This window comes from Micromonospora sp. NPDC051006 (assembly GCF_044456245.1).
GTDB lineage: Bacteria > Actinomycetota > Actinomycetes > Mycobacteriales > Micromonosporaceae > Micromonospora.
On the sequence record NZ_JBITFP010000017.1, the window covers coordinates 30,815 to 88,485 of the forward strand.

At 70.9% G+C, this 57,671-nt stretch carries 48 protein-coding genes and 2 pseudogenes (1 of these 50 cut by a window edge); 10 read left to right on the forward strand and 40 right to left on the reverse strand.

All coding sequences use genetic code 11. The features are described 5' to 3' along the window. Positions 1-255 precede the first annotated feature (255 nt). Together ACIBBA_RS23195 and ACIBBA_RS23200 are read right to left on the reverse strand one after the other, a co-directional pair. A complete protein-coding gene (locus tag ACIBBA_RS23195) occupies positions 256-2,733 on the reverse strand; it encodes a M14 family metallopeptidase (protein WP_396700053.1) in 2,478 nt (825 codons plus the stop codon). 280 nt (positions 2,734-3,013) lie between these two features. Beyond that, positions 3,014-3,976 carry an NAD(P)H-dependent flavin oxidoreductase gene (locus ACIBBA_RS23200; RefSeq protein ID WP_396700054.1) on the reverse strand — a complete coding sequence of 321 codons (963 nt, stop codon included), beginning with the start codon at positions 3,974-3,976 and terminating at the stop codon, positions 3,014-3,016. A 228-nt stretch (positions 3,977-4,204) separates the two neighbouring features. Between ACIBBA_RS23200 and ACIBBA_RS23205 the strand changes: the two are divergent. Then, positions 4,205-4,576: pseudogene (locus ACIBBA_RS23205) on the forward strand (ADP-ribosylation/crystallin J1); the annotation flags it as partial. 510 nt (positions 4,577-5,086) lie between these two features. Here ACIBBA_RS23205 and ACIBBA_RS23210 read toward each other — a convergent pair. After that, positions 5,087-5,596, reverse strand: coding sequence for an RrF2 family transcriptional regulator (locus ACIBBA_RS23210; RefSeq protein ID WP_396700055.1), 510 nt, complete (start codon positions 5,594-5,596; stop codon positions 5,087-5,089). Positions 5,597-5,727: 131 nt separating this feature from the next. Between ACIBBA_RS23210 and ACIBBA_RS23215 the strand changes: the two genes are divergently transcribed. Continuing rightward, entirely contained in the window at positions 5,728-6,468 is a 741-nt protein-coding gene (locus ACIBBA_RS23215) for an SDR family oxidoreductase (RefSeq protein ID WP_396700056.1), read from the forward strand. 68 nt (positions 6,469-6,536) lie between these two features. Here the strand turns inward: ACIBBA_RS23215 and ACIBBA_RS23220 are convergent, their stop codons facing one another. From ACIBBA_RS23220 to ACIBBA_RS23235, 4 genes are all read right to left on the reverse strand, one after another. Further along, positions 6,537-7,001 (reverse strand): hypothetical protein, encoded by a 465-nt coding sequence (locus tag ACIBBA_RS23220; protein WP_396700057.1) that lies wholly within the window; start codon positions 6,999-7,001, stop codon positions 6,537-6,539. A 27-nt stretch (positions 7,002-7,028) separates the two neighbouring features. Then, a complete protein-coding gene (locus tag ACIBBA_RS23225; protein WP_396700058.1) occupies positions 7,029-7,193 on the reverse strand; it encodes a hypothetical protein in 165 nt (54 codons plus the stop codon). Positions 7,194-7,251: 58 nt separating this feature from the next. Continuing rightward, complete coding sequence (locus ACIBBA_RS23230; RefSeq protein ID WP_396700059.1) at positions 7,252-8,043, reverse strand: N-acetyltransferase; 792 nt, start codon at positions 8,041-8,043, stop codon at positions 7,252-7,254. A gap of 204 nt (positions 8,044-8,247) precedes the next feature. Beyond that, complete coding sequence (locus tag ACIBBA_RS23235) at positions 8,248-8,607, reverse strand: cupin domain-containing protein (protein WP_396700061.1); 360 nt, start codon at positions 8,605-8,607, stop codon at positions 8,248-8,250. Positions 8,608-8,636: 29 nt separating this feature from the next. Between ACIBBA_RS23235 and ACIBBA_RS23240 the strand changes: the two are divergent. Next, positions 8,637-9,285 (forward strand): annotated as a pseudogene (locus ACIBBA_RS23240) (HAD family hydrolase). Positions 9,286-9,392: 107 nt separating this feature from the next. Here ACIBBA_RS23240 and ACIBBA_RS23245 read toward each other — a convergent pair. Further along, entirely contained in the window at positions 9,393-12,248 is a 2,856-nt protein-coding gene (locus ACIBBA_RS23245; protein ID WP_396700062.1) for a glycosyl hydrolase, read from the reverse strand. 293 nt (positions 12,249-12,541) lie between these two features. Continuing rightward, positions 12,542-12,835, reverse strand: a complete 294-nt coding sequence (locus tag ACIBBA_RS23250) for a hypothetical protein (protein ID WP_396700063.1) — start codon at positions 12,833-12,835, stop codon at positions 12,542-12,544. A 217-nt stretch (positions 12,836-13,052) separates the two neighbouring features. Here ACIBBA_RS23250 and ACIBBA_RS23255 point away from each other — a divergent pair, with 217 nt between their 5' ends. Continuing rightward, a complete protein-coding gene (locus tag ACIBBA_RS23255) occupies positions 13,053-13,721 on the forward strand; it encodes a DUF998 domain-containing protein (protein WP_396700064.1) in 669 nt (222 codons plus the stop codon). 52 nt (positions 13,722-13,773) lie between these two features. Here the strand turns inward: ACIBBA_RS23255 and ACIBBA_RS23260 are convergent, their stop codons facing one another. The 5 genes from ACIBBA_RS23260 to pgsB form a co-directional block, all read right to left on the reverse strand. Continuing rightward, complete coding sequence (locus ACIBBA_RS23260; protein ID WP_396700065.1) at positions 13,774-14,115, reverse strand: VOC family protein; 342 nt, start codon at positions 14,113-14,115, stop codon at positions 13,774-13,776. Between the two features lie 82 nt (positions 14,116-14,197). Beyond that, the gene (locus ACIBBA_RS23265) at positions 14,198-15,373 is read right to left on the reverse strand and encodes a CapA family protein (RefSeq protein WP_396700066.1); all 1,176 of its coding nucleotides are present in this window, start codon (positions 15,371-15,373) and stop codon (positions 14,198-14,200) included. A 14-nt stretch (positions 15,374-15,387) separates the two neighbouring features. Next, complete coding sequence (locus ACIBBA_RS23270) at positions 15,388-16,443, reverse strand: NlpC/P60 family protein (RefSeq protein ID WP_396700067.1); 1,056 nt, start codon at positions 16,441-16,443, stop codon at positions 15,388-15,390. Then, positions 16,443-16,907, reverse strand: a complete 465-nt coding sequence (locus ACIBBA_RS23275) for a poly-gamma-glutamate biosynthesis protein PgsC/CapC (protein ID WP_396700068.1) — start codon at positions 16,905-16,907, stop codon at positions 16,443-16,445. Before ACIBBA_RS23275 ends, ACIBBA_RS23270 begins: the two co-directional genes overlap by 1 nt. 14 nt (positions 16,908-16,921) lie before the next feature. Next, a complete protein-coding gene (gene pgsB, locus ACIBBA_RS23280; protein WP_396700069.1) occupies positions 16,922-18,325 on the reverse strand; it encodes a poly-gamma-glutamate synthase PgsB in 1,404 nt (467 codons plus the stop codon). A 553-nt stretch (positions 18,326-18,878) separates the two neighbouring features. Here pgsB and ACIBBA_RS23285 point away from each other — a divergent pair. Then, positions 18,879-19,319: a DUF1801 domain-containing protein gene (locus tag ACIBBA_RS23285; RefSeq protein WP_396700070.1), complete on the forward strand. Its 441-nt coding sequence runs from the start codon at positions 18,879-18,881 to the stop codon at positions 19,317-19,319. Between the two features lie 32 nt (positions 19,320-19,351). Here ACIBBA_RS23285 and ACIBBA_RS23290 read toward each other — a convergent pair whose 3' ends face one another. The 7 genes from ACIBBA_RS23290 to ACIBBA_RS23320 form a co-directional block, all read right to left on the reverse strand. After that, on the reverse strand, positions 19,352-19,849 hold the full coding sequence (locus ACIBBA_RS23290; RefSeq protein WP_396700071.1) for a DUF2231 domain-containing protein: 498 nt from the start codon (positions 19,847-19,849) through the stop codon (positions 19,352-19,354). A gap of 139 nt (positions 19,850-19,988) precedes the next feature. Further along, positions 19,989-20,912: a hypothetical protein gene (locus ACIBBA_RS23295; RefSeq protein WP_396700072.1), complete on the reverse strand. Its 924-nt coding sequence runs from the start codon at positions 20,910-20,912 to the stop codon at positions 19,989-19,991. After that, positions 20,909-23,395: an Hsp70 family protein gene (locus ACIBBA_RS23300; protein WP_396700073.1), complete on the reverse strand. Its 2,487-nt coding sequence runs from the start codon at positions 23,393-23,395 to the stop codon at positions 20,909-20,911. The genes ACIBBA_RS23295 and ACIBBA_RS23300 overlap by 4 nt, the downstream gene beginning before the upstream one ends. Next, entirely contained in the window at positions 23,388-23,924 is a 537-nt protein-coding gene (locus tag ACIBBA_RS23305) for a hypothetical protein (protein WP_396700074.1), read from the reverse strand. Before ACIBBA_RS23305 ends, ACIBBA_RS23300 begins: the two co-directional genes overlap by 8 nt. Next, positions 23,921-24,985, reverse strand: a complete 1,065-nt coding sequence (locus tag ACIBBA_RS23310) for a protein kinase (RefSeq protein WP_396700075.1) — start codon at positions 24,983-24,985, stop codon at positions 23,921-23,923. Before ACIBBA_RS23310 ends, ACIBBA_RS23305 begins: the two co-directional genes overlap by 4 nt. After that, positions 24,982-25,767: an FHA domain-containing protein gene (locus tag ACIBBA_RS23315; protein WP_396700076.1), complete on the reverse strand. Its 786-nt coding sequence runs from the start codon at positions 25,765-25,767 to the stop codon at positions 24,982-24,984. The genes ACIBBA_RS23310 and ACIBBA_RS23315 overlap by 4 nt, the downstream gene beginning before the upstream one ends. Before the next feature lie 2 nt (positions 25,768-25,769). Next, a complete protein-coding gene (locus ACIBBA_RS23320) occupies positions 25,770-27,851 on the reverse strand; it encodes a septum formation family protein (RefSeq protein WP_396700077.1) in 2,082 nt (693 codons plus the stop codon). A gap of 347 nt (positions 27,852-28,198) precedes the next feature. Here ACIBBA_RS23320 and ACIBBA_RS23325 point away from each other — a divergent pair, with 347 nt between their 5' ends. Then, positions 28,199-28,630, forward strand: a complete 432-nt coding sequence (locus tag ACIBBA_RS23325; protein WP_396700078.1) for a VOC family protein — start codon at positions 28,199-28,201, stop codon at positions 28,628-28,630. A gap of 162 nt (positions 28,631-28,792) precedes the next feature. Here the strand turns inward: ACIBBA_RS23325 and ACIBBA_RS23330 are convergent, their stop codons facing one another. From ACIBBA_RS23330 to ACIBBA_RS23420, 19 genes are all read right to left on the reverse strand, one after another. Then, positions 28,793-29,578 (reverse strand): MerR family transcriptional regulator, encoded by a 786-nt coding sequence (locus ACIBBA_RS23330; protein ID WP_396700079.1) that lies wholly within the window; start codon positions 29,576-29,578, stop codon positions 28,793-28,795. Positions 29,579-29,741: 163 nt separating this feature from the next. Further along, positions 29,742-31,289 (reverse strand): serine hydrolase domain-containing protein, encoded by a 1,548-nt coding sequence (locus tag ACIBBA_RS23335; protein WP_396700080.1) that lies wholly within the window; start codon positions 31,287-31,289, stop codon positions 29,742-29,744. Positions 31,290-31,701: 412 nt separating this feature from the next. Next, on the reverse strand, positions 31,702-33,009 hold the full coding sequence (locus ACIBBA_RS23340; RefSeq protein WP_396700081.1) for an SGNH/GDSL hydrolase family protein: 1,308 nt from the start codon (positions 33,007-33,009) through the stop codon (positions 31,702-31,704). Further along, positions 33,009-35,420, reverse strand: coding sequence for a glycosyl hydrolase family 95 catalytic domain-containing protein (locus ACIBBA_RS23345; RefSeq protein ID WP_396700082.1), 2,412 nt, complete (start codon positions 35,418-35,420; stop codon positions 33,009-33,011). Before ACIBBA_RS23345 ends, ACIBBA_RS23340 begins: the two co-directional genes overlap by 1 nt. Positions 35,421-35,542: 122 nt before the next feature. Further along, positions 35,543-37,318 carry an alpha-galactosidase D gene (locus ACIBBA_RS23350; RefSeq protein ID WP_396700083.1) on the reverse strand — a complete coding sequence of 592 codons (1,776 nt, stop codon included), beginning with the start codon at positions 37,316-37,318 and terminating at the stop codon, positions 35,543-35,545. A gap of 131 nt (positions 37,319-37,449) precedes the next feature. After that, positions 37,450-38,616, reverse strand: coding sequence for an ROK family protein (locus ACIBBA_RS23355; protein ID WP_396700084.1), 1,167 nt, complete (start codon positions 38,614-38,616; stop codon positions 37,450-37,452). Between the two features lie 80 nt (positions 38,617-38,696). Continuing rightward, the gene (locus ACIBBA_RS23360) at positions 38,697-39,635 is read right to left on the reverse strand and encodes a phosphotransferase family protein (RefSeq protein WP_396700085.1); all 939 of its coding nucleotides are present in this window, start codon (positions 39,633-39,635) and stop codon (positions 38,697-38,699) included. 53 nt (positions 39,636-39,688) lie between these two features. Beyond that, positions 39,689-40,735, reverse strand: a complete 1,047-nt coding sequence (locus ACIBBA_RS23365; RefSeq protein ID WP_396700086.1) for an SEC-C domain-containing protein — start codon at positions 40,733-40,735, stop codon at positions 39,689-39,691. A gap of 116 nt (positions 40,736-40,851) precedes the next feature. Further along, positions 40,852-41,313 carry a hypothetical protein gene (locus tag ACIBBA_RS23370; protein WP_396700087.1) on the reverse strand — a complete coding sequence of 154 codons (462 nt, stop codon included), beginning with the start codon at positions 41,311-41,313 and terminating at the stop codon, positions 40,852-40,854. Next, positions 41,310-41,717, reverse strand: a complete 408-nt coding sequence (locus tag ACIBBA_RS23375; RefSeq protein ID WP_396700089.1) for a hypothetical protein — start codon at positions 41,715-41,717, stop codon at positions 41,310-41,312. The genes ACIBBA_RS23370 and ACIBBA_RS23375 overlap by 4 nt, the downstream gene beginning before the upstream one ends. Positions 41,718-41,734: 17 nt before the next feature. Further along, a complete protein-coding gene (locus tag ACIBBA_RS23380; protein ID WP_396700090.1) occupies positions 41,735-42,853 on the reverse strand; it encodes a hypothetical protein in 1,119 nt (372 codons plus the stop codon). A gap of 121 nt (positions 42,854-42,974) precedes the next feature. Next, positions 42,975-43,259, reverse strand: coding sequence for a hypothetical protein (locus ACIBBA_RS23385; RefSeq protein WP_396700091.1), 285 nt, complete (start codon positions 43,257-43,259; stop codon positions 42,975-42,977). 196 nt (positions 43,260-43,455) lie between these two features. Continuing rightward, positions 43,456-43,854 (reverse strand): DUF4190 domain-containing protein, encoded by a 399-nt coding sequence (locus ACIBBA_RS23390; protein WP_396700092.1) that lies wholly within the window; start codon positions 43,852-43,854, stop codon positions 43,456-43,458. 36 nt (positions 43,855-43,890) lie between these two features. Beyond that, the gene (locus ACIBBA_RS23395; protein ID WP_396700093.1) at positions 43,891-44,298 is read right to left on the reverse strand and encodes a hypothetical protein; all 408 of its coding nucleotides are present in this window, start codon (positions 44,296-44,298) and stop codon (positions 43,891-43,893) included. Continuing rightward, positions 44,295-46,841 (reverse strand): AAA family ATPase, encoded by a 2,547-nt coding sequence (locus tag ACIBBA_RS23400; RefSeq protein ID WP_396700094.1) that lies wholly within the window; start codon positions 46,839-46,841, stop codon positions 44,295-44,297. Before ACIBBA_RS23400 ends, ACIBBA_RS23395 begins: the two co-directional genes overlap by 4 nt. 152 nt (positions 46,842-46,993) lie before the next feature. Further along, positions 46,994-47,920, reverse strand: a complete 927-nt coding sequence (locus tag ACIBBA_RS23405) for a hypothetical protein (RefSeq protein WP_396700095.1) — start codon at positions 47,918-47,920, stop codon at positions 46,994-46,996. Between the two features lie 49 nt (positions 47,921-47,969). After that, positions 47,970-48,788 (reverse strand): ribonuclease HI, encoded by an 819-nt coding sequence (locus ACIBBA_RS23410; RefSeq protein ID WP_396700096.1) that lies wholly within the window; start codon positions 48,786-48,788, stop codon positions 47,970-47,972. 34 nt (positions 48,789-48,822) lie between these two features. Further along, on the reverse strand, positions 48,823-49,587 hold the full coding sequence (locus ACIBBA_RS23415; RefSeq protein WP_396700097.1) for a hypothetical protein: 765 nt from the start codon (positions 49,585-49,587) through the stop codon (positions 48,823-48,825). A 97-nt stretch (positions 49,588-49,684) separates the two neighbouring features. Continuing rightward, entirely contained in the window at positions 49,685-50,218 is a 534-nt protein-coding gene (locus ACIBBA_RS23420) for a DUF4352 domain-containing protein (protein WP_396700098.1), read from the reverse strand. A 99-nt stretch (positions 50,219-50,317) separates the two neighbouring features. Between ACIBBA_RS23420 and ACIBBA_RS23425 the strand changes: the two genes are divergently transcribed. The 4 genes from ACIBBA_RS23425 to ACIBBA_RS23440 all read left to right on the forward strand — a co-directional run. Beyond that, entirely contained in the window at positions 50,318-52,237 is a 1,920-nt protein-coding gene (locus ACIBBA_RS23425) for an N-6 DNA methylase (RefSeq protein ID WP_396700099.1), read from the forward strand. Between the two features lie 162 nt (positions 52,238-52,399). Beyond that, complete coding sequence (locus tag ACIBBA_RS23430) at positions 52,400-53,461, forward strand: serine/threonine-protein kinase (protein ID WP_396700100.1); 1,062 nt, start codon at positions 52,400-52,402, stop codon at positions 53,459-53,461. Positions 53,462-53,474: 13 nt separating this feature from the next. After that, entirely contained in the window at positions 53,475-56,282 is a 2,808-nt protein-coding gene (locus ACIBBA_RS23435) for a helicase-related protein (protein ID WP_396700101.1), read from the forward strand. A gap of 149 nt (positions 56,283-56,431) precedes the next feature. After that, positions 56,432-57,671 carry the start of a class I SAM-dependent DNA methyltransferase gene (locus tag ACIBBA_RS23440; RefSeq protein ID WP_396700102.1) on the forward strand. 3,512 nt of this gene lie beyond the right edge of the window, so only the first 1,240 of its 4,752 coding nucleotides appear in the window; its start codon is at positions 56,432-56,434; the stop codon falls past the right edge of the window.

Here is a 57,671-nt window from a genome sequence, read left to right on the forward strand (position 1 = left end):
CCCCCGCGCCCCCCCCCCGCCCCCCCCCCCCCCCCGGGGGGGGCCCCCCCCCCCCCCCCCCCCCCGGGGGGGGGGCGGGGGCCCCCCCCCCCCCCTCCGCCGACGCGCTCGGATCTCGCGAAAGTCCGATCCGGCGACGGCTGCCTCCGCCGAAAGTAAGAGGGCGAGGGTGTCAGTGGGGCATCCGCGATCATTGCCTCGTCAGTGCGGGCGGAACCCGACCGACGAGGCAATGATCAGCGGCGTGGCGCGCGACTACCGCTTGATGGTGATCGTCGCCTTGCGGTAGTTGTTGCGCTTGTCGTTCTTCGTCGGGTCGTAGTTCTGCTCGATGTTGCCGGCGCTGTCGACCGAGAACCAGTGGAACGTCGTTGTCTCGGTCACGTGGAACACCTGACCCGGCTCACGGAACTCGGTCGCCGCGTAGCGGGGCGACTCGAGCGTGGGCCGGCTGCCGTCCGTCGTGTAGTAGATGGTCGCCGGCTCGCTCGTCTCGAAGCGCACGTCGACGGGCGCGGAGTATTTCCCGCCACCGGGGACGAGCGAGGACTTCGGGTCCTTCTTGTCCCTGCCCCAGTCCGCCGCGACCCGGAACATCTCCATGATGCCGTTGGCGTACTCCATCGTCTCGGCGTGGCCGCTGACGAGGTTCGGATCCCCGACCCACGCCGGCTGGAACGAGCCGCCCTGCCAGTTGCCGGTGGCCGGGTTGTAGACCGAGCCGCCGACCTCCCAGCCGAAGGCGTAGATCCCGTACGTGTGGTACAGGTCCTCGCGTACGTTGCCCGCCGACGAGTAGAGGACGTCCGACGAGCCGCCCACGTTCTCCGGCGTGACAACGGTCTCCCGGTGCGCCTTGACCTGCGACAGGATCCGGGCGGCCGACTGCCAGTAGAACGCCTCGTCACCCAACGGCGGGCGCGGCGTGGTGATCCGCCCGTCCGCGATGTAGGCGCCGGGCTGCCAGAAGAGCTGGCCGCCGTTGGAGTGCACCGACATCATGAACTTGATGTTCGAGTACTTCTCGACCAGCCAGATGATGTTCTTCGACTCAGGCTCCGACAGCTCCGCCGGTCCCTGGTAGGTGTCGCTGACGCAGCTGGTCGACGCGCCCGCGTAGCCGTCATGGCCCGACCCGACCCGGTAGTTCCGGTTCAGGTCGACGCCCCAGGAGTTGCGCCGCGCCGGATCGGCGTTCTCGTCCGGGCAGTGGTTCGTCATGTTCCGGCGCTGCGAGGCGAAGTTGTAGAAGCTGTAGTTCGCCCCGTCGGGGTTGTTGGAGAGGATGAAGAAGACGTCGGTGTTGTTGACGATCTCCTTCGTCTCCCGGTCCGACCGGTAGTTGTGCACCAGACGCTCGGCCGACTCCAGGCTGGTCGTCGCCGGCACCCACTCGCGGGCGTGGTCCTGCGCCTGGATCAGCACGCCGGGCTTGCTGCCGTCGCGGTGCTTGCCGATCCGCAGCACGGGAATGGTGGCCGGGCCACGCGGCACCTCGCCCTCCGGAGCGCCGGCGCGCTTCTGGTCGAGGAAGTCGGTCAGCGCCACCGGGCCGGACGTCGGTACGACGACGCCGGTGCCCGCGTTCGTGCGGTACGGGTGCGCCCGGCCGATCAGACCCTGGGACTGGCTCTCCAGCGCCGCCGCCACCTGGGCGGCCGTGCTGGCGAGCCCACCGGAGGCGTCCTTCGCGAGCAGAACCCGGACCGCCTTGCCCGCCACCTCGACCGAGAGAGGAAGGTCCGCGCCCGGCCGGTCCACGAACTCGACGGTGATGTCGTTGCCACCCTCGTGGCCCCACGCCGCCGAGCTGACGACGACGGCGGCCTGCCCGGTGCCGCCGATGGTGGCCTGCGCGTTGCGCTGGTAGCCGTTCGTCTGGTTCGGCAGGTAGACGATTTCGGCGATGTCCGGGTACTGGCGGGCGATCTCCTCGGCGCGGCTGTAGAGCTGCTGCGGATGCCGGTAGCCGTCGACGAAGTCCCACTTGTAGGCCGGGTCGGCCGTCAGTGGCGGCGCGCCGTCCTCGAGCCAGTTGGAGACGTCGCCGGTGGCGACGCCGCCGGTCGAACTAGTGACCCGGATCTGGTTCGGTCGCGCGTCGAGCTTGAACAGGTTCCGGTGGAACATGTACTGCCCGGAGTCGACGAACCGGCTCATCGTCCGGGCGAAGCCGAACGAGGTGCCGCGGCCCGAGTCGTTCTCGAGCTGCATCTCGACGACCGGGTCCGCCTGCTGCCCTTCGGTGGTCCGTGCCTCCACGTAGAGGAAGCCCTGGCCCTTCGTGGTGAACCAGTCGGCGCGGACGACCCGTACGGTCTTCTCGTGGCTCAGCGGCTGGACCGTCTGCGTGCGCCGGGACTGGAATCCGCCGTCGGCCTCCTCGTTCCAGGCGAAGCCCTCGTCGTCGCCGAGGATGTCGACGCCCATTGCCTCGAGTTCGGTGAGCTGGGCGGCGGTCACCACCGCCTCACCTTCGATGCCGGTCGGCACGCGCTTCAGGCCGTGCTCCAGGTCGAAGCCGGCGGCGGCCACCTTGTCCAGCAGGTCGGCGCCGGCCAGGTGGATGCGGACGAGCCGTACCTGCTCCTGGTCCTCAAGGGCGGATCGCCCCGAACCCGCCTTGGCTGTCGACCCCGCGGGCTCCGCGCCCGCGGGCGCGGTCGCCACGAGGACGCTGCCCGCCAGGGCGGACACTGCGAGAAGCGCGATGCGCAGTTGTCTGCGTCGCATTCCCCCTCCTTCTGCTTGCGGCGTGTGGTTGACGTGGTGGCCGGTCCGTGCGGGGATGGGACCGGTCCACTCAGGACTGCCGTGCTGAGCCCGCCCACCTGAGCCTGGGCACCACAGTGGTCGCCGCGGAAAGGATCGGGGGAGCCGTGAGCGGGCTGGGTGCGGTGAGCGTATGTGCATTCATGACATTGATGGGACGGGCCGGCGGGATTTGAGCATTCCTTGAGGCAGCCCCGCCATGCCGCGTCGCTGGGCATCCGGGGCGTCGAGGCCGCCCCCGTCAGCGCCTTCCGGCCCTGGACAGGGCCTCCTCCGCCTGGGCGGCCAGAGTGGTGACGAGGTCGGCCGCGGACGGCAGGTCGGTGATGAGGTCGACGGCCTCCCCGGCCCAGACCGGCAGCGGCGGTATGACGCTCCGCGCCAGGTCGTCCTGGTAATCCCGGCTCGCCTGCGGGTCGCCGGCCAACTCGGCCTCGCGGCCGCGCCACCGGTCGAGGTAGGGGTGGCCGAGGGTGCGGGCGGTGTACTTCGACTGCCACCGGGAGCCGCGGACGATGTCCAGCACGCTGCTGCGCTCGGTGTCCTGCCCTCGTCCTTCGACGATCGCCTTGCTGATCGCGGGGTCGACCAGAGCCTCGACGGTTGCCTGGAATCGGGTGCCGATCAACGCTCCGCTCGCGCCCAGCGCCAGGGCGGCGGCCACGCCGCGACCGTCGGCGATGCCACCGGCCGCCAGCACCGGCGTCGGCGCCGCGAGATCCACCACGACGGGTACGAACGGCAACGTGGACCGCCCGCGTCGGGCCCCGTGGCCACCGGCTTCGGTGCCCTGCGCCACGATGACGTCGGCGCCCAGGTCCACGGCCTGCCTCGCCTCCTCCAGGTCCGTGACCTGAACGATCAGGACCGCCCCGGCCTGACGGACAGGTGCCACGAACGGGCTCGGGTCGCCGAAGGAGAACATGACCGCTCTGGGTCCGTACTCCAGGGCACGCTCGACCGCGCCGACATCGATCGCCCAGGTCAGGAAACCGACGCCCCACGGTTGGTCGGTGCCCGACGCGACGATCGGGAGTTCGCGATCCAGCCACTCCCGGTCCCCGTCCGCGGCGCCCAGCATCCCGAGCCCACCGCCCCGAGAGACGGCCGCGGCCAGCGCGCCGCCGGCCGACCCGCCCATCGGCGCCAGCGCGATCGGATGCCGCACGCCGAACAACTCCGTGAACTCCGTCGACAACGCCATACCGCATCATCGCCCCGGTGCCGACGGTCCGGACAGCCCGGACCGCGCACTACCAGTAGTAGGTCTGCCCAGGATGCCGGCACGGATGAAAATTTCTTCGGTGCCCTTGGCGCTTGAGGCCCGGCCCACAGCGAACTCACCGTCGACCGCGCCGATTAACCCGCGCGGAGCGTTCGGTTCCGATGCGACCAGAATGTTGGACGCGTGGCTCGCCACGACCGCAGGACCATGACGATTGGCGGGGAGCAGACCATCGACAACTCCGACACGATCACCCTGTGGCGGCCCACCGGGCAGGCCGAACTCGACCTCGTGGCGGCGTCGGGGTGGCGGGCTTGGCCACCACGCCTGCCGGACCAGCCGATCTTCTACCCCGTACTGAACCGCTGGTACGCCACGAAGATCGCCCGCGACTGGAACGTCCCCGCCGAGGGTGTCGGCTACGTAACCCGGTTCGACGTCCAGCGTTCACACCTGGACCGTTACGAGGTCCATCAGGCCGGTGGCCGGGACGTGCTGGAGTACTGGATCCCCGCCGAGGAGCTTGCCGACCTCAACGCCCACATCGTCGGCGCGATCATCGAGGAAGCCGAGTACCGCGGCCCGGTGAACGACCAGGAGTTCACGGACGCCGACAAGGCCCTGGGCCGAGCTCTGCCGGCCGCGTGGCGCACCTATCTGCAGGGTGAGTCGCGGTTCCGGCGAGGCTGGATGACCAGCGGAGCCTACGTCTGGCTCAATTCGCCACGCGAGATGCTGGAGCTGCATGACGCATGGGACGAAGCCACCGACGCACACCCCGGCATCGCGATCATCGGCGGTGACGGCTCCCGTGAACAGCTCGTGCTCGACCTGCGCAGCGACCCCGCACCGGTGCTGCTGGTCGACATCACGAGCAGCGGATGGGACAGCGCCATCCGGCAAGCCGACGATGTGAGCCAACTCGTCGACCGAATCGAGGCGGGCACGTTCGAGTTCGACTTCGAGGATTAGCAGAGTTCGGAGAGAAGGGGCGCGCGGACCTCGCGTCAGGTGCGGGTGCCTCGCTGACCGCCAGCCGTTGGATGCGACTGGGCCCTCAACTCCAGGAGGAATGACGCGCTTGCGCGTCTACCTGCGCTCGGCAGCTGCGGTGTCGCTGTCGCTCGGTCCGCTGAGCCAGCCGCGGATGCCGGCGAGCGCGGTAGGGCCGTAGTCCTCGTCGACACCGGCGGCGAGGTCCGCGATCGAGACCGCCTGCAGGGCGGCTCGCCAGGCGGCCTCGGCGCCGGCCATCGCGCGGGCAATGGGACAGGGCCGCGTGCAAACCTCCTGCGCTGCTCCCAGGGGGCCGCGCTGGCGGATCTCGGTGCACACGAACGCGGGCTGGGCGCCGTCGACGGCGGCGACCACGTCGAGGATGGTGATCAGCTCGGGCGCCCTGGTCAGGACGTATCCGCCCGCCTTGCCCTGCACGGAGGTCACCAGGCCGGCGCGGGAGAGTGCCTGTAGCTGCTTGGCCAGGTAGCTGGCCGAGACGTCGTGCAGTTCGGCGAGCCGGGCAGCCGGCACGGGTTGCGTCGCCGTGGTCAGCACCACGCAGCAGTGCAGTGCCCACTCGACCCCGCCTGACAGCTTCATCCGACCCCCCGCCTTGACTCGGACACAGACTATCCGACTATTGTCTCGGACAAGAAGTGTCCGAGTTCGGAGCCATCCGTCCTCGACGAAGTCGGCGTGCCTCGGCGGCACGTTGTAGGAAGGTGGGAGTCATGAAGTTCACAGTCATCGGCGGTACCGGCCTGATCGGCTCGCAGGTGGTCCAGCGGCTGACCGCGGCCGGGCACGAGGCGGTCCCTGCGGCGCCGTCGACCGGCGTCGACCTGCTCACCGGCGACGGCCTGGACCAGGCGCTGGAGGGCGCCCAGGTCGTGGTCAATGTGGCGAACTCGCCGACCTTCGACGAGGCGTCCCTGGACTTCTTCCGGACCACCATGGGCAACCTGCTGGCGGCCGGGGAGCGTGCCGGGGTCGGGCACCAGGTGATCCTCTCGATCGTGGGTGTGGATCAGGTGCCCCTGCTCGACTACTACCGGGCCAAGGCCCTCCAGGAGGAACTGCTCCGGCAGGGCCCCACGCCGTACTCGATCGTGCGTGCCACCCAGTTCTTCGAGTTCGTCAACGCGATCATGTCCTGGACCTCGGACGAGACCACCGTCCGCCTGCCCGCCACCCCGGTCCAGCCGATGGCCGCCGCCGACGTCGCCGCCGCGGTCGTCGACGTCGCCACCGGCGCGCCGCTGGGCGGCATCCGTAACGTCGCCGGCCCGGACGTCTACGCCCTCGACGACCTCGGAAGGCTCACCCTGGCGGCGCAGCAGGACAACCGCACCGTCGTCACCGACGACAGCGCCGGCATGTTCGCGGCCGTCTCCGGCGACGTGCTCATCGCCGGCCCGGACGCACACCTGGCCCCGACGCACTACCAGGACTGGATGAAGTCCGCCCGCTAGCCACGAGCACGGAGTTCTCCCGTCGGCTCCTCCCTTGCCAGGGCGCGGGGGAGGAGCGAGCAGGGTTGCTACCCGGCCGGTGCTCGGGTGCGCCGTGCGGTCGCGGCGGCGAGGACTGCGCAGGCGGCGGTGATCAGCGCCAGGCCGGCCGCGGTCGGGTTGACGTAGCCGGGCACGGACGATGTGACGTACGTGCCGCCACTGTCGAGATGGCACTCGAAACGGATGGGTAGGAAGCTGACGTCGTACCCGTCGACCTGGCTCGCCAGCCTCGGCCCGGCTTCCCGGCACGGTGCGATCGGAAAGGCGCCGGCGCCGCCGTCCTCCGCCTGCATCACCGCGAAGCCGACGTGAAGCATCCCCCACGCGTACGCGGCAACGGCGCCCGCACCGGCGAGGAGCGCCGCCGCTCGCAGCCAACCCGGCCGGGAGCGCGCGTTCCTTCGGAACACCGCGACGAGCCCACAAACGGCGAGGACCGCCGCGGTGGCGGCTCCGCCCAGGGAGGCGACGAGCAGCACGAGAAACAGCACGGTGACGTCCTCAACCTCGTGCGACGGCTACCTGCCGCGTCGAGCGGTCCGCACCCCGAACACGATCGCGCCGACGACGAGCGCCGCGCCCAGGAGCTGGAGGCCCGGTGAGTCGTCGGCACCCCCGTACACGACAGCGGCGACGCCGAGCGCGACGCCGAGGAGGGTGACGATGCCGAGGATGTACTTCATCGGGTCTCCTTCAAGAGGCCGAGCCACGTATCGAGTCTCGCTCGCAACCTATCGACTGTCAATAGATTCGGCGATCCCGTACGGGAGGGTCGGCGGCCCGGTGGCACTGCAGCGGGTGCCGCACCCAGACATTCGGCTCGACGTAGACGGCGTGGTCGTGCGCCACATCGCAGTGCACCGGCACCAGGGCGCCCGGCACGTGGACCGGCCCGCTGGTGTCGAACGGCAGACCGGTCCAGCGCCGCCAGTCGGCGAGCGTTCCGCTGATCATCATCGACCGCGGCGCGATCCGCTCGATGCGCCCACCCGCCCGGACATGTACCCGCAGCCACGGGTCGACCGGCAGGCCGTCCGCGCGGACCTGCGTCGCGTACTCGGTCATCGGCAGGTCCGGCTGGCTGTGCTTGCCGCTCGGCCGGACCGGGGCGACCAGCGTGTCGTAGCCCAGCTTGGCGACGGCCTGCCGCATCGCGGTGAGCATCAGCGCGGAGAGGCCGCCCCCGCGCCGATCGGGTCGGATGCAGATCTCCAGCGCCGAGACGATGTTCAGCTCGGCCCCGCTCAGCCGGTCGATGGTGGCCCGCTGGATCACCCGGTCCCAGCCGCCGTCGGGCAGCTCCGACTCCGTCCAACGAAACGGCACGGCGTACGCCCGGGCGACGGCGCGTCCCGGCTCGTCGGAGTCGACGGCGGCGAAGACGAACTCGGGGTACAGGTCGTGGGCGACGTTGTAGTACACCGCACCCATCGGGTCCCAGAGCATGAACGGCGGCCACGCCCCGTCGAAGTCGTCGTCGAGCAGCGGGGCGAGATCCGGGCGGTCCGCCAGGCTCGCGATGTCGAGGGTCACGGCGCGTACCGTAGAGGGCCGAGCCGCCGGCGTGCACGCCATATTCCGACCGCGGCTCGATACGCCCGTCATGCCTGACCCGTGGGCGGCGGTACGGGCGCTCCCGCCGCCGGTGTCTCCGGGCGGCAGCAGCTCAACGGCGTCTCCGAGGACGACCCGATCCGGGCGTACGACTGACGCGGGGGAGGGCCCGGGGTGAACGCGCTAGAGCGTTCGGCGCTCGGCGGTCAGCTCGCTGGGGGTGTCACCGGTGTTGACGGTCTCGCTCGGCTCGATCAGCACGACGTCGGCTCCGTCGACGGAGACCGGCTGGTGCGGCACTCCGCGCGGGACCACATACATCTGCCCGGGCCCGAGGGTCACGTCGCCGGAGTCCATCCGGATGGTCAGTGATCCGCGCAGGACGAGGAAGAACTCGTCCGTGTCTGGATGGCTGTGCCGGGTGAACTCACCTCTGGTCTTGACCACCCTCACGTCGTAGTCGTTCAGCAGGGCAACGGTGCGAGGTGACCATGGCTCGTCAAAGCTCGACAGGGCTTCGGCGAGGTCAACGGGAGTGTTCATGTAGCCATCCTGCACCCTATGCTGCGCTGGTGTTCAAGCCGATTGAACTGGTGATCTTTGATTGCGACGGGGTACTGGTCGACAGCGAACGCATCGCCGTGCGTGTCCAGGTCGCCCTGGGAGCGGAGCTTGGCTGGCCGCTGACCGAGGTCGAGGTCGTCGACCGGTTCATCGGGCGCTCCCGCCTCCATCCGTGATCAGATCGCCGCGCAGCTGGGCCAGGAGGTGGCGGGCAGTTGGTCGGAGCGGTTTGAGCAGCTCCACCGGGAGGCGGTGGACGCCGCACTGGCGCCCGTCGAAGGGCTGCCCGAAGCGCTCGACGCGATCGTCCTGCCGACCTGCGTCGCCTCCAGTGGCTCGCACGAGAAGATGCGCCACACCCTCGGCCGCACCGGCCTCTACGAACGTTTCGCGGACCGCATCTTCAGCGCCAGCGAGGTTTCGCACGGCAAGCCGGCTCCCGATCTGTTTCTGCATGCCGCGCGGCGGATGGGTGTCGACCCCGCCGCGTGTGTGGTCGTCGAAGACAGCCGGCCTGGTGTGCAGGCAGCGCGCGCTGCCGGGATGCGGGCCTTCGGCTATGCCGGCGGACTGACCCGGGCCGAGCAGCTCGAAGGCCCCGACACCGTTGTCTTTGACGACATGCGCAAACTGCCCAGTCTCATCGCCGAGCAGTAGTCACTGTCTGACTGCGGAGCGCTGCGGTGGCCGGCGGCGGTCAACCGTGACCCGGTGCCAGCCGCCGCCGGTCGAACCTCGACCGGCGGCGGCGTGGGCGGGGTTGATCAGGAGTACGGAAGGCGAAGCACCGACTGGTTGCCGATGCCAAGGGTGCTGGGGTTGTTGCCGATCGCCGACCAGACCTCCACCCGGACGGTGCCGTTGCTGAGCGCGCCCAACGTGCCGGTGGCCGACGCCAGGCCCGCGCTCTGCGTGTAGTGCTCGTAGCCGGGGACCGGATCGGTGGCGAAGTAGCGCAGAGTCTCCACCCGTTCCCAACTGCCGTTGCCGGTCAGGTCGTAGGAGACCCGCACCTGCACACCGTTGCCGACCGCCGTGCCGGCGTCCACGAACAGGTCGAACGCTGTCTGCCCGCCGGCGTAGGCGAGGTTGAGGCCGGTCGCCGTGAAGACCTGCGGGTTGGTCGGCGTACCGTCGTGGTTTCCGTTGGCCGCCGCGACCGTCGTCGTGGCCGCGCCGCCGGCGGCGCCCAGCCCACCACCGGGCAGCAGGTACCGCGTCGGCGAGCCCGAAGGCGGCGGGTCGGTCGGCGGCGGGTCGGTGCCGGGAGGTGTGCCGCCCGTCGCGCTTCCGCCGCTCCAGGTGTACGCCCCGGTGGTGGCCGTCCGTCCGGCCGGCACCGCGAGCGTCGTGCCGTTGGAGAACGTCACCGTGACCGGGCTCGCGGTCGGGTTCGACGCGACGTAAGTGCGCGCCCCGTTGCGGGAGAAGACCGCGGTCAGCGGATGGTTGGCGGTCACCGTGGTGTCGACGGTGCCCAGCGCCGCGAGGTTGCGGATCCAGTGGAAGGTGTGTGCCCGGCTCTCTCCCTCCTCGGGGGTGTATCCGGGGTTCGCGCGCAGGTTCGCCAGCGCCGCGGCTCCGTCGCCGAGGGCCTGGAACTGCCACAGGATGTCCTGCCACACCGTCGGTGGCCCGCCGTTGTTGCGGACCAGTTCGGCGTAGTTGGTCCGTACGTACGCCGGGTTGTTGCCCAGGTAGAGGTGTCCACCGGTGACCGGCAGCAGGTTGATGCCCTGGATCATCTCCGGTTCGCCGCTGAACCAGGTGGCGTAAGCGCCGCCGTCGCCCCAGACCATGCCGACCGTCGAGTGCCCGAAGGCGGCGGGGAAGTTCTGGTCGCTGGCGTCGAACCAGTACTCCTGGATCGCCGCGGCCTGGGTGGTGTAGAGGAAGATGCCGGCGTCCCGCACGGCGGCGTTGCCGGTCACCTGGCCCCACTGGATCAGGGCGTTGGCGAAGTTCATCCCCTCCGACGAGGACTCCTGGTTGTTGCCGGAGCCGAACGAGCCGTGCCCGGACGCCCAGTCGTGGCCAGCGTAGATGTCGAAGTCGCGCAGGTAGGGGAAGCGGGTGTCGTCGCGGCGGTAGTTGTTGGCGTCGCGGATCAGCAGGTCCACCATGCCGCCGTAGCGGCTGGTGGCGGCCCACGCCGGGTCGAACTTGGCCAGCGTCGCGGCGGCGGCGATGAAGTAGCCGTAGTGGAAGTGGTGGTCGTTGAGTTCCTGGTCGGAGCCGTACGACGCCGGGTAGCCGATCAGGGTGCCCCAGTTGTTGTCGTAGTAGAAGAGCTTCGAGGTCTTGCCGGTCGACGCGGTGAACCAGTCGGTGAGCGTGCTGCGGATCGCGTTCAGCGCGCTGTCCCGGGTCGCGGTGTCGTTGACCAGGTCGGCCACCTCGGCGAGGCGGGCGGCCCGGCCGAGTCCCTTGCCCGTCCAGTACGTGTCGTTGCCGCGCTGGTCCATCGGGTTCGCCCGCGCGGCGGCCAGGTGGCCGTTGAGCGTCGCCAGGTCGGCGCCGCTGCCGTCGCCGACGGCCGGAAGCTCCGGCAGGACGCCCTGGAACTTCATGGCGGTGCGGAACTGGTTGACGCCGGTGAGCACCCTCATCCGGCCCCGCGCCGACGGGTAGGTCGGAGTGATCGCGGTGGAGCCGGACAGCGACTTCCACTGGTGCGGGTAGAGGCTGACCACGGTCTGTGTGGCGGTGCCCTCCCGGGCCGTCGTGGTGAACGCGTACGTGGTGGTGAGCCCGCTGGTCGCCGGGTCGTAGGCGTACGAGACCTGGGTGCCGGTGACGTGGGCGTGCGCGTACCGGCCGTAGGTCGTGGCCAGTTCGGCGCGCTCCGCGGTGGTCGTCGTCGGCGGTAGCAGGGCGACGGAGAAGTAACCGCGGCCGGCCAGGGTGGAGGAGATGCGCCCGGCGCTGACCGTCCAACTGGCGCCGCTGGGGGCGTACGCGACGTAGTCGTGGCCGTTGACCCGGAAGCCGACGGTGGCGCCGCTGTTGGACCAGACGTCGGCGGTGCCGCTCGTGTTGATCACCGCGTCGCCACCGCTGGTCTGGAAGTACGCGAAGGGCAGGCCGTGGCCGATGGTGGCGCGCATGGTCCGCGCTCCGTCGCTCCAGTACGGGCTGACCGTCCAGTCGGTCCAGCCGTCCACCCTGACCTGAGGCGCGCCGAGCCCGGCAACGCCGACCCGGATGTCCTGGACGTACGGGTAGTGGTACTCCCCGACGCCGGTCGCGGTGCCGCTGATCGCGGGTGTGGAGTTGGCCGAGAATCCGAGGCCGTCGCCGAACGTGTCGTACGAGATCGGATGCGCGTGCAGGGGCTCGCTGAAGGAGCAGTCGGTTCGCTTCCAGAGCAGCGAGGACCACCAGTCGTTGGTGGGTATCGCACCGGCGGGCGCGTTGGCGGTGGCGAACTGCCGGGGGTTGGTCGTCATCTGGCCGCAGCCGGTGGGCAGCGGGCCGACCGGGGTGGTGGTGTAACTGCCGGCGCCGACGGGGGCGGCCTCGGCGGGACGGGTGACGGCGATCGCGAGGCCGCTGACGACCAGGGCCAGTGTGGTGGTGACGGCCAGGGCCCATCGGCGGTGGGGGACGGGAGGTTTCATGCTGCCTCCATCGCGCGCCGGGAGACCGGCATTGCCGGCTCCGACACGTTCGTCTGAAGTGGGGGAGAAGGTCCGGTGAGAGAGCGCTCTCTCAGTCCGGCACGGTAGTCGAGCCCCTAGATCTCCGTCAATGTGTCCAGCCGGTTGCGTGCTGATGTCGCCACATCGGTGCCTCACCGGCTCGGCTTCGGCGATGTGTCGGCGAGCGAGATACCCCTGAGGCATATTGGTGCCTCAGGGGTATCGGTGATCGGTCTGCGCCTCGCCGCCCGGGCGGTCCCGGGCGCGCGGGGTCAGGCGGCCGAAGCGGTTGCCCCCGACTCGCGTCGCGCGCTCGCCGTGGCGCGGCGGGCCGCCGGCGTCGCCGAGGCGCCGGGCCAGCCGGTGGGGGAGTCCTGCGTGGCCGGTGGCGTCGCGCCGGCGGTGGCGCCGCCCTGTGCCAGGTGCAGCGCGCGTTGGGCGTTGTCCCAGGCCGGGCACGGCCAGGGCTCGCCGGCGCAGGCCAGGTTGCGGCAGCCGTCCGCACCGTCCGGCTCGTGGGCGTCGGCCACCTGAAGAGCGAGCTTCCACAGCAGTGGGTCGCTCACTTCGTCGGGACGGTCTGTGGCGCTGGCGGGCGTACGGCTGGCGTCGGACATGGTGATCCCCCCTCAGGAACAGTGCCGCCCTACCTTCACCGCTCCGGGCCGCCGCTAAACCCGCACGTCAGGACTACCGGAAACTTTTTCCGCCGACGCTGTCGATCCGATCGGACCTCGTTCGTCGTTCCGGCAGAGCCCGAAAGCCGTCCTGAAAGGTGCGCCGATGACCTCCTCCATCACGTCTTCCGACCGGACCCTGTCGACCCGGGGCGACCGGACCCGGTACCTCCTGACCTGCGGCGCGATCGCCGGGGTCGTCTTTCCCGCCCTGTCGTTCGGGCAGGCCCTCAGCCGTCCCGGGTTCGACCTGCGCCGGCACGCTCTGAGCTCGCTCACCCTCGGCGAGCTCGGCTGGCTGCAGACCATGGCGTTCGCGGTCACCGGCCTGCTGGCGATCGCCTTCGCGGTTGGCCTGCGTCAGGCGCTGCGCCCGGGTCGGGCCGGCACGGTGGGCCCGGTGCTGGTCGGCGTCTACGGGGTGGCGATGATCGGCGGCGGATTCTTCGTCCCCGACCCCGGCTACGGCTGGCCGCCCGGCGCACCGGACGGGCTACCCGAGCAGGCGAGCACGGGCAGCATGCTGCACGTGGTCTGCGGCGCCGCGGCGTTCCTGTCGCTGATCGCGGCCGGTCTGATCTTCGCCCGGCGCTTCGCCGGCCAGGGCCGCCGCGGGTGGGCCGCCTACAGCGGCGTGAGCGGCGTCGTCGCGTTCGCGCTCACCGCGTTGCCGTGGAGCGAGGAGAGCGCGAGCGTTCGCTTCGCCGTCGGAGCGGTGATCATCTCCGGTTGGCTCATCGCCGTCTCCTACCAGGTGCGGGCCGAGTCGACCTGATCGGCGCGCGTGGCGATCCGGCACGGCAGCCGGACGGCCGCCGCCGCGCCGATCAGAGCGGACCGCCGCCGAACCCGATCTCGTTGCCGTCGGGATCACGGAAGGTGGCCTTCCGGACTCCGTTCGAGTAGGTCTCCCGCTTCGCGGGCTCCAGACCCCGCCCGGCGATGCCGGCCAGGCGGTCGTCGAAATCGTCGATGAAGAGGGTGTGCATGGCGTGGCCGGCGTGCTCGGGCAGGTGTTCGATGTACACCGACCGGTGCTCGGCGATCTCCCACACGGCCTCGGTATCGTTCGGCACGAACGTCGGCGGTGAGCCGAGCAGCCGCTCGTACCAGGCCAGCGCCGCCGGGTAGTCGCTGACGGGGATTCCTGCGAACAGGTCGACGGCCATGGCGTCATCCTAGGGGCGTAGCGCGCCGGGCCCGGCGTGGCAGGACCGGTCGGCGGCCGCCGGTGCGCCGACCGGTGGGGGATCAGCGGACGATGTGCAGCCCTGCCGCCACCGCGCCCCGTTGATCCAGATAGCTGGTGATCCGGTCGATGGCCGCCGTGTAATGCGTGCGTCGGCGGTCGAGGCGCGGCATCGACTCGATGGCGGCGGCGAGATCCACGACGCGGATGGTGGGCTTCAACGACAGCCAGATGGGCGTGGCCTGGACCTGGGTGATCTTCCACCGGTGGTTCGGCTGCTCGGTGAAGGTGAACATGGCGATGACGCCCTCCCGGTTGGCGTCGACCGGGAAGTCGTGCCGGGCCAGGGTGTTGCCGACGCCGTACGCGATCCACTTGTCGCCGACCTTCTCGAAGGGCTGCACGACATGGGCGTGGTGGCCGATGATCAGGTCGATGTTGGGGTCGGCGATCAGCTGCCGCGCCCAGAACAACTGCTCGCCACTGGGTTCGTGGACAAGCTCGGTGCCCCAGTGGGCGGAGAGCACGATGATCTGCGCACCTGCCCTGCGGGTCGCGGCGGCAGCAGCCTTGATCGCCTTCACGTCGATGCGGTTGGCGATCCACTCCTTGCCCGCCGGCGGCTTCAGCCCGTTGAAGTGCATGGCGTAGGACAGGTGCCCGACCTTGACGCCGTTCACGTTGTAGATCGTCGGCCGGGCCCGCGCGGCGGCGCTGCGGAAGGTGCCGGTGTGGCCGAGGCCAGCCGCGTCGAGCGCGTCGAGGTTGTCGTAGACACCCTTCTCACCCTGGTCCAGCGCATGGTTGCTGGACGTCGAGCAGGTGTCGTAGCCGGCGGTCTTCACAGCGGCGGCGAGGTCGGTGGGCGCGCGGAACCGCGGGAAGTCCTGCGGGCTGCCGGGACCCATCGGTCCTTCCATGTGACAGATGGCCAGGTCAGCGGCCGAGACGACGGGCTGGATGTCGGCGAACATCGGGTCGAAGTCGTACCCGTCCCGGTTGGCCTGCTTCGCGTCCGCCCGGGCCTGCTGCCAGGTCGGCGGATGGACCAGGATGTCGCCGGATCCGGCGATGGTGATCTGCCGTGGCCCACCCGACGGGGCGGGTGCGGCGGTCTGGCCGGCCGGGCGGGTTTCGGTCGTCGCCAGGCGGTCGCGAAGAACATCGCCGCGAAGCGCGAAGACGATGCCGGGCGAGAGTACGAGCGCGACGATGAGGACGATGCGGACAGCACGCATGATCGTTCCTAGTCCTAGAGACGGATGACCCGGCGCAGCCGCTCGCCGAAGTAGCCGGAGTCGACGACACCGTCGCCCCGGACGTCGCCGAAGGTGGGGCCGTCGACGGTGCCGCGGGAGGACACGAACCGCATGCCGCCGTCCTGGTCCTTGCCGAGGTAGATCCCGGAGTGGGTGATGAGACCCGGGTCGTCGTGCAGCGCGAAGAACACCAGATCGCCGGGCTGCATCGCCGAAAGGTTGGTGGGCGCCCGGCTCGGGCTGCGTCCGGCGGCGATGAGCACCGAGCGGGCGTAGGAGGCCATGCTCGACGCGGTGCGGGGCAGACCGTTGACGGTGGTGTTGACCGGCGCGTTGAACAGCGGGATGCCGAACCGGTAGCCGTAGATCAGCCTGAGATAGCCCGAGCAGTCCAGGTCACGGTCCCACCGCTTGGACGGTTTCGCCCGGCCGCTGTCGCTGAACTTCCACGGAATCTCGAGGTAGTCGTAGAAGTCGGCGCCGTCGCGCTCGTCGGCGCTGTGCACGTACCCGAATCCGGCGTCACCGATGTAGCGGACCCCGTCGTCGTTGACCCCGTCGGGTGCGTCGGGCAGGTACTGCATGGCGGCGGCGAGCACGTCGACCGGTGGGTTCTTCGCCTCGATCTGCTCGAGCAGCCAGCTGGCGAACTTCTCGTCCAGGTCGTGCTCCGCCTGCCAGGCCCGAGGAGCAACCCGCACCCAGGACGTCGAGTCGATCACCGCGGGCGTGGTGGACGGTTCGGTGAACTGGCGCGGCGGTCCGGCGACGACGACGGTACGGGCGCCGGCGGTCAGGGTGGCCACCACCGCCTGGTCGCTGCGCCGGCGTACCTCGGTGCGCTCCGGACGGGTCCGCTCGACCAGCTCGTACTGCTGGGTCAGGCGCTCGACGTCGTTGCGGTAGCCGCGGGCGGACTGGGTCGGCCCGGCCCAGCCGGAGCCGGGCGTGCCCGCCGGGCCGCTGTCGAAGAGCTTGACGACGACCGTGCCGGCGACGAGCACGACCGCGACCGCCACGACGGCGAGGATGACCCGTTGCCTGCGCATCAGAGCGAGATCATCAGTAGGGCGGCACCGGCGGTGCCGGCGCTGACCACGCCCGTGGCGGCGAGGGTCTGCAACGCTCGCGGGCGCACCAGCTGATAGGTCATCAGCCCGGGAATGATGAACGACAGCGTGTCCCCGCCGAACAGGTACGGGAAGCGCACGTGCAGCAGCACGAACGAGGTCACCGACATGAAGGAGGAGGCCAGCACCGCCACGGCGAAGAGCCGCTTGCCGTAGAGGATCGTGACGCGCTGCAGCACCTTCATGATGGCCACCGTGACCGCGGTGATCGCCACGATGGTGATGAGGCTGCGAGCGTCCTGCAATGCGGTGAGCACCAGACAGCCGGGCACCATCAGCCCGGCCGGCGCGACGTTGGTGACGAGGTAGCCGACGAGCCCGAACAGCAACCCCGCGGCGATGACCACGGCGCTGAGTTCGGAGGACAGGTCGAACGTGGGCATGACGGTTCCTTCGCTCATGGCCGGGCCCCGCGACGGTCGGCGTGCAGAACGGCGATCCGGGCGGTGTTGAGCACGGCGGTGGCGGTCAGGTCCGCGCGGGACAGCACGACCGTCGCGTCCATGTCGACCGGAGCCCTGCTTTCCGCCGCCGCCGGCTTGCGCGCGCTGTCCAGCTTGTAGATGCGCTCCAGCGTCAGCGAAAGCTCGTCGAACGGCGCCGCCGCGGTGGCCGCGACCGTGACGGAGTGCAGCGCCTCCAGGAGTTCCTCGCCGCGCCCGTGGATGTTGCCGATCATGAGCAGGGCGGTGCCGGTCTCGCCGGCACCGAGCTTGTCGACGATGGCGTCGCGCAGCTCGGCCCCCTTGCGCTGCTCACCGTCGAGATCGACCACCCGGTCGCGCCACTCGTCCGGGATCAGGTGCAGGGCGCTGCGGGTGGGGGAGCCGATGAGGAAGACCCGGGTCGGCTTGATCTCCGGGATGATGCCGCCCATCTGGCCGTTGCGCTCGATCCGGTCGGGCCGGCAGTTGATCACCACGGCGACCCGGTCGCCGATCAGCCTCCGCTCCCGGAGCAGGTTGATGTTCATCAGGGTCGAGGCCGGGTCGTTGGCGGCGAACAGGTTGACCGCGGCGAACCGCCGCCCGTTGTGGGCGCAGGCGTCCACCCGCAGGACGCCGGGGTCGGGGTCGGCCTGCCACATCCCCTTCAGCGCGGTGGCCCGGTCCACGCCGCACAGCTCGGCGACGGCCAGCGCGATCGCCACGTTCTCCTTGAAGGTGATCCATCGGAAGCGGCGCATCTCCGCGTCGGTGACCGTGTCCGGGTCGACGGCGATGAGGGTGCACTGGCGGCGGTCGGCCTCCTCGCGCAGGATGTGCAGCCGGTCCCGCTCCGCGGTCACCACGGTGCCTCGGTGGGGCATCGAGCGGCTCAGCGAGCGCGCCACGTCATCGAGTGTCGGGCCCATCTCGTCCAGATGGTCCTCCCGGACGTTGCTGATCACGACGATGCCGCCGTCGATGAGCAGCTCCTGGTTCACCTGCTGCAGCTCAGGCAGGACCGCCATGCACTCCACGACCAGGGTGTCCGCACCCGCGTGCACGGCCCGCCGGACCACACCGATCTGCTCGATGACGTTGACCCCACCCCGGCCGCGGCGGATCGGTACCTCCCGACCTCCCGGGTAGATGAGTCGGGCGGCGGTGCCGGTGGTCTTGGCGAACACGGTCCGCCGCTGGTCCGCTCGCAGGGCGCCGGCGATGAGTCGGGTCACCGACGACTTGCCTCGGATGCCGTTGACCACGATCCGCGTCGGCAGCTGCGCCAACTGGCGGCGGTGGCGTGCGCGCTCCACCACCAGATGGACGAGCAGGAGCGCGACGCAGATGCCGAGCAGCCACAGGGGCCCTGTCACCGGCGTCATCGGCACGGACTCGTCGAGGGCAGGCTGCCGCCAGGCATGGTCGTTCTCCGTCTCGGAAGCGCGAGGGGTGGATGCAGAGGCGGCCGGCCGTCGGCGAGCAGGAGCGGGCCGGTACGTGACCGGGCCGCCAGGCCAGGTGTGGACCAGGTCGCGGGGTCGGGTGGGGTCAGTTCCTCCGTCCAGGGGCGCCGGCACGGCCGAGCGGCAGACGACCAGTGAATCTTCCACACGTTGTGGCGCTGCCGTCGGCGCCCGAATGCGGCCGGCCCCGGCGCGACTGGGTGGATCGCCGGGATCGCGAAGCCGGTTTTTCCATCGCCTGACGGATTCGACGCGCCTGCGGCGCACCGTTCGGCGAGGGTGATCCTGCCCGGTCAGGCCAGATCAACAGCCGGGTCGTCCGCCGACTGCCGACCGATCGTGGGGCCAGGTGGACCCGCACGCACGCTTGAAACTCACCGCCCGTCTCCTACCGTGACGGGCCCGTCACCGACCTTCGGCGTGGGCTCGGCTTCTCGTCGTACCCGCGTGCGAGCATCACGTCGTGGCCACCTCGAAGCAGCCGGTGACGGTCCCGACCGACGTCAACGTCGACGATTTCCTGGCCGCGGTCGCCGACGACCGCCGCCGGGCCGACGCGCAGCGGCTCCGCGCCATCATGGGCGAGGTGACCGGCGAGCCGGCGGCGATGTGGGGTCCGAGCATCGTCGGCTTCGGCAGCTACCACTACACCTACGAGAGCGGCCGTTCGGGCGACGCGCCGCTGGTGGGCTTCTCGCCGCGCAAGCAGCAGCTCGTCGTCTACCTGGTGGGTGGGTTCGAGGAACGCTACGGCGCGGTGCTCGCCCGGCTCGGTTCGCACAGGACCGGCAAGGGGTGTCTCTACCTCAAGCGCCTCGACGACGTCGACCAGAGCGCGCTGCGCGAACTCCTCGACCGCACGATGCGGGTGCACAAGGGTGTCGACCGGGCCAGCAAACGCTGAACCAGCGGGCCGGCGCAAGCCGGACCCCTGGGTTATTGCCCCGTCCAGACCGCCTTTGCGCCGGAGTCGCCGGTGCGGATCACGTAGTAGAGAGCGAGCCCGCCGGCCACCAGCGACAGCACCTGCAACGACAGGGTCAACGCCCGACTGGACCCGACCCCACCGGCGGTGCTCGTCGCGGCCCGCGGTGCGACGAACCACACCAGCGCCAGCGCCACGACCGCCAGCCCGGCCGTGGCGTAGAGCGTCAGGTTGCCGAACTGCTGATGGGCCTCCAGCTTCGGCATGAAGTCGGGGCTGACCGCGTTGGCGCCGCGCAGGCGGGCGAAGAAGGCGTCACCGGAGAGCTTCGCGAACAACGCGGCGACCGGCGCGCCGAGCGCGAGCAGCCCCAGCACCCAGCGGGTGTGCGGACGGATCGGCGGGATGAACGCGTAGCCGATCGCCAGCAGGGCCAGCAGCGGCACGAAGACGACGGCGGCGTGGAGGATCAGCGGGTGGGCGGGGATGCCCATGAACTCCTCGAACATCGGCGTCTCCTCCGGCGGTGACAGGGTGGATCATTTACGGTCAAGCATGGACGCTATAGGTACCGGCCGGGCGTGTCAGCCCCCGAAGTTGCGCCCACAGTGTTCGGGCATGCCACCGCCCCCGACGTAGCGGCGCCGCTCAGGTTGGGGTGAGGACGAGGCTGGCCGTACGGTTGCGGGCGGCCTGCTTGAACGGACCCTCCGACTGGTCGGCGGATCTGAGGGTGAACGCGGTCAGTGGCAGATCACCGGCCTCGGCGAGCTCCCGCGCGGTCACCCGGGCTCGGCTCAACGCCGTGCCGGACCCACCGCTGGAAAGCCCGCCGGGGACGGGCACGCTGTGCCCCACGACGGTGATGGGCACGTCGAGGTCGCGCAGCCGCCGGCCGACGTCGGCGAGCAGCGCCGCGCCGTCGATGGTCAGGCGGGCGTCCCGGCTGAACAGGCCCTCGCGGAAGTAGACCTCGACCGCGCCGGCACGGCGCTTCACGATGACACCGGGCATCGTGAGGCGCCGGCTGATCACGTCGAGCCGGGCAGCCAGCCGCTGCGCGGAGGCGGCCCGTTCAGCCTCGATCTGTGCCAGCCGGCGGGCCAACTCCTCGGCGCGGGGCCCATCCGCAGTCACGGCCCCGGACGGCGACGGCGTGACGGCCGCAGGTGCGTTGGACATCTGCGCGGGCGACCGCACGTCGTCACCGGCCACGGCCACGGTGCCGGCTGCCAGGGCGGCGACGGTGAGCAATCCGCCGGCCACGGCGAGGGGCGCCGGCTGGACGACCGGCCGGGGCCGGCGCTTGCCGGCCAGGATGCCGGTGAGGACCCGCCGGCCTTCGGCGGCGCCCGCGTGGTCAGGGTCGATGGCCTGCACCCGTGCCCAGCAGTCGTCGGCGTCGCGCCAGCGGCCCTGCTGGGCGCGGATCCGGGCGAGCAGGTCGAGGACCGCGGGTTCGTCGGACGACACCGCGATCAGCACCTGAGCGGCGGCGTCCAGTTCACCGCGCCGCGCGGCGGCGGCGGCCCGACTTACCGCCAGGTCGGTGTCGATGGCCGGCGTGCTCATCGGAACGCCAGCCCGATGACCTTGTCCTGCTCCTCGTCCGGGAGCAACCGGACCAACCGGCTGTTGACCGAGTCGAGCGCCCGCTCGTCGTTGGTAGCCAGCGCCTCGCGACCCTCCTGGATCAGCCTCGTCGCCTCGCCGGCGGGCCGCATCCGGCTCTGCTGCTCGCAGAGCCAGTAGAACACCTGAACGGACCAGCCGGGCTGGCGCCGCTGGAGTTCGATGAGGAACGCGGTGACCCGCTCGGTCTCTGACTTGATCCGCGTCGAGTTGCCGCTCTCGATCGCCTCGGTCGCGCGCCGGTCCAGCTCGGCATGCTCCTGTCGATCGGCCGGCTGCCCGGAGCGGGCCACGAGTTCGGCGAGCTCGGCGAGCAGCTCGCGCAGCTCGCGGATCATTGCGGGCCGGTCGGCGGCGTCCTCGATGTCGTCGAGCTGCGCCTGCACCTCACGCAGCCGGTCCTCGGCGGTGGCCGCGGCGCCGATGTCGACGGCAGCGGCGCGCACCTGCTCCCGCGCGGTGGTCAGGGTGCCCTCCGCCGACAACTGCTCCAGCCGCTCGCGTACGTCCGGTGTCTGCGCGGCGTGCGACTGGCGCAGCGTCTCCACCCGACCCTCGACCTCGCCGAGGGTCCGCACGAGGTCGTCCGGCTTCGGCGCCCGTACGTCGTCGAGGTTGATCTCCGCGTCGAACTGGGTCTGGATGAGCGGGACGTCGGCGACCACGGTGACGAGGCTGGAGGCGTCCACCTCGAAGGTCACCTCGACCTCGGTGCCGGCCGGCAGGTCGATCCGTAGATCCACCGGACGGATCTCCAGCATGCCGACCTGCCGGTTCCGGTCGGCACGGCTGCGTTCACCCTGCACGACCGGGATGCGGATCACCGCGTCGGTGTCGGAGCGGCGTAGGGTGCCCGCGGTGCGGAACACCTCGCGCGCCCGGGCCGGCAGCGTCGCACCCTTGCGCAGCAGCGGTGCGAAGGCCCGGTCGGCCAGCTGGATCCCGAGGGAGTGGGTGAGGCGCGCGCCGCCGAACTCGACGTCCCGGTGGGTGATCGACAGCGAGTCTGGAACCACCTTGTGCGGCACGCCGGACGGGTCGGTGAGCTCGACGGTGAAGCGTGAGGCCCGGTGCGCGTCGATGTCGACCTCGGCGACGAAGGCGCCCGCGGCGTTCACCGCGATCCGGCCGGTTCGGAACGGGGGCTGGCCGTCCGGATTGCTGAGCACGATGCCGTATCCCGTCCAGTCGACGGGCGAAGGGGCGTGCAGTCGGCCGGCCACCGTCGGGGTCGTGGTGGTGACGCTCGGCTCGTAGGCCAGTTCGAGGCCGAACTCGCCGGCGGCGGGCTGGTGCGAGGGCGGGTCGGGGTGCCGGACGGTGCTGGCGAAGATCGCGGCGCCGCGGGCGACCACGGTGGTCGGGTCGAGGCTGGTGTCGAGTGCGATGCCGAGACCGTCACGTGGGTCGGCGAGGCGCTCACGGAGGCCGGGGGCGAGGGTCACTCCGCCGACGAGCAGCAGCTTGTCGATGTCGTCCGGTCGCAGCCCGCCGTCGGCCAGCGCCTTGCGGCACAGGTTGATCGCCCGGGCGTAGAACGGTTCCGCGACGCGGTCGAGCTGGTCGCGCCGCAGCGTGTACTCGAACGTCTCGGTGTCGCCGTCGCCAACCGTCAGCTCGACCATCAGGTCGACCGCGTCACGGCGCGAGAGCTGAATCTTGGCATCCTCGGCCGCCCCCTTCAGCTTCGCGAAGTTCCCCCGCCAGGCGGGGTTGTCGCGCCCGAAGTCGGTCAACCCGATCGCCGCCGCGGCCGCCGGGGCGAGGACCCGCTCGACGACCGCCCAGTCGATCAGCTTGCCGCCGAGGTAGGGGTCGCCGGCGTGGTTGAGCACCCGCAGGTCGCCGTCCCGCTTGCTCACCACCGCCGCGTCGAAGGTGCCGCCGCCGAAGTCGAAGACCATCCAGTACGCCCGATCGTCGGCGTCATGGAAGCCGTACGCGAACGCGGCCGCGGTGGGCTCCTGGACCAGCGGGCACGCGGAGCTGAATCCGGCGAGCGCCGCCGCCTCCATCGTCGCCTTGTTCTGGTTCAGGGAGAAGGCCGCCGGCACGGTGATCACGGCGGCGTCCGGTGGGCTGCCGGTGTGGTGCGCGGCGTCGGCCCGCAGCGACTTGAGCACCTCGGCGGAGAGCTGCGGTGGTGTCAGTCTCGTGCCGCCCCTGGTGAAGTCCATGCCGGCGTCGGCGAGGCCCATCTCGAGCTTGAACTCGGCGGCGGCGTTGTCCGGGTCGCTCTCCACCCGCTCGCGCGCCTTGCGACCGACGTGGACCATGCCCGGCTTGGGGATCCACACGGCCGACGGCGTGATGTCCCAACCGTCGTTGTTCTTGATGACAGCGACCGCGCCGCCCTCTTCGACCACCGCGATCGCGCTGTTGGTGGTGCCCAGGTCGATGCCGAAGTCAATGGTGTCACGCATCGTCACTTCTCCTGTCGGGGGATTGGCCAGGGGTACCGACGATCACCTGCCCCATCTGAACCAGGCGGCCGTGCAGGTAGACCGAGGGCCGCACGGTCTCAAGGACGATCTCGCCGGTCAGGGCCGGGTTCTCCTGGTAGACGAGCACTTCGAGCGCCCGGCCGGGGTTGAAGGCGTCACCGTCGTGGTCCTGCACGACCAGGCCGGCGTCGGCCAGTGCTTCGGCGCAGGTACGCAGGTAGCGAGCGGCCTGGCGGTCGCGGGGGGTGGGCCGCTCGCCGGGTGGGGCGAGCTTGCGTTCGGCCCGCCACAGGTTCGTCGCGGCCGTCGCCAGCGCGGCCCCGTCAACCGGGGGTTCTGAAATCGGATCTGGATCTGGCGTCCGACTCGGGGTGGCTGCCCGAGCCTGGGTCAGCAGCTCCTCCAGCTGGACGCGCTGCGGTTCCGTCCACGCGGGAACGGGGATCCGGAACGCCCGGTGGTGCCGGCGCTGGCGTAGCTCCTCGCGCAGCCGGTTCAGCCGAGTCACAACATCACCCCTCGTCGCCACAGGGTCAGCTTGGGCAGGTAACGCGCCCGCAGCTCCGGTGACAGGTTGACCGCCTCCTCCATCAGATCGGCGGCGCGACCGAGCTGGCCCGCGCGCCGGGACAGTTCCAGGGCCTCCGCGGCTAGCTGGAGGGCTCGCGCGCTCGGCGGCGGCGGGTCCACGGCACCGTCGGCGGACGTCACCGCCGCACCACGGTTTCGCCGCCGGTCGCGCAGCTCCGCGGCCAGGACGGCCGCCGAGGCCGGACGGTTTGCCGGCGCGACGTCGAGGGTGGCCAGCACGATCCGGTCCAGGTCCGCGTCCACCTCCGGGTTGTAGCGGCTGGGCGGCAGCGGCGCCCGCGCGAACCGGCTCGGCGAGTACGACGACAGCGGTCCGCTGTCGTCGTAGGGCAGGCGGCTCGTGAGCAGCAGGTACGCCATGGTGCCGACGGACCACACATCGCTCGCCCGGGAGTAGCCCTCGCGCCGTAGCACCTCGGGCGCCATGAAGGCGAAGGTTCCCTGGGCACTGGCGAGCATCGTGAACGGGTCGGCGCGCTTGGCGAGGCCGAAGTCGCTGATCCGGATCCGCATGCCGCTGCCGTCGTAACCGACCAGGATGTTCGCCAGGGTGAGATCCCGGTGCAGGATCGGCGGGTCCTGTTCGTGCGCGACGGTCAACCCGGCGGCGATCTGCTCGGCCACCTCGACGACCAGCTCGACCGGAACTGTGGGGGAGTGGGCGCGGGACAGCCGCTCCAGGCTGCCGCCGGCGACGTACTCCATGGTGAAGAAGCCGCGGACGCCCTTCGCCGTGGGCACGGTGCCGGCGTCGAAGAGGCGGACGATGTTCGGATGCCCGAGGGTGGACAGCAGTCGTGCCTCCTCCAGAAGCGTGCGGGTGTCGTCGAGCGAGGCGACCCGCTTGAAGACCTTCATCGCCTGCCAGCCGAGGAACTCGTGACGCACCCGGTGCACCTCGGCGAACGCGCCCTCGCCGAGCAGCCGGTCCACCACCAGCGTCTCGGTCACCTGGTCGCCGTTGGCGAGCAGCGTCACGAGTCGTCCTTCGCCTCGGCCGGGCGGACGTTGAGCCGGTATCCGATGCCGGTGACCGTCTCCAGGATGCGGGGCGTGGACGGGTCCGCCTCGATGCTGCGGCGCACCGCACGGACCACGCCGGCGAGGTCGGCGCGGGTGTAGGAGCGGCTCGGCGGCCACTCCTCGGGCGGCCCCCACAGCGCGGCGATCAGCTCCTCGTGGCCGCACGCGACCGCCGCGCCGTTGCTGCTGCGACCGACCATGTACCGCAGCAGTTGGTGTCCCTGGGGGCGCAGCCCGCTCACCGGGGTCTCGCCGTCGGTGTCGCAGCGGTACGCGCGCGCCTCCACCCAGTCGTAGCGCACGCTCGGGCCGCGCACGGGCAGCGCCGGTGGCGGCTCGAACGGCGCGGGTTGCGTGGTGTGCGGGTCGAGCAGGGTCAGCTCCCAGTACAGCGGTTCACCGTCCGGCGACATGTCGCCGAGGATCAGCAGCGTGTCGCCGTGGCGCAGGCGGCGGCGGCCGACGAGGCGTTCGCTGCGGCCGCTGAGCGATCGCAGCAGGGTGCCGTTGACGCTCGCGTTGTCGGTCACCGACCAACCCGCGTCGACGACATCCAACGTGCAGTGCAACCGACCCACCCAGCGCTGCGGGTCCGGCTCGAGCAGCACGTCGGGGGTGTGGTCCGGTGCGGTGCGGCCGACCGTGACCGGCCCGTCCGCCAGCTCCACCCCCGTGACGACCCCCTCGGGCGAGCGGACGCGCAACCGCACGGCCCGGTTCGACGACGCGACGCTCATCGTCATATCCCCCCTTGCGACCAGTGGTCGTCCTCGTGGTGAGCCAGGCAGGCCACGTAGTTCGGCGGCGACGCGTCCTTCCACCACGGCGGCCAGGCGGCGGTCACGGTGTATCGCTCGGGAAGCTGGCGCGTACCGGTCAGCTCGCGGCAGGCGCGCCCGGCCTCCTCCGCCACCGCGTCTTCGTTGGGCCAGGGCCCCGTCACGTGCGGGTAGCCGAGGATCTGCGCCCAGTGGGGCTCTTCGCAGCGCACGATGGGCAGCGCCTCGTCCCACCTGTTGTCGAAGGGCCGGGTGGACTGCACGCAGTAGCCCACCGGAGCGTTGTGATGAGATCCGCGGCGCGATGTCAACGGCATCGGAACGGGGAACACGGCGGAGACCGGGTTCGACACGGCGGCCTGGCGCTTCAACGGCTCGTCGTCGGCACGACGGCCCGCGCAGGTCGCGTAGTTGGCCTCCGGGTTCAGCTCGTCCCAGTCGGCAGCGTCGGGGACGATCACCTCCGCCTCGTACGTGGGAGGCGAGAGGAAGAACTGTGTCATCCTCTCCGTGCACGTGAACCGGGCCAACCTGCTGAGCGTCTCGTCGCCGGGATACTCCGCGGACTCCACCATCAGTGGCAGGTAGGCCACCACCTCGGCCCAGTGCTCCTCCCCGCAGTCCACCACGGCCACCGCCGAATCACCGTCGCGCCAGTCGTCGGCCTCGGCGACGCAGGCTACCGTCGCCGGATTGGCGCCCCGGTCGGGCTGGTGGAAGTCCACGCGTTGGGCATCGGGGACATCGGTGACGCGCTGATAGAGCACACAGAACAGGAGCAGCAGCGCGCAGACGGCCACGAAGCCGACGAGCCGCCAGCGCGGGCGACGCACCCTGTAGGCACTCGGCAACGGCCTGACCGACGGCTGGTGGTAGCCGGTGCCGGTGGCGTCAACCTCCGCCAGCATCTCCCGGATCACCGCGGCCGTGGCTGCGTCGCTGGTCTGATTGAGCAGGGTGCGCAGGAACTGCGCGGTCGCGTGCCGCCCGTGGGTCCGCCGCAGCTGCTCCACCTTCGCCCGGAAGTCGCGCAGGTCCCGTTCCTCGCGGACGTAGCCGTCGCGGTTCTCACGGATCCGGCGCACGGTCTCCGGGTCGGTGGCGAGCTTCTGCGCCTCGCCCAACCACGCCCGGACCTCGCCCTCGTACCGCCCGGTCTGGCCGTACTGAGCCAGCGCGCAGTTGTTGAGCAGTACCGCGAGCCGGTTGCGGACGGTGGCCGTGCGGCGGTGGCGGTCGAGCGGCGCAAGTCCTTCCAGCCGCGCAAGGGCCGGGTTCGCCTGCGCGTGCATCCGTGCCACCGTGCCCTCGGCGTCACCGGAATCCAGCCTCGTGTGCAGCTCGCCGATGAGCGCGTCGAGCGCCGTGTACTGTGGGCCGGCCGCCTCCTCCACGAGCCGGTCCCGGTCCGGAACCGGCCAGTCGGCGAGGCTCTTTCCGAACGGCGCGGGGTACGGCGCGGACGCCGCCAGCTGCAGCAACGGCTGGACCAGCGCCGTCGGCAGCTCCGCGCGCAACACGTCCACGCTGGAGCCGTCGAGCTGCCGGTCGTCGAGCTGCTCGACCCGGTGGTGCAGGTGACGCCAGAACGCCGCCGAACGCAGCGTCCTGGTCCAGGCCGCTGCCGCCGTCGCCCACCCGTCGTCCACCCGGCCGGCCATGGCCAGGGCCAACACGTCGGCCGGCTCCAGGTCGAGCGCGTCGGCGTGTGCCTGCACGGCACGGTCGTGATCCACGTGCAGGCTCTCCGGACACCCACAGCGAGCCGGCGCCCCCCAACTGCCGAAGATCTCGTGGACGAGACGACGTCGCGGGTCGCCCAACACGACGTCGAACGCGGCTCGAACCTCCTCCGGGTCGACCGATGCACCGAACCCGTCGATATCGGCGCCCACCTGGAGCGCCGCCGCCAACCGCTGCTGCTGGCGGCGCGCGGTCGGCCGATCCACATCGACCGGCAGCCCGGTCACTCGGAACGCATTTCGTCGGTACAGCTGCGGCCCGGCCAACTCGCGCAGACCAGCCAGCAATGCCTCACTCATGCCGGCTCCCCAGGACGACATCACGCACGTCATAGATCGGCTTGCTATTCAAGATCGTAGCGTCTCTCCATGAACCTCGATGTTGCTCGACACGGCGGAACCGTCACGAGTCGGCTCGAATCTCGCTTGTCGAGACGTCGCCGCCGTAGACCTCCTGAGTCTGACGAGTGCGCTTCATCCAGACCACGGAAGAGAGTTGGAAATCAGATGCACGCGGTGTCGTTGGCTCCTCGCCCGCGCGATGCTCCCATCGGGCTGCGATCCTGTTCGTAGCCGCCGGCTTCCACCAGTCCGCTCCGGTGCCGGCGCCAGCGCCTGGACGTTCCCTTCACGAGAGGACCAGCTCGGTGACCACACTCCACTCGCCCGTCCCGCGGTTCCACCTCGCCATGCCCGTCGACGACCTCGACGCCGCCCGTCACTTCTACGGCGAGATCATCGGATGCGCGCAGGGACGCAGCGCGGACACCTGGGTCGACTGGAACCTGCGCGGCCACCAGTTCGTGACGCACCTCGCGCCGGGGCGTAGGCCGCCTGCCCACAACGAGGTCGACGGGCACGACGTGCCCGTCCCGCACTTCGGGCTCCTGCTCACCATCCCGGAATTCCATGAGTTGGCCGACCGGCTGCGGGCTGCCGGCACGGCGTTCGTCATCGAGCCCTACCTGCGCTTCGCCGGGCAGCCCGGCGAGCAGTGGACCATGTTCCTCCTCGACCCGGCCGGCAACGCCCTGGAGTTCAAGGCGTTCGCCGACGACTCCCAGGTGTTCGCCGTGTGATCCGGTCGCCTGACGCAACGCTGCCGGCGGGCCCGACTAGGGCTGTGTCGAAGCCGCTGGGAGCGTGGATCTAACGGCACCTCTCTGTGGCAAGACGTTGGCAGTAGATAGGTCTCCGTTAGCGAGACAGCCCCGGCAGGAGGAGCGGAGGGCACAGCATGCTCAGTGGGACTCTGGTCTCGGGATTCGGATGCCGGCGGCGCGGAGTTTGATCTCGAAAAGCGCGGCCAGCCGCGCCGCGGCCGGCGTCTGTTCTTCGCCGTGGTGGGCGATCAGCGTGTACCGGGTCGCGGCCTCGGTGCGGGCTTGCAGGCCGGTCACGGTCTTCAGCAGTGCGGGCTTGGCGAGGTAGTGGTCGGCCGCGGCGGTGGCGAGCTCGGCGATGCGGGGGTCGTCCGGCTCCCAGGCTGCGGCTTCGGCTGCGCGTTTGGTCAAGGCGACGAGCTGGGTGTCTTCGAGGGCGTGCTCGAAATTAGTGAGGTAGTCGTCGAAGCCTTCGGGGACCAGGGCCTTGGCCAGCACCCAGCTCTCCCTGGTGGCCGCCACCTCGTCCGCAGTGAAGCCGAGGCCGGGCATCCGCCCCAGCAGCGCCACAGCGCGGTCAGGCAGCAGAGCCCGGTCACCATCGGCGAGCCGATGCAGCGTGTCACGCCGGGCGACCAACTCCTCGATCCGTTCGGTGAGCTGCCGCTCGACGTCGGCGAGCCCGGCGGCGAACCGCTCGGCATCGGTGTCGAGCAGGTGCCCGATCTCGGCCAGCGGCACCCCGGCGGCGGCCAGCGTCCGGATCTGCACTAGCCGCAACAGGTCGGCCGATCCGTACCGCCGGTAGCCGGAGCGGTCGCGTTCCGGCTCCTCGATCAGGCCGAGCTTGTGGTAGTGCCGCACCGTTTTGACCGTGACGCCGACGAATGCCGCCGCCTGCCCGATCGTGACTCCGTTCGTCATGTGCTCAGCCTGCCTTGTGCTTGAGCTCGGCGACGACGCACGTCACGGCCGAGCATGACGCGGGCCACGCCGAACTCAACGAGTTCGGTGTGGCCCGCGTTCGGGTTCTACCTGATGCACGACGGGAAGGGATCGCCACTTGAGGCGTGCGGGTCCCAGGTGTTCAGTCCGTCGGCTGAGCCGGATCGGCCTGCCCACCGCCGAACACCTCGTCGACGAGCCTTTGTTGGGCGTTTTGGAATGCCGCCGCGATGGACAGGTTGGCGTCGTCCACGCAGTTCAGCGCGGCGGTCAGGGTCTTGCTGCCGTCGGGTGTGCCGTACATCAGCGCCGCGTGGCCCACAGCGGCGCCGTTGTGGGTGATGACGGTGCCGCCGCCGTCCGTGGTCACTACGAACACTCCGAGGCCGTAGTCCATGTTCGGGATGCCCGTCGGGTGCGGGGTGCACATTTCGGCCAGTAGCGGCGCCGGCAGGAGCTTGCCGCCCAGTAGCGCGGAGATGAACGTGTGCAGGTCCTGGGTGGTGGAAATCATGTCACCGCCGGTAGAGATCCAGGAGGGGTTCTGGCGGGTGACGTCGACGGTCGTGTCGTCGTAGCGGTAGTAGGCGTTGGCGTGCGGCTCGGGAAGCTCCGGCGAGGCGTCGGGCACCACGGTGCCGGACAGCCCGAGCGGCCCCAGGATCAGCCGCTGCATCTCTTCGGCGTACGAGCGGCCGGTGACCTTCTCGATCAGTAGCCGAGCGAGGACGTAGTTGGTGTTGGAGTAGCTCCAGCCCGTGCCCGGCTCGAACCGCGCCGGCTTGGCCAACGCCAGCTCCACGAGCTCCTGCGGCCGGTAGGTCTTGAACCGGTTGTCCAGCCACTCGTTGCCCGCGGTGCCGTAGGGGATGGGGATCCCCGACGCGATCGTCCCGTCGTCGGAGACCTCGCCGGTGAAGTTGAACACCCCACTCGTGTGTTGCAGCAGCATCCGCACCGTGATCCGATCGTCCAGCCCGAACTCGGGCAGGTGCTTGGCGACCGGGTCGTCCAGCCCGAGCATGCCCTCAGCCACCAGTTGCAGCACCAGGGTCGCGGTGAAGGTCTTGGTGTTGCTCCCGATCCGGTGGTGCCCATTCGTCGGCGGCTTCTCGGCCCCGCCCAACTCGGCCGCCCCGGCACTGCCGACCCACTCGCCCCGCTCGTCGTGCACCCGCAGCGACACCCCGACGAAACCGGAACCGACGATCTCCTCGATCGCCTTCTGCAGCTCCGGGCGATCCTGCCCGGCAGCAGCCGCAGGCGCAGCCCCGCTGTCCGCAGTGGCTACCCCGGCGGCGTCGAGGGCGGCGGTGATCTTGCGGGCCATCTCGGCCGTGGTGGTGCTGGGCCTGTCCAGGTCGGTCTGGGCGGCTTCGGTGGCGAGGAGGATGGTGCTGCGGAAGTTGGCGGCTTCTGCCGGGGCTTGCTTGGCGAGCAGCTTCATGGCTGCGGTCAGGGCCGGCAGTACCCGGTCGGCGAGTTCGGCGACGGTCTTGCCCTTCAGTTCGATGTCCTTGGCGTTCGCGGCGAGCACGTGCCCGACCAGACCGGTCGCCGACGTCAGGGCGACGGAGGCATTCGCGGCGGCCTTCTGAGGCGAGCTGGTGGCGGCGGCCACCAGCGACACGGCGCCGTACGCGGCGGTCCGCAGGGTGCTCTTGGCCTGGTTGGACAGGGCAATGGACATGATGATTGCTCCTTCAGAAACTGCTATGTCCGGTCGGCGTCGTGCCGCTGCGACGAGCTTCCACCCTGACCCAAGGTCAACCTCAACCATGATCCAGCTCACAGGATGCCGAGCTTCCGAACGCGGCCTGTTGTTCGGTCTCGGCAGTTCGATCTACGACTGGCACGACCCATTCAGCAAGCCGTTCCTGAACAGCTTGCCGGGGCGCTCCTCGATGACGGCTAACCACTCCTCGGCGTAGGCCGCGCGCAGGGCGCGGTCGTGTGTCCACGCCTTCCGCGCCCGGGCGAACACGTGGTCAGCCAGGGCGGGGTCTCCGCGAGCTCGCTCGATGACCACCGCCGTCACAAGCACGCCTAGACGCTCAGGCCCGCCACCCGCCGGGCGCGGTCACAGCCACGGTGCTCGCGGCTCAGCGGTCACAGCGCAGCGCGGACAGGTCGACGGCGTCGGCCATCGCCTGCATGCCCTTGTCGTTCGGGTGCAGGTGGTCGCCACCGTCGAAGAACGGCAGGATCGCCTGCGGGTCGTACGGGCTGCGGGTGATCCTGTCGAAGTCGACCACCGCGTCGAACGCGCCGCCGTTCCTGATCCAGTCGTTGACGCCCTGGCGCACCGTCTCGCCGGCGGCGTCGTACTCGGACCAGCCCTTGTACGGCATGACCGTCGCGCCGACGACACACCTGCCCGCCGCGTGCGCCCGGTCGATGATCTGCCGGTAGCCGGCGACCAGGTCGTCCACGGTGACGCCGGAGTGGGCCTTGATGTCGTTGATGCCTTCGAGCAGGAACACCGTGCGGACCCCGGGCTGGGAGAGCACGTCGCGCTCCAGTCTGCGCAGCGCGGCCTCGCCGGCGCCGTCCGCGAGCACCTTGTTGCCCGAGATGCCCTCGTTGGCCACGCCCTTCACGGTGCTGCCGGACGCGGCCTGCAGCCGCCGGGAGAGGTAGTCGGGCCAGCGCCGGTTCGCGTCCGTGCTGGAGGCCCACCCGTCGGTAATGGAGTCGCCGAGGGTCGCCACCGAGCTGATCGTCGTGGACGTCTCGACGCTGACGGCGTCCAGCCAGTACCAGGAGCTCATCGGGTCGGTCCAGTTGGTCGCCGCCTCCTCGGCGGCGTGATCGCCCGCGGCCGCGTAGTTCGTCTGCATGGCCATGCCGTGACCGGTCGTCGGCCCCTCGGCGCCGGTGACATAGAGGCTGACGACCAGGTTGCTCTGGGCGGCGAGCCTCCCCGGCAGCGGATCGCTGAGGACCGTCTCACCAGCCGGCACGGTGACGGAGGGCCGCCCGCCGAACGTCAGCTGGCGGTTGCTGCCGCGGATCAGCTCGGCGCCTTGGCGTTGCAGCCCCGCGTGGGCACGGGCGAAGGTGACCGGGTGCTCGCCGAAGGCGTTGCTCAGGCGGACGCGCAGCGCCGTGCCGCCGACGCTGGTGCGTACGACCAGCCGGTAGCTGCGGTCGGCGGGCCCGGCGCCCTGCCGGTCGGCGCTGGCGCCCCAGGTGACCACGAAGTGCCGGTCCCGGCCGGCCGGGGTCGTTGCCGGCTCGTCCTGCGCCCGCGCCTGCGTGTGGGCTGGCGTCTGCACCGAGGCCGGGGGCCGGGCCTGCGCCGCCGCGGCCGTCAGGGGTACGCAGACCGCCGTGACCAGTGCGGCGACGACCGCCAGGACGCCGGGCCGAGCCCGGCGCCCGGTGCGGCGGCCCGGGTGGGCCCGCATCAGAGGTTCCTCAGCGTGACGGACTCGCCGGGCTTGAGGTTGATCTGCCGCGCGGCGCCGCCGGCGACCAGGGTCGTGCTGCGCCCGCCGACGCTGGTCAGCGTCGCCTTGGTGACCTTGCCGTTGCGCCAGCTGACGTCGGCGACGAAGCCGCCGCGGACGCCCACGCCGCTCACCGAACCGGCTCCGGCCCAGGCGGCGGGCAGCGCGGGCAGCAGCTCGACGTGGCCGGGCCGCGAGTAGACCAACATCTCGATGATCGCGGAGGGGGTGCCGAGGTTCGCGTCGATCTGGAAGATGCCGCGGCCCGGGTTCGTCTCGTAGATGTCGAACAGGTTCATCGCGGTGCCGTTGCTGCCGTTCGTCGACGGCCTCAGGTTGTTGACGATGAGCTGGTAGGCCTTCTCCGCGTTCTTCAGTCGGGCCCAGCACAGGCTCCGCCAGGCGTTGGCCCAGCCGAAGCTGTTCATGCCGCGTGCGGTCAGCAGCGCGGTCGCGCCGGTGACGATCTCCTGGGGAGTGGAGTCGTCGGGGCGGATCCGGTCGCCGGGGAAGAGGCCGATCAGCGGGGAGAGGTGCCGGTGGGTGGTCTCACCGAGGTTGTCGGCGGACATCCACTCCTGCAGCCAGCCGGTCGTGGGGCTGACCTCGGGCAGGTACAACCGCTGGCGAAGCCCGTCGACGGTCTCGGCGTAGCCGGTGTCCCGGCCGAGCACCTGGGTCGCGGTGCGGTAGTTCTGGAAGAGGTTCCACACCAGCTCCTGGGAGTAGGTGTTGCCCTTGGTGTCCTGCGGACCGTGCTCGGCCGACCAGTCGCTGTCGGCGACCAGCACCTCCCTTGCGGCTCCGGAGGCGTCGGTGACGGTGGTGGTGACGAGGCGGGTCTCCCAGAACTGCACGGCGCCCTTGAGCAGGGGGTAGACCTTCGCCAGGTAGGCGCGGTCCTGGGTGTACTCGTAGTGCTCGAACAGGTTTTGGCAGAGCCAGGCGTTGCCGGACGGGTGCCACCACCAGCCGCTTCCGCCGTACGGGTTGGTGGAGAAGGCGACCGCCCATCCGGCGATCCGGCCGCTGGAGTTGCGGAACCGGTTGGTGGGGCTGTTGAACAGCCGTCGGGTGACGTCCGTCCAGGCCGGCAGCTGCGCGAGGCAGTAGTCCGCGAAGGCGTCGAAGCAGTCGGCGAGGCCGGCCCGGTCGGCCAGCCAGTAGTTCATCTGGATGTTGACGTCGGTGTGGTAGTCACCCATCCAGTCCGGGTCGTTGCCGTCCAGCCACGGGCCCTGCAGGCCGATCGGCAGGCTGCCCCGCGACCCGGAGATCATGAGGTAGCGCCCGAACTGCAGGTACGCGGCCTCCAGCTCCGGGTCGGGGACGTTGTCCCGCCAGCGCGCCTGCACCCGTTCCCAGGTGTCCAGTTCCCGCTGCGTGGCGGACGACGCGCCGAGGCTGAGACCCAACTGCTCGAAGAGCGGACGGAAGTCGGCGACGTGGGTGTGCAGCAGGTCGCGGACGGACTCGCGGGCCGCGGCCAGCACCTTGGTCCGGGCGAGGCGCTGCGGGTCCACGGACGGGTCGCGGAACCCGGCGGCCGGGTCGGGGGCGTAGTTGGTGCCGCCGCTGAGCACGACGGTGAGTTCCCGGCAGCCGGTGAAGGAGATCGACGAGCCGGTGACCGCGACCTTCCCGCCATTGCCGCGGGCGGTGACGGCGGCGCCGTAGCGCAGCCCGTTGGCGAAGGAGGCGCCGAACGACGCGTGCGGGCCCGCGCTGTCGGCCGTGGTCGACTCGCCGTGGGTGCCGGCCAGGGAGATGGTGCCGGTGTACGAGCCGCCGCCCTGCTGGGAGAAGTGCAGCACGATGACATCGTCGGGGCGGCTGGCGAAGATCTGCCGCCGGTAGCTGACGCCATCGACGTCGTACGTGGTGCTGACCAGCGCCTGGGCCAGGTCGAGGGTACGGCGGTAGTTGTCGACGACGCCCAGGTCGTGCCCGGGGATGTCGACGGTCAGCGTGGCGAGCAGGGTCAGCGAGCCGAAGTCGTCACGGCCGTAGGGGAACTGGCCGTCGTCCTGGAGCGTGTCGTTGAGACCACCGGTCCACAGGGTGGCGTCGCTGATCGTCAAGTGTTCGCTGGCCGGGTCATTGCTCGCGAGCGCCCCGAGGCGTCCATTGCCGACCGGCAGGCCCTGCTCGATCATCGAGTTCGGCGAGCCGGGCGCCTGCCACCAGAGTTGGTTTCTGGTGGCCTCGCCCGCGGCGAGCATCGGTGACTCGGTGGGCCGGCGGGGCGCCGCCGAGGCGGCGAAGGTGGGCAGCCCGAGGGTGCTGGCCGCACCGGCAGCAGCGGCGAGGGCGAGGAAGCCCCGGCGGCTGGGGCGGATGTCGCGCGGTTCGGTGTTCCGGTGGTCCATGGCGGGTTCTCCAACCGGGGCGGATGGCGGGTGCGCGGAACGGAAGTCGTGCGTCCGGGGACCGCTGGGAAAGCGACTCCCGGGCGCGGCCCGGCCCCGTGACCGGGCCGCGCGGGGGTGTGTCAGAGCGTCTGCGGTACGGCGATCTTGTCGATGTCGGGCGCGTACCAGGTGCCGCTGTCGACGGTGATGGTGTTGGCGCCGGCCTTCAGGGCCAGCTGGACGCCGATGGTCTCGGCCGTGCCCCAGTCACCGGTGGAGGGGAACTTCACGCTGGTGCCGTTGCCGCTGTTCGAGGAGACGGTCGCCGAGCGGGCGTCGCCGCTGACGTAGGCGACGGTGACGGTGTAGATCCCGTCCTTCTTCACCGTGACGTCGTTGAACTGCACCTTGCCGCCGAGGTAGAGGTTGCCGACCTTCTGCCCGCCGGAGCAGGCGTCGCAGCCGGCGACGGAGGCGTTGCCGCTCAGGGTGTTGGCCGCGGACTCGGCCTCGTAGCTCGTGGTGGCCAGCGGGGTGCCGGGCCAGACGGTGAAGAGCCGCGAGCCGTGCGCGGGCAGCGTCGCGGTGATCTTGTTCTTCTGGGTGCCGAGGTTCTTGCTGTTCCACAGGTCACGCACCGCGGCGTTGCCGGTGAACCCGAAGCTCGCCCAGTGGGCGGTGACGGCGGCCGGCGCGTCGGCGAGGTTGAACAGGGCGACGGTGTAGCTGCCGTCGGGGTTCTTTCCGCCCCAGACCTGCTGCTCGCCCGCGACGGCGACCGGTCGGGCGGGCGGCGCGCCGTTCTGGTCGACCGCGATGACCTCGCGGTTGGTCAGCAGGGACAACCCGTAGTCGTCGAGGCGGGTGAGGTCGTCCCCGCTGTACAGCGGCGACTTCGAGATGGCCCACAGGGTCAGGTAGCTCTGCCGCTCGGCCTTGGTGAGGCCGTCCATCTCGCCGTTGCCCACGTTGATTGAGTCGAGGTCGTTCCACCCGCCGGGGCCGGCCTTGCGGCTCCAGGCCGGCGCGTCGTCGAACCGGTCATCGACCGAGTTTTCCCAGGTGACCAGGGTGTTGCAGTAGCACTCGACGTCGGTGTCGATGCGCCAGCCGTTGGAGTACCGCTTCCAGTCGGCGGCGTGGTTGATGTCGAGCGACCAGGACAGCTCGAGGTGGATCGGGCGGCCGGTGGCGGCGATGGCGGCCTGCCAGGCGGCCACGTCGGCGACGTTGTTGTAGTTGTCGCCCGACTTGAACGAGCCCGGGCCGACACCGTCGAGCTTCAGGAAGTCGTAGCCCCACTCGGCGAACAGCTGCGCCTGCGAGTCGATGTACTTCTGCGCGCAGGGGTTGTCGAAGTTCAACTTGTAGGCGCTGTCCCAGCCGTTGGTGGTGCGCAGGTCCGGGTAGACGATGCTCGCGGTGGTGCAGCCGGGCGCGTTCCAGATCGGCGTCGCGCCGCCGAGGTACGCCTCTTTCTCCAGCCCAACGGGCAGGTAGATGCCGGCCTTCAGGCCCAAAGCATGGATGTGGTCGGCGACGGCCTTCATGCCGCGGGGGAAGCGGACCGGGTCGGGGGTCTGCCGGGCGTACTCGTCGAACTTCGGGGCCCAGCCGTTGTCGCGCCACCAGCCGGCGTCGATGTTGACGTACTCGTAGCCGTACGGCTTCAGCTTGGCGGCCATGGCGTCGGCCTGCTTCAGGACGTTGGCCTCGGTGAGGTAGCTGTAGTCGCCGTCGGGGTTCAGGCCCGGGTACTTCGAGGACTGCATGCTCCAGCTGGTCCACCCCATGTAGGGGCGCTCCGCGACGCCGGCTGCCGGGGCGGCGACCGTCGTGGGGCCGCTCGGCGCCGGCGCCCCGGCCTGCGCCGGGACGGCCCCCGCGCCGAGCGTCACGGCCAGCGCCGCGGCCACGAGGGGGAGACCCGTCCGGTTTCGGCGCCGGCCGGCGCCTGCCTGCCTGCTGGTTGTCGTCGGTGACGGCATGTCAACCTCCTGCTGACGCGGGTGGATGGTCGCGATAGGGCGAGTGGGACGCCGAGCGGTCAGGGAAGAACGAGCGACTGGATGCTCACCGCGGCAGCGCCGCGGGCCCATTCCTCGAAGGGCAGCGGGCGGATGGAGAGCGGACACCGTGCGGCGGCGCCGAACGCCTGGCGTTCGAAGCTGGTACGGATGTGGGTGTCGAACAGGTCGTAGGCGGCCAGCCCCTCCCCGGACACGACGATCCGGGTCGGACCGACCAGGTTCGCGACGGCCGCGATGCCGCACCCGATCGCGGTGCCGGCGCGGGTGAAGACGGCGCGGACCTGCTCGTCGCCGCCGCGCGCCAGGGCCACCGCCTCGTCCATGGTGAGGTCGTGGCGGCCGGTGCGCTGCCGGGCCTGCGCCACGATGGCGTCGGTGCCGGCGATGGACTCGACGCACCCGCGGCCACCGCAGTGGCAGTCCGGGCCGGTGGTGTCGACGGCGAGGTGGCCGATCTCGCCGGCCACGCCGTACGAGCCGGAGACCAGCCGGCCGTTGACGACCAGGCCGCAGCCGATGCCGGTGCCGACGGTGACCAGCGCGAACGACTCCGCGCCGACCCCCTCACCGAACCAGTGCTCGGCGGCGGTGAGCGCCTTCACGTCGTTCTCCACCGTCACGGTGAGCCCGGTGACCTGGGCCGCGCGCTGGCCCAGGGGGACATCCCGCCAGTGCAGGAACGGCGAGTAGCGGACCAGGCCGGTGCTTCGGTCCACGTCGCCGGAGAGGGCGAGCCCGAGCCGGCGAACCCGGCTCCGGTCGCCGGGAAAGGCGTCGAGCAGCCCGTTAGCGAGCCGGCCGACCTCGGCGAGCACCGCCTCGACGGAGGGATCCGTCAGCGGCCGGCGAGCACTGGCCCCCACCTGCGCGCGCAGGTCGCAGACCACCCCGATCAGCTCGTCGGCGGTGATCTTCACACCGAGAAAGAACTCCCGGTCGGCCCGTACCACCAGCGGGCTCGCCGGGCGTCCGGCGCCCGGCCCGGTCCGCTCGGTCGCGGCCAGTTCGCGCAGGTAGCCCAGTTCGATGAGCGGACGGGCGGCCTTGGTGACCGCGGCGGAGGAAAGCCCGAGCCGGCGCGCCAGACTGACCCGGCTCACCGGCCCCTCGGTCAGCACCGTCGTGAACACCGCGGTCGCCGCCGGGGCCCCGGCCAGCGAACCCGTGTCACTCGCAGGAAACATGGCTGAAAGCGTAGGCGAATATTTAACTTCTTCAAGTATTGATTATCGTGAGGCCGCCGGCCTACAGTCGGCGTCCCCGCTCACGGCTCTGTGGACAGCCACTGCTCCAACTCGCGCACGTACTGCGGCGCCCACTTCGGGGTCCAGCGCAGGAAGTAGACGCTCATCGACAACGCGTGGATCGCGTGCCCGAGCCGGACCCGGGACTCCCAGTCGTCCGGCAGCGGGCAGACCTCGCCGTAGGCGGCCAGGAACGCCGCCCGTCCGTCGGGGAACCCGTTGAAGATGTGCTCGTCGAGCTTGCCGAAATCCAGGAACCGGTCCGCGTAGCCGCCGTGCTCGAAGTCGAGCAGGCACGCGATCCGGCCAGCCCGCAGGACGACGTTCTGGCGCCACAGGTCGCCGTGGGTCAGCGACGGCGCGGCGTCCGCGGGCACCATGTCGACAGCGCGGTGCATCGCCGCGGCCAGACCGTCACGCCCGACGGAGGTGAAATCCTCCGGTGCTCCACCGAGCCGGGAGTCGACCAGGGCGTGCAGGAACCTCCGGATGTCCGGGTACTTCTCGGCGCCGAGCACGTCACCGAACCACGGGCCGGAACAGGCGTGGATCCGACCCACGAGCTGACCCAGGTCCGTGGCGAACCGCAGACGATGGCCGGAGTCCATCGCCGCCCACGCCGCATCGGCGGGCGTGCCCTCCTGGTACTCCTGCACCAGCACCGGCGCACCCAGGGCCGCGCTCCGGGGCACGAACCCGCGGAACCGCACAACCGGAACGCCGCCATCGGCGGCGCGACGAGTGGTGGCGATCAACCGGCGCAGGTGCTCCGGGTCCGGGTCGCGCACCGGGGTCTTCACCAGCAACGGGCCTTCGTCGGTGTCGGCCACCCACTGCCTGCTGGTGAAGCCGGCGTCCAGCCCGCGGATGCCCGCCACCCGCACGCCGGGGCACGCCTCGCCCAGCGCGCTGCGGACGACGTCCGCCCCGACCATCTCCTGCCCTGGCAGTCCACTCACGCCCTGATCATCTACGGGCGCGCCCCGGCACGGCCAGCACGGGGTCCGCTACGTCAGCTGCGGGAGCGGGGCAGGCAGTCCTTCTTGTACTTCAGGCCCGAACCGCACCAGCAGGCGTCGTTGCGTTCCGGCGGCCACGGGATGTGCGCGTCGGGCTGGGCCGAACGCTCCCGCGCGTACCGCTCCCGGATGCCCGCATCGCCGGGCTCGCCGCTGTTCCGGCTGGCGAAACTGTTGAGCCCGTCCACCGATCCGGTGAGCACGCTCAACCCGCCCCGGCCCGCGTTGGCCAGCCGGACCAACTGCTTCTCCAGCCGGGCCCGGTGCTCGTCCCAGTCCGGCCCGTACACCTCGGTCAGCTCAGGGTGCTCGGCGAGCAGGCGGTCGAACTCGGGGCGGGGGAAGAAGATCAGGTCGGGCTCGGTGGCCTGGCGCTGCTCCGCCCGGCGGACGAGCTGAGCCTCCACCCGGTCGGCCAGATCGTCGTGCCGGTCGTGCGGCAGGTTGAGGTTGCGGCGTACCCGGTGTCGCTGTTGCAGCAGGAAGAAGAGGACCCCGGGCGCCTCCGGCGGCCCGACCTCCACCGCCGGTTCCGCGGCCGTCCCGGCCCGCTCCGGCGCCTCGGCGGCCGTAGCGCGCTCGCCGAGCAGGGTGTCGACCGCCTCGCTCAGCCACTCGTCGGCGGTCGCCGAGCGACCACCGGCGTCCAGCGCCGCGCTGACGTACGAGGGGGCCTCGGGCTGCTCGGTCAGCAGCGGGCGCAGCGCGGCGAGCTCCGCCATCGCCTCGTCCTCCCGGCCGCCGGTCCGGAACATGATCCGGGCCCGCAGCGCCCGGGCGAAGCCGGCCCGGACATCGTCCGTGCTCGGGTACGCCGCCACGGCCCGGTCCGCGTACCGCAGCGCGGCGTCCAGCCTTGCCCGGACCTCGGCGATCTCGGCGGCCAGGGCCAGCGCGTCCCCGGCGTCGTCCGGGTCCGCCAGCCGGCCCTGCTCCACCGCGTCGGCCAAGTCGGCGGCGACGCCGAGTGGGTTGGCCGTCCCGAGGGCGGTACGGCGAAGTTCGGCGAGGTCAGCGCTGGTGATCACGTCTTTCGGCACGATCTCACGGTACGTCGGCGCGCACCCCGAGCGCGGGCTGATCACCTGTAACGCCCATCTCACGCCGCCCGGCAGGTGTCACGGGCAGCGGGGGACCTGCACGTCTTCGGCGAGCGTCACGGGTAGCGGGAGGTGTGGCGGAACAGGCCGAGCCGGTTCAGCCCGACCAGCGCCAGCGCGATCCCGGCGAGGAGCACCAGCCACTGCTCGACCAGCGGGTAGAGCCGCACCACCCAGCCCTGGCTGAGATAGACCGGGTCGACGCAGGAGATCTCCGCCGATCCGGAGAACCACGGATCGACCCGGCGGCCGTCGACCTGGGGACCGCGGTTGGGCCAGGACGGCACATCCACCGTCCGCGCCTCGCCCCGATCGGGGGTGATGGTGCACGGATGCTGGCCGCCGCGTACGGCGCTGGTCAGGTAGGCAGGGCCGGCGCCGTTCCAGGTGTGCCCGGCGTCGACGGCGCCGGCCCGGGCGAAGCCCATGAGGCCCAGGCACAGCGCGGCGAGCACGCAACCGAGCGCCACGAGCCCGCGTCCCAGCCAGCGGTTCGTCTGCTTCGACAGGGCTCTCATCGGGGCGGATCCTCGGGCCGTTCCGGTTCGTCCGGCGCTGGCGGCTCGTCGTCCGCGCCGGCGGCCGCGTCCTGGTCGAGGTCGCCGGTGAGCTGCTGGTCGTCGGCCAACGCCGCCGCCGAAGCGGCAAGATCATCGAGGTCGAGCCGCTCCGCGTCCGTCCGGGCCCGGCTGAAGTACTCCTGGTAGTCGGTCACGGCGAGCAGTCCCCGAGGGGTGACGCTGCCGTCCAGCAACTGCTGCCCGATCTCCCGGCCGATCGGGTCGGGGCCGGCCAGCATCGCCTCGTAGATCATCTGCCGCCGGCGGGACTCGTCGCGCAGCACCGCACCGTACGGGGTGCGGTCGACCGCGGCGAGCACGTCGTCCGGACGGGCGGGCGGGACCTCGTTCACGCTGGACATCCTCCCCGATGATGCGGTCATTTCGGCAGACCGTCGGGCGGCGGCGCCAGGACGGGAAGCTGATCCGCGCCCGCGGCCAGACCGAAGTCGCCGACGGCGGAGGTAAACGCGCTGGTGAGCGAGTCGGCCCGGCCCACCAGATCCAACGCCTCCTTGAAGAGGTCCCACATCTTGTAGCCCTCGTAAATGGCCGCCGCACCGAAGACCACCCCACCGACGACGGTCTCCGAGGTAGCCGCGGCGGTGCTGGCCGCCGCCACGAAGATCATGGCGGCGTCGACCAGGTCGGAGAGCAGGGAACCGAGCACCTTGCCGATCTCGAACATGGCCTCCGCGGTCTTGCGGTACTCGGCCGCCAACGCGACGAGCGGCACGGCCGCCTCGTCGAGCTTGCGCGCCGAGTTGACCAGGTGGGCCTGGAACGCCGTGGCCGCCTTGCCCTGCCAGTACTGCTCGCTGCCGAGCGCGGCCCAGCGCACGTTCACCGCCATGCCGCCCAGGGCCGAGGCGACGTTGCCGAACACGTCGGCGCAGCCCCGCACGCCGGTCCAGTCGCCGGCGATCGGCTTGATGAGGCTCTCGTACGGGTCGTAGGCGCGGTCGCAGATGCCCAGCTTGGCGGCGAGCCACGTGGCGCCCCAGAGCGCGTCGCGGGTCAGCGAGGTCGGACTGGCGATGTCCCACAACTGCGGCTCGAACTGGAACGCGTCATCCTTGCCGTAGTCGGGTATCGCCCGGAAGCTCTCCCGAGGCTCCGCCCGGTCGGCGAAGCCCGCCGCCGACCCGGTGGCCCGGTAGAAGCTGGCGAACTGCGACCGGTCGACCTGACCGCCACCGCGAAAGGCGCGATCGAACTGCTCCGCCGCCGCCCCGTCGGTGCGCTCGTAGTAGTCGAGCGACTGCCGCAGCGACGACCCGGTCCGGCTGGCCGTGAACTTGGCGACGTCCTCGACGAAGCCACGGACGTCGGACACGGCCCGCTCGTGCTTGCCGCTGATCCGGTTGATGAAGCCCGGCCCGTACTCCAGCGCGGTGTTCGTGTCGATGTAGTCCAACCCGGCCCGGGCGTCATCGCCGAGCCGGTCGAACACCGTCGGCAGGCCACGCAACGCGGCCACATCGACGTCAAAACCCATGAGAACGCCCCCGTGTACGCCGACCGGCGCCTCCCCGGCCGATCATCGCACCGCACATCCTCCTACAGAGGACGCCCGCGATGGGGGCGCGATGTGAAGCTGTTTCCACCCTGGGTGGCGGTCAGCCCGTGTGCTCCGCGACGAGCTGCCCATCGACGTACGCGCGGTACTGCTGCGGCCGGAAGCCCGCGAACATCAGCTTGCGCTCCTTCTCGATGAGCACGTCGTGCCGCTCCTGCACGCCCACCGTGAACTGGTACCGCTTGACCAGTTCGACCGACAGGACGCGTAGTTCGCGGTGCACCGGTTGGCCGTCGACGGTGATGGACAGGCCACCCCAGACCTTGTCGAAGGAGAAGGTCACCTGGTGCCGCTCCTCGACACCGACCTCGAAGCTGAACTTCACCGGGGAAGTCCTTCGGCCTCGGCGGCGGGTAGGCCGGCGGTGCGGGTGCGCTCGCGCCGGACAGCGCCGGTCAGGTCAGTCATGTCGCATCTCCCCGATGATCCGCTTGATCACGTCCCTCGATTCTGCCTCACCAAAGCCCCATCCACGCCCTCCACACCGCTCGTGCCGCAGCTCGCTCCAACGGTGGCAGCCGTCACGGAGTCGGCGTCGGGGTCGGGGTCGCGGCGCCGATCACGCCGCCGAAGAAGACCAGCACGGTGAGCGCGATCATTGGGCCGACGAAGAGGTAGCCGAGGATCAGGCCGGTGACGGCCATGCCCCGTCCGGATTTGGTGCCGTGTCGGGTCTCGTGCAGGCCGACATGTCCGAGGATGACGGCGAGGATGCAGGGCAGCCCGAACAGGCACCACCCGCCGAGCACGCCGAGGATGCCGAGCACCATCGACGCGGTGGCGGTGCCGGAGGACGGCGGGGCCTGCACCACCACCTGCGGCAGCGCCGGGTGGTAGCCGAAGGCCGGATAGGGGCCGGCAGGGGAGGCTGGGACTGGCGGCTGCGGGCGTGTGGGGTCGTATCCGGGCTGGTAGGACATCGTTCATTCCTCAGGTCGACGTGGCGGGATCGGTTGTCAGCTGGTGTGCGAGCGGTTGACGGGCTCAAGTCGGGTGAGCAGGGCGCTCACCTCGGTGTGCAGGCGGCGCAGCTCCGCCGCGGTCGGGGCGAGTTCGTAGCAGTGGTGATGTGCGGCGGCCGAGAGCGTGGACCAGGCGAACGCCACTCGGCGGGCGGTCTCCTCGCCGGGACCGAGCCGGCTGCGCAGCATCAGCTGCTTGGCGCGGCCCTGCCGGCAGGCGGCCACAGTCGGCTTGGCCCGACGCCAGTAGGCGTCGATGCCGCCTTCGAGGGCGAGCCGGATCAGGCAGGCACAGGCCCGGGGCCACCATCCGGCGGTGACCGCGGCGGCACCGAGCACACCGGCGCCGCGCAGCAGCTGGTCGGCCGCCGCCAGGCACCGCTCGGGCGTCGGGGCGGTCACGACAGGGCCGCCGTCAGGAGACGAGCGTCGGCGACCAGCCCGGGCAGGTCCGCAAGATAGGCGCCGTGTACGCCTTCCCGGCAGGCCTTGTACGCGTTGACGGACCGCGGACCGTGCCGGCGGCTCAGCCAGCCGAGCACGTCGCCACCCCGGTCGGCATCGTCGAAGGCGGCGAGGGCGACGATGGTGGCGACGCGACGGGAGGCGTCCTCGATGGCCTTCTCGACGTCGGCGTGCGGCACACCCCGCACCACCCGCGTCCGCCAGATGACCCGGTGGCAGGCGGCTTCCACCGCCGAGCGGCACAGCTCCGCCACCACCGGTCCGCGGACCTCAGCGGTGATTTCGTCGTTGCGCGCCAGCGCGTACGCGTCGTCCAGGTAGCGGGTCACCGGGTCGGAGCCGGGTCGCAGCGTCACCACCGATCGTTCGGCGCGGGTCACCTCGATGATCCGCGCCTTTCCCAGGTCGAGCCGGCCGATCGCGTCCGGCAGTCGGGTGTCGTGGGTGAAGACCACCACCTGCCGCTGCTCGGCCAACTCGGCGAGGACCCGGGCGAGCCCGTCCACCTTCGCCGGGTCCATGCTCTGCACCGGGTCATCGACGACGATGAACCGGAACGGGCTCTCCGGCGCGCAGCCGCGCGGCAGGAACGTCGCCAGCCCCAGGGCGTGCATCTCACCCTGGCTCATCACCCCGAGCGCGGTGCCGTTGTCGGCGCCGTCCACGCTCACCGGGAAGGCCACCCGCCGCCGGGTGTTACTGCCCTCCAACGTCATCGCGCCCAGCTCGACGTTGCTCTCCTGGCGCAGCTGTGCCCAGATCCGCTGCGAGTGCTCCGCGAACGGCGCCAGCCGCTCGTTGCGCAGATCCGCCGCCGTGTTCTTCAGCCAGGTCCGCGCCGCCTTCAACCGGGCCGCCGTCGCCTCCCGCTCCGGCAGCCGGCCGGTGACGTCAACAAAGGCCCGCAGCTCGGCCGCCGCCGACCGCCAACCGGTGTCCCGCTGCCGCAGGTACGCCTCGGCGTACGCGCGGGCCGCCCGCGCCGCGTCCACCACCGCCGGGTAGCGGGCGGTGAGGTGCGCGGCCAACTCCGCAGGCTCACCGGGTACGGCCCGCAGCGCGCTCACCGCCGCGAACAACGCGGTCACCTCGTGGTGCTGGCTGGTCACCAGCTCCCGTACGGCGCCACTCGGCGCCGCGTCCGCGTTGCCCGAAGTGACCATGTCGTCGGCGTCGGGGATCGCCAGGTCGTCGACCAGGTGGTGGGCCTGCCGTAGCAGCGCGGTCAGTCGGTTGCCCGCCGCCTGCGCGGCGAGACTGCGATCCCGCAGCTCGTTCAGCGACGCGGCAGCGGTCATCCGCCAGTTCTTGTCGAGGACGCCGCCGGCGCAGACCGGGCACGGGCCGTCGCCGGCGTCCTCGTGCTGCTCGATGGCCAGGCGCAGCAGCTCCGCACTACGCAGCGCGGCCCGCGACCGCCCGCCGTCGTGCCGCCGCGCCTCGTCGGCGGCCTCGGTCAGCTGGGCGGCCAGCCGCGTCACCTGCTCGGGCTCCGGCAGGGTCAGCTCGACCAGCCGCCGGCACAGCCGCAACGGCCCGTCGGCGGTGTCGTCCTCCGGCTCGTCGAGGATCGCGGTCAGCGCTGCCACGTCCACCGCACCACGCTTGGTCAGCAGTGCGGCGGCCCGCCGGGCCCGATCGTCGTTCACCTCACCCAGGCCGGCGGCGAGCACCGAGCGCTGCGCGCGTACCTCCTTGATGGCCGTGTCGACGGGCCGAGCGGCGGCCATCAGCCGCTGGTCAGCCTCGGTGATCGCCTCTAGGCCGAGGATCGCGGAGATCGCGTCGAACAGCTGGCTCTGCGTACCCGCGCTGAGCCGACCCAGTTCGGCGGCGGTAAGGAACGGCCGGTACAGCTCCAGCGGACGTGCCAACCCCAACTCGGCCAGATCGACGTGCCGCCCCCGCTCACTGGTGACGGTGACCTCCGCGTCCGCCAGCCCGGCCCCGAGCGGCCACGACCGGGTCACCGTCACCGGCTTCGCCACACCGTCGATCCGCAGCTTCGCCACGATCCAGCACGGGTCGGGGGTGTGCAAGTTACGCCAACCGGTACGCCAGACGCTGTTGCGGTCGGCCCAGCGGGCGCTGTCGCCGGTCAGCGCCAGCTCCGCCGCCTCGGCGAAGCTCGACTTGCCGGAGCCGTTGCGGCCAACCACCAGGGTGATGCCCGGCCCGGGGTCGATCTCGACGGTGCGTTCCGGGCCGACGCCGCGGAACCCGGCGACGGTGATGGAGGAGAGCCAGATCTGCGCCGGCGGTTCGTCGATGGTCCGAGCGGGCAAACCCAGGGCCGTCTTCCCGCCAGCGAGGGCCGCGGCCAGATCGTCGTCGCCGTTGAGCGCGGCAAGGACCAGCTCGGCGCAGTCGTCGGGTACGTGGTCATCGGCGAGCCGGTTGAAGATCAGCTCGACCAGGGGTTCGGTGTTGTCCCTGCCGACGGTCGACGTGGCGGGTGGGTGCTGGTGGGGAAGCGGCATGGTCGTCTCCAGGCGCGAGGTGTCCGCGGGGCGGCAGGCGTGCCACCCCGCCCGGGATGAGCGGTGGATGTGCGAGGTCCAAGACGCTGTCGAGCTGATGTCGTGGACGAATCAGGTGATGGGGCGAGTGCTGTCGAGCTGCGCCGGCTCTGCTATCGGGCGGGGCGCCATTCGCCGCACCGCTCGGAGCTGAAGGCGTAGTCGGAGGAGCGGATCGTCACCTGCACCCGGCGGGCGCTGTTGGTGAAGTAGTTGTCGATGATGTCGCCGGAGCGGTTCTGCCGCTCCCAGTAGCAGCCCTCGACGTCCGTGGTCACGTACGTGCCGGGCTTGATCTCCTTCCCAACCCGGAACGTGCCAGGCCCGAACAGCCGGCCCTGCGCCTCCAGATCCACGTCGCGCTGGCCGCGCTTGACCGTCTCGCGCCACTTCTTCGCGTAAGGATGGGTGGGGCAGAGCGTCAGGGAGGCGTTGATCTCCGGGATCTGCTCGCGGCTGGCGGCGAAACCTGTCTCGGCGTAGACGTCGTCCGGATCGACCGCTGCGCAGATCTCGTACAGCGGCGAGATGTCCTCGTCGTCGTAGCCCGAGGTCTTGTAGGCGGCCTTCTCGGTGGCGGTGACGATGGTGATGACGCCCTCCACCTCGCACGAGGCCGGCTTGGCCAGCCAAACCTCGGTGAAGTCGGGTCGCCCGTCCTGGCCCGGGGAGATGGTGAGCTGTGAGGACCAGGCCTGACCGGTGTCGCAGTCGACGGTGATCGGAACCTGCTGGGGGACGTTCTTCGGGTCGTCGGGATAGGTGTCGGTGGCGTCAGGCAGCCCGTCGCCGTCCCGGTCCGCGGGAGGCGTCGGGCTCGCCGTCGGGGACGGGCTGGCAGAGGCCGACGGACTGACCATGGCCGTGGCCTCGCTCTGGGCTGCCTTCTGACCGTTGCCGCAGCCGGTCAGGGTGACGGCCGCCAGCGCGGCCATCATCAGCCAGAGACCGGCCCGCCGCGTGAGCGGGCGGGAACCGGCGTGACGAAGGGTCGAGGCGCCCGCCGAGAGAACGGCGGCGTCGTGCGGGGGGAGAAGCATCGTCGCCTCCGGGCGTGAGAATTGGCGGCCGCCGGCGCCGGGGGGCCGGTCAATGGGTGACGGTCGTGTGCCAGTCCTGCAGGAAGGCGTCGACCAGGGCGTGCGCCCGCGGCCGCACGTCGAAGGGCTCGTCGATCCGTCGGCGGGCCATGTGCGACAAAGCGTCGGCGGCCTCGTTGAGGGCGTGACCGCTGTGCCCCTTGACGTGCTCGAAGGACAGATCCGACCGTCGGCTCACCACTTCGGCGAGCCGTACCAGCGTCGGCTGGGCGGACCACCTCCGAGGCCGCAGGCTGTAGCCGGCCGGCATGGCATCGGTCTCACCGGCCTGCCACCGGCGCAGGTACCGCAGGGCGACCAGGCTGTCCAGCAGCACGGTCATCCCCGGTGCCGCCTCGTCGTACGCGGACAGCAGGAACTCGACCGCCCGCAACTCGTTGATCAGGACTCGCGAGACACCGGTCGGGTCCATCCGCCCGGTGCCCCGACTGCGCAGGCCGTAGCGACCGTCGCTGACGACGTACCCGATCCCGCCGACGCGCCCCTTCCAGCTGGCGTCGGTCGCGGCGACCAGGGCGGCGGATGCTCCTGCCCAGCGGCCGACCTGGCCGCGACCGCACTGGTTGTCCGGCTGGATCCGGCACGCCGAGCCGTGCCGGGCGGCCTGCTGCTCTGCCGAGTCGAGCAGCTGCGCGGCGGAGCCGAGTTCGTCGTAGTGCGCGGCGGTGAGGGCGAGCCGTACACCATCGCCGATCCGCTGGCATTCCTCACACCGGGCCACCCTCGCGTAGACGCGCAGCGCGACGGCACGCTCGTGCAGGGGAGTGGGGAGCAGGTCCAGGGCGCGCAGGAACTCATCGGGACGCACGACGCCTCCTGACGTCTCGTGAGCGGGGGATTGGTCAGAGGACCTTGATCGAGTCGACCTGGAGCAGCGGCGCAGTCGTCTCGCCGCCCATCTGGGTGTCGTAGCTGAACGAACTGAGCACCGTGACGTTGGCGCGGAAGATGTCGTCCTGCACCAGGTTGTCCAGGTCCGACGCCGACCCGGTGAGCATCGTGTTCGTCTCGTAGTCGTACTCGGCGGCCATCCGCCGGTGCGCGACGTCCGCCCGGAAGGTTTCGACACCCGTCGCGGCATCGAACTGGGTCACCCGGCCGAAGACCACGTAGGTCTTGCCGATGTACGCGTCGGGGTTCTTGGCGATGAGCTTCCATTGCCGCTCGCTCAAGGTCTTGTAGGACTTCGGCTTCGGCTTGGGCGGGGGAGTGGTCTTCGTCGGCGACGGTGCGGCGTTGGTCGGCGCCGCCGTGGTGGGCGCGGCGGTCGTCGGGGTGGCCGTGGTCGGGGCCGCGCTGCTCGGAGCGGGCGACGCCGCGATGGCGTCCGGGTCAGCGTCGGCGCCGGCGACCGCGCCGATCACCGCCCCGGCGCCGAGGGCGATGACAAGGGCGAGGCCCCCGACCACCCAAGCCCGGCCGCTGGAGCGCTTCGGCGAGGTGGTGGACGCGAGCGCGGTGTCGACCGTCGGCACGGTCGCGTCCAGGGGCGGTACGGCGGCGCCGGCCGGCGGAGGCGGCCCCAGCGGCAACGCGTGCGGCTCATCCACCGGCTGCGGCTGGTTGGCCGGCTCGTCGGCCGGGCTCGAGGTGGTCGGGTCGGTCACGACAGTGCTCCTCTGTGAACTGACGCTGTTGACGGGCGGAAGCCCGGGAGAAGAGGGGGCGGGCGGGTTCGCCCGCCCCGACGGGATGGTGGAGAGGTCAGCTCAGGGCGACGGTGACGCCGCCGGAGAAGGCCGAGTCGTGCAGTTCGAGCTTGGTGAGCTTGACCTTCTTCGGGATGTCGAAGACGAACACGCCGGTCACCTGGTTACCGGGGTTGATCTCCTCGAAGAAGGTGCTCTGCTCCTTGTTGGCGTAGAGGCCCGCCTCGGTGTCGGACGAGTACTCCGTGCCGTCCGCGGCGTAAGCCTTCTGGCTGCTGCCGTCGAGCAGCTGCGCCTCCTTGCCGATGTTCTTGACGTTCATGGTGACCAGGCAGAACTGGCCCTGCGCCTTGTCGCCGATCAGGTCGCTGCCGACCTTGGCGACGCCGCACTTCGACGACTTCACAGTGAACTCGAACTTCCCGTCCCGGGCCGGCTGGCCGATCTTGGCGGTCTTCGCCGCCTTCTCCTCGCCCTTGGCGCCGCCCTCGTCGCTGCCGGAGCTGCTGGCGTTGTCGGTGGCCCCGGAGCCGCAGCCCAGCGCGACGACGGCGGTGGCGATCAGGGCGAGAGTGGTGGTCTTGCGCATTGTTGTCCTCCTGATGTGAACGTTGCGGCGTCAATAAGAGCATTGTCCGTGAACTCTGTCAACAGGCATGATGCTTGACGGGTGTGACACACTTCGGAGGTGCAGGTGAACCCGACCATCACGGCAGCGGAGATCGCCCGGCTCGCCGGGGTCGGTCGCGCCGCCGTCAGCAACTGGCGGAAACGCCATCCCGACTTCCCGACCCCGGTAGGTGGCACCAGCGCCAGCCCAGAGTTCGACCTCGCCGAGGTCGAGCAATGGCTGCGCGGGCAGGGCAAACTCCCCGAGCTGTCCCGGGCCGACCGGCTGTGGCGCCACCTCGCCGCCGCCGGGGAAACCCCGGCGACCGCACTCGCTGCCGCCGGCGCAGTGCTGCTCGCCCGCCAGCGCGGCCAGCGACCAGGCCGCATCAGCACGTCCGTTGCCGACTCGCGTCCCGACATCGACGCGCTCGCGGACGAACTCGGACCGCAGGCTGCGTTCGACGAACTCTGGCAACGCTTCTCTACCCCCGGCCCCGGCCGCCCGTTCGCCACCCCCGATGACCTCGCCGACCTGATGGTTGGGCTAGCCGGCGTCGGTGGCGGCTCCGTTCTCGACCCGGCGACCGGCACTGGCGCCACGCTGCGAGCCGCCGTCCGCGCCGGCTGCACCTCGGCTTACGGACAGGAGCTCGACGCGGACCTTGCGAGGCTGGCTGGGCTTTGGCTGGCCCTGCGCGAGGTGCCCGGCGAGGTCTGCCCCGGCGACTCAATGCGCGCCGACGCCTTCGCCGGCCGCACCGTCGACGCGGTCATCTGCCACCCACCGTTCGGTGTCACGAACTGGGGCAACGAGGAACTCGGCTACGACCCCCGCTGGGAGTACGGCGTCCCACCGCGTACCGAACCGGAGTTGGCCTGGGTACAGCACGCGCTGGCCCACCTGCGACCCGGCGGGCACGCCGTACTCCTGATGCCGCCCGCGGCGGCCGGCCGCCGCGCGGGCCGGAGGATCCGCGCCGAGCTGCTGCGACGTGGCGCGCTGCGCGCCGTCATCGCGCTCCCCAGCGGCGTGGCCGCGCCGCACGGCGTACCGCTGCACCTGTGGGTGCTGCGGCGGCCCGCGGCCGACGCGTCCGCACCGGCGCGGGCGCTGCTGGTTGACGCCGCCGAGGGTGACCTTTCCGAACTGTCCGCGCGGGTCCTCACTGCCTGGCGGGCCTTCGCCGCCGCACCCGACGCCGACGTCGAGGAGGTCGGCTTCGCCCGCGCGGTACCGGTCATCGAACTGCTCGACGAAGAGGTCGACCTCGCCCCCGCCCGTCGGCAACCCGCCGTCGGGGGCGAGCAGACCGGCGAGCATTTGGTACGCACCAGAGAGCGGCTCGCCGCGATTGTGGGCGACCTGCCGGCGCTGATACCGCAGGTCGCGCCCGCTCCTAACGGCACGACCCCCCTTGTCGTGACGGTCGCTGAGCTGGCCCGCAGCGGCGCGTTGCAGCTGATCGGTCCGGTCCGGGCCGGCTCATCCTCTGACCGTGGCGGCGGGCCAGCCGGCGGGCCGCCGGTGCTCACTGTGCCGGACGTGTTGGCCGGGGTCGACGCCACCGGCCAGGCAGACGAGCGGCTCGGCCAGGAGATCCCGCTCGCCGTCGGCGATGTGGTGGTGCCAATGATCGCCCGGACGCTCACCGCCCGGGTGATCACCGCCCAGGGGGCACTGCTCGGTCGCAACCTCTATCTGCTGCGCCCCAACCCGGCTGCGCTCGACCCTTGGTTCCTCGCTGGGCAGCTGCGCACGTCTGCCAATGAGAAACAGGCATCCAGCCTGTCGGGCACGCTGCGCTTCGACATCAGGCGGGCGCAGGTTCGGCGGCTACCGCTGGACGAGCAGCGGGCGCACGGGGAGGCGTTCCGGCGCCTCGATGCTTTCGAGTCGGCAATCCGACAGGCGGCTACGTTGGGTGCGGAACTGGTCCAGCTCACCGCCGACGGCCTGGCCCGCGGCGCGCTCCGTCCTGAGGGCGGGTCCCGGTGAGCTCGGGGAGCCAGCGAAGGATGACGTCTTCGACCAGCACAACGCACCATGCGGTCGCTATCCCGATGATCTTCGAGCAGGGTACGGTCAGGCCTTCACCCGGCGTGGGGCCGGTGAGGGTGGATGCAACACGGTGCGTGGGTGTCATCGTGAGGGGGACGAATGACGCTGGGCAAGATCGGTGACTATCAGTTGGTGAAGCCGCTCGGCTCGGGCGGCATGGGAGACGTGTACTTCGCCGTCTCGCCGACCGCTGACCGGGTCGCTATCAAGGTCATTAAGCGGCACCTCATTGAGGCGCCAACCGTGCGGGACCGGTTCGCTACCGAGGTGGAGAGCCTCAAGCTGGTCTACGGCTCGCGCGTGGCGCGCCTCGAGGACGCCGACGCCTACGCCGACCCAGCCTGGCTGGCCGTCGAGTACGTTCCCGGCGCGACGCTGCGCCAGCACGTCGACGCCCGCGGCCCGCTGTCGCTGCCGCTGGTGGCGATGATCGGCGCGATGCTCGCCGACGGCCTGACCAAGGTGCACCAGGTAGGGCTGCTGCACCGGGATCTGAAGCCGCAGAACATCATCCTCGGCCCCGAGGGACCCAAGCTCATCGACTTCGGCCTGGCGGTGCTGCTTGAGCGGGAGGACTACCTCACCGAACCGGGCGCATTCGTCGGTACGCCCGCCTACATGTCTCCCGAGCAGGTCACAGGCGAGCGGGACCTGACCCCTGCGGTCGACATCTACGGCCTGGCCGCGACGCTGGTCTTCGCGCTCACCGGGCACGGCCTCTACCCGCCGACGAACTCCTGGAACCTGCTGCTGCGGATCAGCGAGCCGGGTGATCTGCCGGACCTGAACGGCGTGCCGGTCGACCTCGTCCCGCTGCTCGGGGCGATGCTGGCGTTCGACCCGAGCGCGCGGCCCAGCCTCGATGCCGTTCGCACCCGCCTGCTGGCGGTTGCCACGGCCGCAAGTGGGAAGAGCGTCGCCGACCTGCGGCGTGAGGTCGGCGAGTTGACCTACGAGGGTGACACCGAACTCCTGATCCCGCCGAACCTGACGGACCCGCAGCAGGATCCCGAGGGCGAGACGACCAGCGAGAAGACCGAGCCGACACCGGATCCGGTACCGACAAAGGTCGACCCCGAACTGCCGACGAAGACGCGAGCCGACGTGACATGGCTGGTCGACAAGATGCGCCGCCAATACGCCCGCCGCTCGACCCTGTAGGAAGGCTCCACCGATGACCACCCCGCAGTCCGCCACCACCTACGCCCCGGGCTCACGCATCGTCGTCCGGGACGAGGAGTGGCTGGTTCGCAGCGTCAAGACCGACACCCCCGACGGCGCGATGATCAAGGCCGTGGGCGTGTCCGAGTTCGTGCAGGACGTCGAGGCGACTTTCTTCACCGAGCTGGACGACGTCCAGGCGATGCGGCCCGAGGAGACCGTCCTGATCCGGGACACCTCGTCGCGGTTCCGGCAGAGCCGGCTCTTCCTGGAGGCGGTGCTGCGGCGGACTCCGTTGCCCCGCACCGAGCGCGGCCTCGCCCTGGCCGACCGGTTCCTGCTGGACCCGCTCACCTACCAGCAGCGCCCGGTCGAGCTGGCACTGTCCGGGCTGCGCCCGCGGATCCTGCTCGCCGACGTCGTCGGCCTGGGCAAGACCCTGGAGATCGGGCTGATCCTCGCCGAGCTGATCCGTCGCGGCCGGGGCGACCGGATCCTGGTGGTCTCGCCGCAGCAGGTGCTGGAGCAGTTTCAGCGGGAGCTGTGGACCCGCTTCGCGATCCCGCTCGTGCGGCTGGACTCGACCGGCATCCAGCGGATCCAGCAGGAGATCCCGGCTGGGCGGAACCCGTTCACCTATTTCAAGCGAGCCATCATCTCGGTCGATACCCTCAAGGACGCCGGCCAGTTCGGCCATCACCTCGACGCCATCAACTGGGACGTCGTGGTCATCGACGAGTCGCACAACCTGATCAACAAGGGCACCCAGCGCAACGAGCTGGCCCGCCGGCTCGCCGCGAAGACCGACGCGTTGCTGCTGGCCAGCGCCACCCCGCACAACGGTGACAAGAAGTCGTTCGCGCAGCTGATCTCGCTGCTCGACCCGGCGGCCATCGCCAACGAGGACACCTACCAGGCCAGCGACATCGAGCACCTCTACCTGCGCCGGACGAAGATCAGCCCGGAGGTACGCGACCAGATCGGCGACCGCTGGGCCGAGCGCGGCCCCTCCCAGGCGGTGCACTGCGCGGCCAAGCCCGTCGAGGAGCAGATCTTCGCCGAGCTGACCGAGGTCTGGCTGGCCGGCAAGTGGAGCGATGAGGCCATCACCGGTCAGCACCGGCTCTTCCCGTACACGCTGTTGAAGTCCTTCCTCTCCTCCCACCGGGCCCTGCACGAGACGGTGGCCGCGCGGCGGAAGAAGGAGAAGGTCACCGGCACCGAGCGGGCGGCCCTGGACCGGCTCGCCGAGCTGACCTCCGCCATGACCGACCAGGACTCCAGCAAGCTCAACCGGCTCGTCGACGAGTTGCGGAAGATCGGCGTCGGCCGGGGCAGCGATACCCGGGCGGTGGTCTTCTCCGAGCGGGTGCCGACCCTCAAGTGGCTCGCCGAGGTGGTGCCCGGCATGCTCGGCCTCAAGCCGACCGCGATGCGGGTGCTGCACGGCGGGGTCGCCGACAAGGACGAGCAGGCGATCCTCCAGGAGTTCGAGCTGGCCGGCAGCGAGGTCCGGCTGCTCTTCACCGGCGACGTCGCCTCCGAGGGCGTCAACCTGCACCAGCAGTGCCACCACCTGATCCACTACGACATCCCGTGGAGCCTGATCCGGATCGAGCAGCGCAACGGCCGCGTCGACCGGTACGGGCAGAAGCACCAGCCGCAGTTCCGCGCGCTGATCCTCACCTCCGAGGTGCCCGACGCCAAGGACGACCGCACCGTCGCCGAGAAACTGCTCGACCGGGAGGGGGTGGCGCACCGCAGTCTGGGCAGTGTCGAGGCGGTCACCGGCCTCTACGACGCCAAGGCGGAAGAGGACCGGCTGGTCCGGGACCTGCTCGCCGGCAAGACGGTGGACGAGTCCTACGACGGCGGCGTCGAGATCGACGTGCTCGCCGACCTGATGGCCGAGGTCGGCACCGCGCCCGTGACGGCGGACGTGCCGCGCGCCCGGGTGCCGAAGCTCTTCGACTCAACCCGCGACTTCGTCGACGCCGCGCTGTACGAGATCTACGACGACCGCCCCGAGGACGCCATCGACCTGCGCCGCGAGGATGAGCTGCTGACCTTCCTCGCCCCCGATGATCTGGTGCACCGGCTGTCGGACCTGCCGAGGTCCTACCTGCGTGCTCACCGGGAGGGGGAGGACCTGCGGCTGAAGGTCACCTTCGACCGCCCGCTCGCGCAACGCAAACTCGACCAGTCCCGGCAGAGCAAGACCCCGATGTGGCCGGAGATCGCCTTCCTCAGCGACGTGCACCCGATGGTCGACTGGCTGGTCGACAAGGTGCTGATCCGGCTCGGCCGGCAGCAGGCCCCGGTGCTCACCGCCGACGTGACCGGGCCGGTCTTCCTGATCCAGGGCGTCTACGCCAACCGCCTCGGCCAGCCGACCGTCGTGCAGTGGATGGCCGTCTCCGGGCTCCCCGGCGAGCCGACGATCCGCCCGATGGACGAGGTGCTGCGGGAGGCGAACGTCGGCCCGGCGATGGTCAACCGGGCCGAGGCGATCCCGCTGGACTCCTTGCAGTCTCTCCTCCCACCGGCCGTCGACGTGGCCCGCCAGCACCTGGCCGCCAAACGCGACGAGTGGGCCGAGGCAAATGCCGAGCCCTTGCGCACATACCGAGCGCAGCTGGAGCGCTTCCAGCAGGCCAGCCTGTTCGACGAACTTCCCTCCGCCAATCGCGAGAAGCGTCGCCAGCGGGTGCACGCCACCGTGCAGGAGCAGGGCGACCTGCTCGCCCGCCTGGAAACCGCCGGCGACCCGCTGCTGCGGATGCTCGCGGTCCTCGTTCCGTCTCCGGAGAGTGCAGCATGAGTTTCGAATCGCTGACCAACCGCGGCGAATACCTCTCCGCGCACTACCTCGCCGAGATCCTGCCGACCACCCTCAAGGGCGGCCTGCTCAAGCAGTGGTCCGAGGCGGAGAAGGGCGGCGCGCAGACCCCACGCACCGGGCTGCGGAGCATGCGTCGGCGCTACTTCGATGCCAAGACCGAACTCACCGACCTGGACTTCTTCGACCCGGAGCGGCTGCGCAAGCAGCACCACGACCTGTTGGAAGGGCTGGGCTTCGATCCACAGCCGCAGGTCATCACCGTCGAGAGGGCTGGCCAGGAGCACGAGATCCGGGTCGCCCACGCGGAGCTGACCACCGCGCACGGCATCGTCGCTCTCGAGTGTGGCTGGGCGGTAGACACCGACGCCGCACAGGACTCGGATGGTGCCGGCCGGCTGCTCGACCCGGTCACCCTGCCTGGCAACGAGACCATCGAGACCGGGGCGAAGCTCGCCTCCTGGCTCTTCGCCGCCGACAACCCACCCCGGTACGTGCTGCTGCTCAGCGGCGGCGTCATCACCCTGGCCGACCGCAGTGTCTGGGGTGAGGGCCGTTACCTCGCGGTCAGCCTCGACACCGCCTACGCCCGCAACGACGACAAGGAACTCGACGTCATCGCGGCGCTGTTCGGCGCCGACTCGCTGCGCCCGCCCGCAGAGGGCGGCACCGAGCCGCTCGCCGACCTGGTCGCCGGCTCCCGCCAGCGCGCCGTCGGCGTCTCCAGCGAGCTGCGCGAAGGGCTGCGGACTTCCGTCGAACTCATCGCCAACGAGGTGCTCGACCGGATCCGGCAGGCCGGCTACCAGCCGCAGCAGGTGATGGAGTTGGACGAGCTGGCCAAGGAGCTGGGCCGCGAGGCGCTGCGCTACCTCTACCGGATCCTCTTCCTGCTCTACGCCGAGGCCCGCCCCGAGCTGGGCGTGCTCCCGGTGAACGACCACGAGTACGTCGAGGGCTACAGCCTCGCCCGCGTCGGCGATCTGATCTCCCGCCGGCTCGCCCCCTCCGCCGAAGGCGGCTTCCACCTCTACGAGTCGCTCGACCTGCTCTTCCGCATGGTCAACGAGGGCCACCGCCCCCAGGGCAGCAAGGCTGTCGAGGAGAAGGCCAGCGAGGGGGAGGGCCTGCGCTTCGAGCCGATGCGCTCGGACCTTTTCCTGCCGGAGAAGACCAAGCTGATCGGCCGGCTGATCCCGGTGCCGGGCAGCGACCCCGACGACCCCGACGGCCCGAAGATCGACACCCGGCTGCGCAACGCCACCCTCTACCAGGTGCTGCGCCGGCTGATGCTCACCAAGGGCGGCAAGAAGCGCCGCGGCGGTTTCATCTCGTACGCCCAGCTCGGCATCAACCAGCTCGGCGCGGTCT

Excerpts from the sequence above, each read along its gene's own strand:
- ACIBBA_RS23195 (WP_396700053.1), bottom strand. The coding sequence starts at position 2,733 with ATGCGACGCAGACAACTGCGCATCGCGCTTCTCGCAGTGTCCGCCCTG.
- ACIBBA_RS23200 (WP_396700054.1), bottom strand. The coding sequence starts at position 3,976 with ATGGCGTTGTCGACGGAGTTCACGGAGTTGTTCGGCGTGCGGCATCCG.
- ACIBBA_RS23210 (WP_396700055.1), bottom strand. The coding sequence starts at position 5,596 with ATGAAGCTGTCAGGCGGGGTCGAGTGGGCACTGCACTGCTGCGTGGTG.
- ACIBBA_RS23215 (WP_396700056.1), top strand. The coding sequence starts at position 5,728 with ATGAAGTTCACAGTCATCGGCGGTACCGGCCTGATCGGCTCGCAGGTG.
- ACIBBA_RS23225 (WP_396700058.1), bottom strand. The coding sequence starts at position 7,193 with ATGAAGTACATCCTCGGCATCGTCACCCTCCTCGGCGTCGCGCTCGGC.
- ACIBBA_RS23235 (WP_396700061.1), bottom strand. The coding sequence starts at position 8,607 with ATGAACACTCCCGTTGACCTCGCCGAAGCCCTGTCGAGCTTTGACGAG.
- ACIBBA_RS23245 (WP_396700062.1), bottom strand. The coding sequence starts at position 12,248 with ATGAAACCTCCCGTCCCCCACCGCCGATGGGCCCTGGCCGTCACCACC.
- ACIBBA_RS23255 (WP_396700064.1), top strand. The coding sequence starts at position 13,053 with ATGACCTCCTCCATCACGTCTTCCGACCGGACCCTGTCGACCCGGGGC.
- ACIBBA_RS23260 (WP_396700065.1), bottom strand. The coding sequence starts at position 14,115 with ATGGCCGTCGACCTGTTCGCAGGAATCCCCGTCAGCGACTACCCGGCG.
- ACIBBA_RS23265 (WP_396700066.1), bottom strand. The coding sequence starts at position 15,373 with ATGCGTGCTGTCCGCATCGTCCTCATCGTCGCGCTCGTACTCTCGCCC.
- ACIBBA_RS23270 (WP_396700067.1), bottom strand. The coding sequence starts at position 16,443 with ATGCGCAGGCAACGGGTCATCCTCGCCGTCGTGGCGGTCGCGGTCGTG.
- ACIBBA_RS23275 (WP_396700068.1), bottom strand. The coding sequence starts at position 16,907 with ATGCCCACGTTCGACCTGTCCTCCGAACTCAGCGCCGTGGTCATCGCC.
- ACIBBA_RS23290 (WP_396700071.1), bottom strand. The coding sequence starts at position 19,849 with ATGTTCGAGGAGTTCATGGGCATCCCCGCCCACCCGCTGATCCTCCAC.
- ACIBBA_RS23295 (WP_396700072.1), bottom strand. The coding sequence starts at position 20,912 with ATGAGCACGCCGGCCATCGACACCGACCTGGCGGTAAGTCGGGCCGCC.
- ACIBBA_RS23300 (WP_396700073.1), bottom strand. The coding sequence starts at position 23,395 with ATGCGTGACACCATTGACTTCGGCATCGACCTGGGCACCACCAACAGC.
- ACIBBA_RS23315 (WP_396700076.1), bottom strand. The coding sequence starts at position 25,767 with ATGAGCGTCGCGTCGTCGAACCGGGCCGTGCGGTTGCGCGTCCGCTCG.
- ACIBBA_RS23320 (WP_396700077.1), bottom strand. The coding sequence starts at position 27,851 with ATGAGTGAGGCATTGCTGGCTGGTCTGCGCGAGTTGGCCGGGCCGCAG.
- ACIBBA_RS23330 (WP_396700079.1), bottom strand. The coding sequence starts at position 29,578 with ATGACGAACGGAGTCACGATCGGGCAGGCGGCGGCATTCGTCGGCGTC.
- ACIBBA_RS23335 (WP_396700080.1), bottom strand. The coding sequence starts at position 31,289 with ATGTCCATTGCCCTGTCCAACCAGGCCAAGAGCACCCTGCGGACCGCC.
- ACIBBA_RS23340 (WP_396700081.1), bottom strand. The coding sequence starts at position 33,009 with ATGCGGGCCCACCCGGGCCGCCGCACCGGGCGCCGGGCTCGGCCCGGC.
- ACIBBA_RS23345 (WP_396700082.1), bottom strand. The coding sequence starts at position 35,420 with ATGGACCACCGGAACACCGAACCGCGCGACATCCGCCCCAGCCGCCGG.
- ACIBBA_RS23355 (WP_396700084.1), bottom strand. The coding sequence starts at position 38,616 with ATGTTTCCTGCGAGTGACACGGGTTCGCTGGCCGGGGCCCCGGCGGCG.
- ACIBBA_RS23370 (WP_396700087.1), bottom strand. The coding sequence starts at position 41,313 with ATGAGAGCCCTGTCGAAGCAGACGAACCGCTGGCTGGGACGCGGGCTC.
- ACIBBA_RS23375 (WP_396700089.1), bottom strand. The coding sequence starts at position 41,717 with ATGTCCAGCGTGAACGAGGTCCCGCCCGCCCGTCCGGACGACGTGCTC.
- ACIBBA_RS23380 (WP_396700090.1), bottom strand. The coding sequence starts at position 42,853 with ATGGGTTTTGACGTCGATGTGGCCGCGTTGCGTGGCCTGCCGACGGTG.
- ACIBBA_RS23390 (WP_396700092.1), bottom strand. The coding sequence starts at position 43,854 with ATGTCCTACCAGCCCGGATACGACCCCACACGCCCGCAGCCGCCAGTC.
- ACIBBA_RS23400 (WP_396700094.1), bottom strand. The coding sequence starts at position 46,841 with ATGCCGCTTCCCCACCAGCACCCACCCGCCACGTCGACCGTCGGCAGG.
- ACIBBA_RS23405 (WP_396700095.1), bottom strand. The coding sequence starts at position 47,920 with ATGCTTCTCCCCCCGCACGACGCCGCCGTTCTCTCGGCGGGCGCCTCG.
- ACIBBA_RS23420 (WP_396700098.1), bottom strand. The coding sequence starts at position 50,218 with ATGCGCAAGACCACCACTCTCGCCCTGATCGCCACCGCCGTCGTCGCG.
- ACIBBA_RS23430 (WP_396700100.1), top strand. The coding sequence starts at position 52,400 with ATGACGCTGGGCAAGATCGGTGACTATCAGTTGGTGAAGCCGCTCGGC.
- ACIBBA_RS23435 (WP_396700101.1), top strand. The coding sequence starts at position 53,475 with ATGACCACCCCGCAGTCCGCCACCACCTACGCCCCGGGCTCACGCATC.